This window comes from Acinetobacter sp. ANC 4779 (assembly GCF_004331055.1).
Lineage (GTDB): Bacteria > Pseudomonadota > Gammaproteobacteria > Pseudomonadales > Moraxellaceae > Acinetobacter.
In genome coordinates this window covers 1-57,671 of record NZ_SJNU01000001.1, presented here as the reverse complement: position 1 = coordinate 57,671, position 57,671 = coordinate 1, and the positions used below count along the sequence as shown (strand labels likewise).

43 protein-coding genes, 1 tRNA gene and 2 pseudogenes (1 of these 46 running past the window's edge) are annotated in these 57,671 nt (G+C 41.2%); 29 read left to right on the top strand and 17 right to left on the bottom strand.

Annotated features, from left to right (window positions below):
* Positions 1-6,578 carry the 3' portion of a BapA/Bap/LapF family prefix-like domain-containing protein gene (locus E0H80_RS16690; protein ID WP_213073392.1) on the top strand. It extends 724 nt beyond the left edge of the window, so the window shows 6,578 of its 7,302 coding nt (coding positions 725-7,302); the start codon falls outside the window, past its left edge; it ends in the stop codon at positions 6,576-6,578.
* Between the two features lie 93 nt (positions 6,579-6,671).
* The gene (locus E0H80_RS00225) at positions 6,672-7,757 is read left to right on the top strand and encodes a glycosyltransferase (protein WP_131362149.1); all 1,086 of its coding nucleotides are present in this window, start codon (positions 6,672-6,674) and stop codon (positions 7,755-7,757) included.
* Between the two features lie 123 nt (positions 7,758-7,880).
* Here the strand turns inward: E0H80_RS00225 and E0H80_RS00220 are convergent.
* Together E0H80_RS00220 and cysS are read right to left on the bottom strand one after the other, a co-directional pair.
* Positions 7,881-7,956, bottom strand: a tRNA-Gly gene (locus tag E0H80_RS00220).
* 62 nt (positions 7,957-8,018) lie between these two features.
* Complete coding sequence (cysS, locus tag E0H80_RS00215; RefSeq protein ID WP_131362147.1) at positions 8,019-9,440, bottom strand: cysteine--tRNA ligase; 1,422 nt, start codon at positions 9,438-9,440, stop codon at positions 8,019-8,021.
* A gap of 213 nt (positions 9,441-9,653) precedes the next feature.
* Here cysS and E0H80_RS00210 point away from each other — a divergent pair, with 213 nt between their 5' ends.
* The 8 genes from E0H80_RS00210 to E0H80_RS00175 all read left to right on the top strand — a co-directional run bounded on the left by E0H80_RS00210 (position 9,654) and on the right by E0H80_RS00175 (position 18,076).
* Positions 9,654-10,631 carry a KpsF/GutQ family sugar-phosphate isomerase gene (locus E0H80_RS00210; RefSeq protein ID WP_131362145.1) on the top strand — a complete coding sequence of 326 codons (978 nt, stop codon included), beginning with the start codon at positions 9,654-9,656 and terminating at the stop codon, positions 10,629-10,631.
* 3 nt (positions 10,632-10,634) lie between these two features.
* Positions 10,635-11,174 carry a KdsC family phosphatase gene (locus tag E0H80_RS00205; RefSeq protein ID WP_067865433.1) on the top strand — a complete coding sequence of 180 codons (540 nt, stop codon included), beginning with the start codon at positions 10,635-10,637 and terminating at the stop codon, positions 11,172-11,174.
* 41 nt (positions 11,175-11,215) lie between these two features.
* Entirely contained in the window at positions 11,216-11,764 is a 549-nt protein-coding gene (gene lptC, locus E0H80_RS00200) for an LPS export ABC transporter periplasmic protein LptC (RefSeq protein ID WP_131362143.1), read from the top strand.
* On the top strand, positions 11,748-12,314 hold the full coding sequence (gene lptA, locus E0H80_RS00195; RefSeq protein WP_131362141.1) for a lipopolysaccharide transport periplasmic protein LptA: 567 nt from the start codon (positions 11,748-11,750) through the stop codon (positions 12,312-12,314). Before lptC ends, lptA begins: the two co-directional genes overlap by 17 nt.
* Positions 12,314-13,060 carry an LPS export ABC transporter ATP-binding protein gene (lptB, locus tag E0H80_RS00190; protein WP_067865445.1) on the top strand — a complete coding sequence of 249 codons (747 nt, stop codon included), beginning with the start codon at positions 12,314-12,316 and terminating at the stop codon, positions 13,058-13,060. The genes lptA and lptB overlap by 1 nt, the downstream gene beginning before the upstream one ends.
* A 206-nt stretch (positions 13,061-13,266) precedes the next feature.
* A complete protein-coding gene (locus tag E0H80_RS00185) occupies positions 13,267-14,754 on the top strand; it encodes a TolC family outer membrane protein (RefSeq protein WP_416224565.1) in 1,488 nt (495 codons plus the stop codon).
* Positions 14,751-16,889 (top strand): type I secretion system permease/ATPase, encoded by a 2,139-nt coding sequence (locus E0H80_RS00180; RefSeq protein ID WP_131362139.1) that lies wholly within the window; start codon positions 14,751-14,753, stop codon positions 16,887-16,889. Before E0H80_RS00185 ends, E0H80_RS00180 begins: the two co-directional genes overlap by 4 nt.
* On the top strand, positions 16,886-18,076 hold the full coding sequence (locus E0H80_RS00175) for an HlyD family type I secretion periplasmic adaptor subunit (RefSeq protein WP_131362137.1): 1,191 nt from the start codon (positions 16,886-16,888) through the stop codon (positions 18,074-18,076). Before E0H80_RS00180 ends, E0H80_RS00175 begins: the two co-directional genes overlap by 4 nt.
* Positions 18,077-18,439: 363 nt before the next feature.
* On the opposite strand, the gene E0H80_RS00170 is transcribed toward E0H80_RS00175, so the two are convergent.
* The gene (locus E0H80_RS00170) at positions 18,440-21,382 is read right to left on the bottom strand and encodes a SwmB domain-containing protein (protein WP_228259920.1); all 2,943 of its coding nucleotides are present in this window, start codon (positions 21,380-21,382) and stop codon (positions 18,440-18,442) included.
* A 36-nt stretch (positions 21,383-21,418) separates the two neighbouring features.
* Positions 21,419-21,721: pseudogene (locus E0H80_RS17095) on the bottom strand (BapA/Bap/LapF family prefix-like domain-containing protein); the annotation flags it as partial.
* 844 nt (positions 21,722-22,565) lie between these two features.
* Between E0H80_RS17095 and E0H80_RS00165 the strand changes: the two are divergent.
* The 3 genes from E0H80_RS00165 to E0H80_RS00155 all read left to right on the top strand — a co-directional run bounded on the left by E0H80_RS00165 (position 22,566) and on the right by E0H80_RS00155 (position 24,752).
* Positions 22,566-23,165, top strand: coding sequence for an IMPACT family protein (locus tag E0H80_RS00165; protein ID WP_131362133.1), 600 nt, complete (start codon positions 22,566-22,568; stop codon positions 23,163-23,165).
* Positions 23,158-23,775 (top strand): acyltransferase, encoded by a 618-nt coding sequence (locus tag E0H80_RS00160; RefSeq protein WP_131362131.1) that lies wholly within the window; start codon positions 23,158-23,160, stop codon positions 23,773-23,775. The genes E0H80_RS00165 and E0H80_RS00160 overlap by 8 nt, the downstream gene beginning before the upstream one ends.
* 134 nt (positions 23,776-23,909) lie before the next feature.
* The gene (locus tag E0H80_RS00155; protein ID WP_131362129.1) at positions 23,910-24,752 is read left to right on the top strand and encodes a universal stress protein; all 843 of its coding nucleotides are present in this window, start codon (positions 23,910-23,912) and stop codon (positions 24,750-24,752) included.
* A 143-nt stretch (positions 24,753-24,895) separates the two neighbouring features.
* Here the strand turns inward: E0H80_RS00155 and E0H80_RS00150 are convergent, their stop codons facing one another.
* The 12 genes from E0H80_RS00150 to E0H80_RS00095 form a co-directional block, all read right to left on the bottom strand.
* Complete coding sequence (locus E0H80_RS00150) at positions 24,896-25,561, bottom strand: O-methyltransferase (RefSeq protein ID WP_131362127.1); 666 nt, start codon at positions 25,559-25,561, stop codon at positions 24,896-24,898.
* A gap of 135 nt (positions 25,562-25,696) precedes the next feature.
* A complete protein-coding gene (locus E0H80_RS00145; protein ID WP_131362125.1) occupies positions 25,697-26,419 on the bottom strand; it encodes a D-Ala-D-Ala carboxypeptidase family metallohydrolase in 723 nt (240 codons plus the stop codon).
* A gap of 145 nt (positions 26,420-26,564) precedes the next feature.
* Positions 26,565-26,888 carry a ferredoxin FdxA gene (fdxA, locus tag E0H80_RS00140; RefSeq protein WP_004651686.1) on the bottom strand — a complete coding sequence of 108 codons (324 nt, stop codon included), beginning with the start codon at positions 26,886-26,888 and terminating at the stop codon, positions 26,565-26,567.
* A 204-nt stretch (positions 26,889-27,092) separates the two neighbouring features.
* The gene (mutS, locus tag E0H80_RS00135) at positions 27,093-29,744 is read right to left on the bottom strand and encodes a DNA mismatch repair protein MutS (RefSeq protein WP_131362123.1); all 2,652 of its coding nucleotides are present in this window, start codon (positions 29,742-29,744) and stop codon (positions 27,093-27,095) included.
* Positions 29,745-30,173: 429 nt separating this feature from the next.
* A complete protein-coding gene (locus E0H80_RS00130) occupies positions 30,174-32,186 on the bottom strand; it encodes an esterase/lipase family protein (protein WP_416224564.1) in 2,013 nt (670 codons plus the stop codon).
* Positions 32,187-32,308: 122 nt separating this feature from the next.
* Positions 32,309-33,223 (bottom strand): ABUW_2363 family tetratricopeptide repeat lipoprotein, encoded by a 915-nt coding sequence (locus E0H80_RS00125; protein ID WP_131362119.1) that lies wholly within the window; start codon positions 33,221-33,223, stop codon positions 32,309-32,311.
* A 231-nt stretch (positions 33,224-33,454) separates the two neighbouring features.
* Positions 33,455-34,261 carry a serine O-acetyltransferase gene (gene cysE, locus E0H80_RS00120; RefSeq protein ID WP_067865476.1) on the bottom strand — a complete coding sequence of 269 codons (807 nt, stop codon included), beginning with the start codon at positions 34,259-34,261 and terminating at the stop codon, positions 33,455-33,457.
* Positions 34,254-35,111: an RNA methyltransferase gene (locus E0H80_RS00115; RefSeq protein ID WP_131362117.1), complete on the bottom strand. Its 858-nt coding sequence runs from the start codon at positions 35,109-35,111 to the stop codon at positions 34,254-34,256. The genes cysE and E0H80_RS00115 overlap by 8 nt, the downstream gene beginning before the upstream one ends.
* Before the next feature lie 33 nt (positions 35,112-35,144).
* Positions 35,145-38,708, bottom strand: coding sequence for a DNA polymerase III subunit alpha (gene dnaE / locus E0H80_RS00110; protein ID WP_131362115.1), 3,564 nt, complete (start codon positions 38,706-38,708; stop codon positions 35,145-35,147).
* A gap of 218 nt (positions 38,709-38,926) precedes the next feature.
* Complete coding sequence (locus tag E0H80_RS00105) at positions 38,927-39,622, bottom strand: methionine ABC transporter permease (protein ID WP_067865486.1); 696 nt, start codon at positions 39,620-39,622, stop codon at positions 38,927-38,929.
* A complete protein-coding gene (locus tag E0H80_RS00100) occupies positions 39,619-40,644 on the bottom strand; it encodes a methionine ABC transporter ATP-binding protein (RefSeq protein WP_131362113.1) in 1,026 nt (341 codons plus the stop codon). Before E0H80_RS00100 ends, E0H80_RS00105 begins: the two co-directional genes overlap by 4 nt.
* A 73-nt stretch (positions 40,645-40,717) precedes the next feature.
* A complete protein-coding gene (locus E0H80_RS00095; protein WP_131362111.1) occupies positions 40,718-41,587 on the bottom strand; it encodes a MetQ/NlpA family ABC transporter substrate-binding protein in 870 nt (289 codons plus the stop codon).
* A gap of 1,215 nt (positions 41,588-42,802) precedes the next feature.
* Between E0H80_RS00095 and E0H80_RS00090 the strand changes: the two genes are divergently transcribed.
* From E0H80_RS00090 to E0H80_RS00020, 15 genes and pseudogenes are all read left to right on the top strand, one after another.
* A complete protein-coding gene (locus E0H80_RS00090) occupies positions 42,803-43,027 on the top strand; it encodes a hypothetical protein (protein ID WP_131362109.1) in 225 nt (74 codons plus the stop codon).
* A gap of 589 nt (positions 43,028-43,616) precedes the next feature.
* Complete coding sequence (locus tag E0H80_RS00085) at positions 43,617-43,967, top strand: RcnB family protein (RefSeq protein ID WP_131362107.1); 351 nt, start codon at positions 43,617-43,619, stop codon at positions 43,965-43,967.
* Positions 43,968-44,374: 407 nt separating this feature from the next.
* The gene (locus E0H80_RS00080) at positions 44,375-45,376 is read left to right on the top strand and encodes an ornithine cyclodeaminase family protein (protein WP_067867572.1); all 1,002 of its coding nucleotides are present in this window, start codon (positions 44,375-44,377) and stop codon (positions 45,374-45,376) included.
* Positions 45,377-45,461: 85 nt separating this feature from the next.
* A complete protein-coding gene (locus E0H80_RS00075) occupies positions 45,462-46,481 on the top strand; it encodes a dihydrodipicolinate synthase family protein (RefSeq protein WP_131362106.1) in 1,020 nt (339 codons plus the stop codon).
* Between the two features lie 10 nt (positions 46,482-46,491).
* A complete protein-coding gene (locus tag E0H80_RS00070) occupies positions 46,492-47,985 on the top strand; it encodes an NAD-dependent succinate-semialdehyde dehydrogenase (RefSeq protein WP_067867566.1) in 1,494 nt (497 codons plus the stop codon).
* Positions 47,986-48,142: 157 nt separating this feature from the next.
* On the top strand, positions 48,143-49,087 hold the full coding sequence (locus E0H80_RS00065) for a VOC family protein (RefSeq protein WP_131362104.1): 945 nt from the start codon (positions 48,143-48,145) through the stop codon (positions 49,085-49,087).
* A gap of 108 nt (positions 49,088-49,195) precedes the next feature.
* Positions 49,196-50,602 carry an aromatic ring-hydroxylating oxygenase subunit alpha gene (locus E0H80_RS00060; RefSeq protein WP_131362102.1) on the top strand — a complete coding sequence of 469 codons (1,407 nt, stop codon included), beginning with the start codon at positions 49,196-49,198 and terminating at the stop codon, positions 50,600-50,602.
* Positions 50,603-51,100 (top strand): aromatic-ring-hydroxylating dioxygenase subunit beta, encoded by a 498-nt coding sequence (locus E0H80_RS00055; RefSeq protein ID WP_131362100.1) that lies wholly within the window; start codon positions 50,603-50,605, stop codon positions 51,098-51,100. It begins immediately after the preceding gene.
* Positions 51,101-51,143: 43 nt separating this feature from the next.
* Positions 51,144-51,362, top strand: coding sequence for a ferredoxin (locus E0H80_RS00050; RefSeq protein WP_131362098.1), 219 nt, complete (start codon positions 51,144-51,146; stop codon positions 51,360-51,362).
* Between the two features lie 11 nt (positions 51,363-51,373).
* Positions 51,374-51,910 (top strand): VOC family protein, encoded by a 537-nt coding sequence (locus E0H80_RS00045; protein WP_131362096.1) that lies wholly within the window; start codon positions 51,374-51,376, stop codon positions 51,908-51,910.
* A gap of 139 nt (positions 51,911-52,049) precedes the next feature.
* Positions 52,050-52,835, top strand: coding sequence for a 2-keto-4-pentenoate hydratase (locus tag E0H80_RS00040; protein ID WP_131362094.1), 786 nt, complete (start codon positions 52,050-52,052; stop codon positions 52,833-52,835).
* A 34-nt stretch (positions 52,836-52,869) separates the two neighbouring features.
* The gene (locus E0H80_RS00035) at positions 52,870-53,823 is read left to right on the top strand and encodes an acetaldehyde dehydrogenase (acetylating) (RefSeq protein WP_131362092.1); all 954 of its coding nucleotides are present in this window, start codon (positions 52,870-52,872) and stop codon (positions 53,821-53,823) included.
* An 11-nt stretch (positions 53,824-53,834) separates the two neighbouring features.
* On the top strand, positions 53,835-54,860 hold the full coding sequence (dmpG, locus tag E0H80_RS00030; RefSeq protein WP_131362090.1) for a 4-hydroxy-2-oxovalerate aldolase: 1,026 nt from the start codon (positions 53,835-53,837) through the stop codon (positions 54,858-54,860).
* A gap of 56 nt (positions 54,861-54,916) precedes the next feature.
* Positions 54,917-55,741, top strand: coding sequence for a DUF4116 domain-containing protein (locus E0H80_RS00025; RefSeq protein ID WP_131362088.1), 825 nt, complete (start codon positions 54,917-54,919; stop codon positions 55,739-55,741).
* A gap of 64 nt (positions 55,742-55,805) precedes the next feature.
* Positions 55,806-56,253: pseudogene (locus E0H80_RS00020) on the top strand (Fic family protein); the annotation flags it as partial.
* Between the two features lie 805 nt (positions 56,254-57,058).
* On the opposite strand, the gene E0H80_RS00010 reads toward E0H80_RS00020, so the two are convergent.
* Entirely contained in the window at positions 57,059-57,301 is a 243-nt protein-coding gene (locus tag E0H80_RS00010) for a hypothetical protein (RefSeq protein ID WP_131362086.1), read from the bottom strand.
* On the opposite strand from E0H80_RS00010, the gene E0H80_RS00005 reads away from it, so the two are divergent.
* Positions 57,300-57,671: 2Fe-2S iron-sulfur cluster-binding protein (locus E0H80_RS00005; RefSeq protein ID WP_228259919.1), on the top strand; the 372-nt coding region annotated here is incomplete at its 3' end. The two genes, E0H80_RS00010 and E0H80_RS00005, sit on opposite strands and share 2 nt — an antisense overlap.

The window sequence follows — 57,671 nt, the reverse complement described above, 5'->3', positions numbered from 1 at the left end:
ATCTGGTCACTTATCTTAAAGGCACAGATGGCGCGACCGGAGCAGACGGCAAATCAGCCTTGGAACTGTTGATCGAAGCGGGTGAATTGCCGGCAGGTGCGACGGTGACGGATCTGGTCACTTATCTTAAAGGCACAGATGGCGCGACCGGAGCAGACGGCAAATCAGCCTTGGAACTGTTGATCGAAGCGGGTGAATTGCCAGCAGGTGCGACGGTTACGGATCTGGTCACTTATCTCAAAGGTGTAGATGGTGCGATCGGAGCAGACGGTAAATCAGCCTTAGAACTGTTGATTGAAGCGGGTGAATTGCCGGCAGATGCGACGGTGACGGATCTGGTCACTTATCTCAAAGGTGCAGATGGTGCGACCGGAGCAGACGGTAAATCAGCCTTAGAACTGTTGATTGAAGCGGGTGAATTGCCAGCAGGTGCGACGGTTACGGATCTGGTCACTTATCTCAAAGGTACAGATGGTGCGATCGGAGCAGACGGTAAATCAGCCTTAGAACTGTTGATTGAAGCGGGTGAATTGCCAGCAGATGCGACGGTGACGGATCTGGTCGATTATCTCAAAGGTACAGATGGTGCGATCGGAGCAGACGGCAAATCAGCGCTGGAACTGTTGATTGAAGCGGGTGAATTGCCAGCAGATGCGACGGTGACGGATCTGGTCGATTATCTCAAAGGCGCAGATGGCGCGACCGGAGCAACAGGATCTACGGGAGCCACGGGCAGTACGGGAGCCAATGGTACTGACGGTACGGATGGTGCAACGGGTGCCACTGGAGCTACAGGTAATGATGGTGCAATAGGCGCAACAGGTGATACCGGAGCTACAGGATCTACGGGAGCCACTGGTAATGATGGTACGGATGGTAAGTCTCTTTTAGAATTACTAATCGATTCGGGACAATTACCTCCAGACGCAACCATTAATAATCTAATTGAATACCTTAAAGGTGCAGATGGCGCTACCGGAGCAGACGGTAAATCAGCCTTAGAACTGTTGATTGAAGCGGGTGAATTGCCGGCAGATGCGACGGTGACGGATCTGGTCGATTATCTCAAAGGTGTAGATGGCGCTACTGGAGCAGACGGCAAATCAGCCTTGGAACTGTTGATCGAAGCGGGTGAATTGCCAGCAGGTGCGACGGTTACGGATCTGGTCACTTATCTCAAAGGTACAGATGGTGCCATCGGAGCAGACGGTAAATCAGCCTTAGAACTGTTGATTGAAGCGGGTGAATTGCCGGCAGATGCGACGGTGACGGATCTGGTCACTTATCTCAAAGGTGCAGATGGCGCTACCGGAGCAGACGGTAAATCAGCCTTAGAACTGTTGATTGAAGCGGGTGAATTGCCGGCAGATGCGACGGTGACGGATCTGATTGATTATCTCAAAGGTGCAGATGGCGCGACCGGAGCAGACGGCAAATCAGCGCTGGAACTGTTGATTGAAGCGGGTGAATTGCCAGCAGATGCGACGGTGACGGATCTGGTCGATTATCTCAAAGGCGCAGATGGCGCTACTGGAGCCACAGGATCTGCTGGAGTAACAGGTGCTACAGGATCTACGGGAGCCAATGGTACTGACGGTACTAATGGTGCAACGGGTGCCACTGGAGCAACAGGTAATAATGGTGCAACAGGCGCAACAGGTGCTACAGGATCTACGGGAGCCAATGGTACTGACGGTACGGATGGCGCAACAGGCGTTAGCGGTTCAGCAGATTTAATTACATCGATTACTTTAAATTATGATACAGATCTAAATGGTAAATTGAGTCAGCGAGAGCTTCTAGATTTACCGAACGAAATCACTATTACTTTGGGAGCCGATGCGAAAGAAGGCGATAGCCTTGTTGTGAATGGTGCTATTTATATATTAGATTCGACCCATATAACTACCCACACGCTGATTGTACCTGTAGCTGTTCTCGATGGATTGAATTTCATTCGGGTAGATGCTTTCAATCCTGAAGGACAAACAGACATTGACTTCAAATTCTTTGAAGTGTTAGACGGTAAATATATCGGTGATGTAAATGTCGTTAGTGATACTAACGGAAATAACATTATTGATAATAGCGAGCTTATTGCAGCTGGTGGCACAATAGATGTACGTGTTCAGCTCGGTGCAGATGTTCTTGTAGGAGACGTTGTTACTTTAGCAGGTAAAACTTCTCATACCGTGATAGCAACAGATATTACAAATGGATATGTAGATTTCATTGATGTTTCGGTAATTCAAGGACAGAAGGAAACTCTGGAAGTTGAAATAAAAACAGGTGCTGATGTATTAGATAAGGCATCGAAGGATATTCAAATTGACGGAGCACCACGCAACATAGTGGAATCTATTGTTTTTACTAATGATATTAATACTGATGGTGCACTTAATGCCATAGAAATAAATGGTAAAAACTATACACCTCTTAAAGTTACATTAGGTGCTGATGCTAAATCTGGAGATATTGTTGTCGTAAATGGTGACAAATATATTCTGAATGCATCAGAAGTGAGTTCTGGCAGTTTAAATGTCAATGTAGCTGTACGAGAAGGTCAAAACCCAATTGATATTAGCGCAACAGATGAGTGGGGTAATGTAGATCGTATATCAGACTCAATCATAGTCGATACATTGCTACCAATAGCTCCGACAGCTCCAAATGCTATAGATGATGTTCCATTAAATATTGGGAATATTGCTAATAATTCAGTAACCAATGATAACCGTCCAGAAATTACGGGTGAAGGCCGAGTTGAAGGAGAAATCATTACCCTTTATCTCAACGGTACACCTCTGGTTGGAACTGGAACACCAATCATAGTCCAAGCTGATGGTAAATGGAGTTATACACCTGCAACAAACTGGATAGATGGTAATTATGTAATTACTTATACAGTATCAGACAATAGCGGGAACGTTTCGTCTCAATCCCCATCATTAAGTTTTGAAATTGATACGGCTGCACCTACAGGTGGTTTAGTGTCGATTGATACTCCAATTGCGGGCAATGATGTTGTTGATGCAAGTGAAGCAAGTACAGACATTACTGTAACAGGTACAGTGACTATTCCTCTTGATGCTGTAACAACGAATATCACAGTCACAGTAAATGGGACAGATTATTTAGCTATTGTAGATACAACGACAGGTACGTGGACAGTTGATGTTCCAGGTATCCAGTTTGCAGATGGTGCGGGTAGCGTAAATGTAGAGGCAGTATTTACAGATGCTATAGGTAATACATCAGTGCCGATAGTCGATGATGCAGCCTATACTCTAAACATTCCAGCAGTACTCAATGATTCTGTACTTGCAGGAGTCAATCTAAATCCAGCAGTCACGGGTAGTACTGTTAAAACAGGTACGAATCTAGGGATGGACAATTCTATAGCTCCAGTAACGGCAGTTGATGGAAATGGTGTATCAGTTCCATTGACTGCTGGTGGTGTCGCTCTGGTGTGGAGTGGAACAGGAACTTTAGCAGATCCATTTGTGGCAAAGGCAGGTGCTGATATCGTTCTCAGTATTAGTATCAATAATAATGGTGATTACAGCATCGTTCAGAATCAAAGTCTTGACCATAGTTTAACGGGTGCAGACAAAATTACGATTACGATACCTGTTCTAGATGGCGGTCTCGCACATGATGTACTGAAACTGGACATTATTGATGGTGTTCCTAGTGCTGCGCCAGATAACACTGCAAATTTAACGCAACCAATAACACAAGGTTCAGAAACTCTAAATATCAGCATACCGCAAACTTATCGTGGTTCAGCAGTTCAAACCTTTGGTGGTGATGCAGACGGAGCACATGTAAGTAAAGTGACTATTGAAGGGGTCAATTTTACTTATGATGGCACGACAGTAATACCGCCTAGCAGTTTTAGTCGTTCTATGGTTGTAGCTTCAAATACTGTGACAGATAGTTCAGGTACATCCTTAGTTGTCACCACAGCTCGTGGTGAAACGGTTACAGTGAATCTGGACACTGGAAATTATACGGTCGAGGTGACTGGCCAAGGTCTTGCAGTTAATGAGGCACCAGAGGCAAAGATTGTAGGGGCTGGCGGTTTACTTGGTGGTGGTATTATCAATGCGGATGCATTGGGTGTGATTGATCTTTCACAAACACAGACCTTCTCTGTTTCAGATGCTAATGAAAACTTGACGAAAGTGAATGTTGGATATGAAACATCAAATTTGGCTTCAGCATTAGATGGATTAGTCTCAGCACAATTAAACAGTGTGGTTGCTAGCTTAAGGGCTGTTCTTATTGTGGGACCTTTACTTGCTAACGTTTTGGAAGGCTTAGGCGTTACAGGTTTAGTCAGGGAGTTAATTACAAATCCAAATAGTTTGATTGCTGGATTATTAGCACCAATCGTTAAACCATTGACTGATTTATTAAATAAAGTATTAAATGGCAAATTAGTCCTAGATTATGATGCTCAACTTGAAACAGAGCTTGGTTTAAAAGTAACAACTGTCGCGGGTGATTATAATAATAATTTTAAAGCAAGCTTAGTCATCGAATCGTTGACTCCTAATGGTGTTGTTGATTCTTTAGCTATAAATCAATTATTAGGAACTGTTAAAGCCACGGATAGTGGCGGTGGTTTGTTGGATTTACTCGGCTCAAATTTGAATTTGTTAACATCCTTGGAGTTACAAGCTTTTGATCAAGATGGTGGAAGTCCTATAGAGTCTCAAGATTTGACGATTCAATTAGGTTTGATTTCTGGTGGAATGCAATCGACGACAACAGTGATTAAAGATGATGGTTCTAACCTTAATCAAACCAACGCAGCACAATCGGTACAAATATTTGGTTTAGACGGCAACGATAACATTACAGGCAGTAACTTTGCTGACATTATTCGTGGAGGAACAGGGAATGACACGATTAATGCTGGTGCAGGTAATGACATCATTATAGGTGGTAAAGGCAATGACGATCTTACCGGGGGCTCAGGGCGTGATGTCTTCAAGTGGGAATCTGGAGATCAAGGCACTATAGCTACACCTGCACGAGATACCATCACAGACTTTGATATTCGATCGGTGGCTCAAGGCGGTGATGTACTTGATTTCGCAAGTGTATTACCAAATGCGGCTCGTGTTGGAACGAATTCAGGCAATATCGGTCAATATGTAAAATTTGATGATGATGGAGGTAAAACTGTTATTTCAATCAGCAGTACTGGTAATCTCCTAACAGAAATCGATCAGATTATTGAGCTTAATGGTTTGACTGGCTTTGTTGGACAGTTTGCCACTCAAGAAGAACTCATTTCTTATTTACTTAAATCGGGTAAGTTGGTCATTGGTGAGCAAACGCTGGATAGCGCTACTTATGATAAAACTGATAATCAGCTGAATATCGATATTGAGCTTAAAGATGGCGATGGAGATACTGTTACCCATAAGGTTGATTTAACTGTAGGCAGTTTAGAAGATGCCAATACATATCAACCAGACTTCGATCCAAATAACGTAGCCCCAGAGATTAGTCTGGAAGTATCTACTCTCTTAGGTTTAATCGGTGTGGATGCACTTGGTCTACTTGATCTAAGCCGTCAAGCTTATTCGGTGGTCGATGTAAATAACAACTTGCAACGAGTAGAATTGGTTTATCAACCGGTAATCAATCTTGGCTTAACACGTGCTTACTTTACAGTTAGTGCTGAACTAGCAGCCGAGCTTGGTTTGAAAGTTTCCTCAGTCACAGATGGTGGTTTACTCAACCTCTTGGGTTATAGCAATACGTTAATTATTACTGCTCTAGATGGTGGGACGATCAGTAATTTAGCCATTAATGAATTGTTGGCTGCTGTTGAAATGAGAGCGGAAGATGGAACTTTACTCACAGGTAATTTATTGACAGCTAACGTACTTGACTCGGTTTCAATGACAGCTATTGATAGTCAGGGGGCATTCTCAACAGCAAGTGGCGGTAGCTTAATTGATGTTAACTTGGTCGATAGTTTCAGCAATGGTGACGACTTCATCTTTGAGGGTACGACCGGTATAGATGCCATAAATCAAGCTACGGCAACAGACGGTATTCGCTTATATGGCTATGACGGAAATGACACGTTATCAGGTGGCTCAGGTAATGATCTATTACGTGGTGGCGATGGAGATGACATTCTCAATGGTGGCGCAGGTTATGACTTGCTGATTGGAGGATCAGGCAATGACACACTCACCGGTGGACTGGGTAATGACACAGCGCTCTATGAACTTCTAGATAATCTAGATGCCACAGGCGGTAATGGAACTGACACTTGGACTGATTTTGCAGTGGGTTCAGCAGCAGACAAGATTGATGTATCGGCCTTACTTGATGGTCTGCAAACTGCAACTAATATTGGAAGTTATATTTCTGTCAAAACAAATGCGGATGGAGATGCTGTTATCACTCTTGACCGAGATGGTGCGGGTACGGAATTTACCACCAAATCAGACCTGTTGATTTTGACAGGTGTCGATGCAATATCCCTAGGTGGTATGCCAGAGAGTCAATTGCAGGCTCTATTAGATAACAATCAAATTATATTCTAAGGATGACTGTCTAATAAATCGAAAAGGTACTTTGCGGTTTTGGATGCAAAGTACCTTTTTTATCATTAAGTTGTAATTGAGGATGTAGGTGTTATGAAGCATCATATTCGACTAAATATGATTGTAAAAAATGAAGCGCATGTCATTTTAAGATGTTTGGCTTCTGTCAAGCCTTGGATTGATTCTTGGGTGATTGTTGATACGGGTTCGACCGACGGCACACAAGAGATAATTCAAAATTATTTGCAAGATTTACCAGGACAATTATTGGAACGGCCATGGAAAAATTTTGGTTTTAACCGTACTGAAGCTTTGCAATTGGCTTTAAGTGATGCTTTACCCAAAGCAGATTATTTACTTTTTATTGATGCAGATGAAAGTTTATTGGCTGAATCTAGTTTCAGTTGGCCAAATTTAATGGGTACAGCATATTATTTTAATTGTATCTATGACAATTTACGTTATTGCCGAAATGCTTTGATCTCGACACGCTTAGCTTGGTCATGGAAAGGGGTTTTACATGAGTATTTACATTCTCCTCATCCTCATCAATGGCAAACGCTTGAAGGTTTGAATATATTTATTCAGCATGATGGCGCCAGAGCAAAAAGTGCAGATACATATTTGAAAGATATCGCAACATTGGAACAGGCTATTCAAGATGAGCCAGACAATTTGCGGTATATTTTTTATTTGGCACAAAGTTATAGAGATGCAGGATTATTAGATAAAAGTAGAACGTATTTTTTAAAACGGGCCAGTGCAGGAGGTTGGGAAGAAGAACGTTGGATGGCTCAATTTCGTGCCGCTCAAATGGCAGAACGCTTAAAACTTCCTCATGAACAAATTTATCTAGAATATTTACAAGCGTGGATAGCCAGACAGAATCGTGCCGAACCTTTATATGAGTTAGCCCGCTTTTACCGTTCTTTAAATAAATATGATTTGGCCAGTTATTATGCCCAACAAGCAATACAAATCGGTATGTCTAATGACAAGTTATTTGTTGATGCAAGTGTCTATGAGTGGCGAGCATTAGATGAACTGAGTGTTTCAGCATCCTACTGTCAAGTTTATAAAGAACAGGGTAAACAAGCGATATTAAAACTTTTGCAAGAGCAAAAATTCCCACGTTCTGAAGCAAAAAGAATAAGCTCGAATCTGAAGTACTACGCCTAATTTCATTATATCGAGCTTTAGATTTATCATTTAAAAATCAGATGTCATTTTTGCAAAATGAACTGATCAAATATTTAAAGCAATAAAAAAAGCCCTGATCAATAATCAGGGCTTTTCGTATTCTGGAGCGGGAAAGGAGACTCGAACTCCCGACCCCAACCTTGGCAAGGTTATGCTCTACCAACTGAGCTATTCCCGCAATGGTCTGCATTATAGAGAATTTAATGAAACTGTCAACTCTCTATAATTACAAATGCGCAATTAATCAGCACGACGCCATACTGTACCTTGACGGGTATCTTCCAAAACTACGCCCTGATCAAGCAAGGCCTGGCGAATTTCATCGGCTTTGGCAAATTCTTTGGCTTTTTTTGCATTCACACGTTGTTGGATCAAATCTTCAATTTGTTCTGCTGTTAAGCCTAAAGCTTCCTGACCGATATCAGATTTTAAGAAATCATCGACATTGTGCTGAACCAATCCAAGAATGTTAGTGAGATGACGTAAAGTTGAATAGTAAACAGTTGCCTGTTGTTGGTTTTCATCTTTCACTGCACGATTCAGTTCTTTATTGATTTCAAACAATACTGCAATCGCTTCTGAGGTATTGAAGTCATCACGCATTGCCGCATTAAAACGCTCAACCAGAACATCATCTAAGCTTTCAACAGTTTTTTCGCCATACACCGCTTGATACGCTTTAAATGAATGATAAAAACGTGAAAGGGTATTTTTTGCTTCTTTCAGTGCAAAGTCAGAAAAATTGACCGGGCTACGGTAGTGTGATGACACAATAAAGTAACGAATCACTTCAGGATGGAACTTATCCATCACGTCACGAATGGTAAAGAAGTTGCCTAAAGACTTAGACATTTTTTCGCCATCGACATTAATGAAACCAACGTGCATCCAGTAATTCACATACTGTTCACCGGTAGATGCTTCTGATTGTGCAATTTCATTTTCATGATGCGGGAAAGTCAAGTCTGAACCCCCACCATGAATATCAAAATGATTGCCTAAACAGCAAGTCGACATGGCTGAACATTCAATATGCCAACCTGGACGACCATTGCCCCATGGTGAAGCCCATGACGGTTCATTTTCTTTGGCATGTTTCCAAAGCACAAAATCGAACGGATGTTTTTTCTGAACTTCAACATCGACACGATCAGAAGCGCCAGCTTGCATATCTTCCAGTTTACGGCCAGATAAACGACCGTATTTGGCAAATTTTTCCACCTGAAAATACACATCGCCATTCTTTGAAGGATAAGCCGTGCCGTTATTCACCAGATTACCGATCATATTTTGCATCTGATCAATATAGTCAGTCGCACGTGGGGCTTGATCTGGGGCTAAGCAACCCAAATTTTCAGCATCGTCATTCATCGCTTGAATAAAACGATCTGTTAATGCAGTAATGCTTTCGCCATTTTCATTGGCGCGTTTAATAATTTTGTCGTCAATGTCGGTAATATTACGAACATATTTTACCTTCCAGCCTTGACTGCGCAAGAAGCGAATAATGTAGTCAAATGCAACCATGACTCGAGCATGCCCAATATGACAGTAGTCATAGACGGTCATACCGCAAACATACATATCGATATGTCCCTCCACACGCGGAACAAATTCTACTTTTTTACGTTGCTCTGAGTTATATAGAACAAAAGGTTGCATAGGTCTTCAAAAGGCTAAATATAAGATGGCTCATCTTAACCTAAGCATTTTTTTTCATAAAGTTTTATACGCTTTTTTTATATGCGTGTGAAAAGTTATACATTTAGAAACGTGTCATTTGCGTAGATATGATAAAATTGCGAAAATTATTTTTGCTTGATTAGAGTCAACGCTTTATAGCGTTAAGGTAAACCTACTTTGAACCCACCAAATATGCCAAATCAAATAGACTTCCAAAAAGTCGCATTAGAAACTTTGCGTATAGAAGAACAAGCGCTAGAAATATTGGCGACGCAAATTGATGATCGTTTTAGCCATGCATGTGAAATTATTTTGCACTGCCGAGGACGATTAGTCATTACCGGTATGGGCAAATCGGGTCATATTGGTCGTAAAATGGCGGCAACCTTTGCGTCTACTGGTACTCCCTCATTCTTTATGCATCCAGGTGAAGCAGGGCATGGCGATTTAGGCATGCTGGTGCCGGGTGATGTGCTGATCGCGATTTCGAACTCGGGCAAGAGCGATGAAATTATGATGCTGATGCCGTTGATCAAACGTTTGGAAATTCCGTTAATCACCATCAGTGGTGATACCAAAGGGCCAATGCCGCAAAATGCAGATGTCGCTTTAACCTTGGGTAATATTCAGGAAGCTTGTCCACTGGGTTTGGCACCCACTTCAAGTACTACGGCAACTCTAGCCTTGGGTGACGCGCTGGCTGTTGCTTTGCTTGATGCACGCGGTTTTACTGCAGACGATTTTGCCATGTCGCATCCGGCGGGTGCATTGGGTAAACGTCTGTTGTTACATGTCAAACACTTGATGCATACCGGTGCAGAATTACCCAAAGTATCTCCAGATACACCAATGAATCAGGTTTTATACGAAATTTCAAACAAACGCCTAGGTTTAACCACAATTGTAGATCAAAATGATGTTCTACTTGGTATTTTTACCGATGGTGATTTACGTCGTTTAATAGATAAGCAACAAGGTTTTGATGTGAACCTGGTCGTATCTGAAGTGATGATCAAAAATCCTTTAACCATTTCGCAAGAAGCACGGGCAGTTGAAGCTTTAGAGCGAATGAATGAAAAGAAAATCAATCAATTTGTTGTGGTAAATGATGTAAATCAAGTCATTGGTGTGATTAGCATGCATGACCTGATTCAAGCTGGGGTAAATTAACAAATGGCATCTTATATTTTATTGGAACAGGCGCGTCATATTGAAGCTTTGGTTCTGGATGTCGACGGTATTTTAAGTGATGGTTTTGTGACATTGACTAATTCTGGTGATGAAATTAAATCATTCGATATTCGTGATGGCCTAGGTATGAAACTTGTACAGCAGGCAGGTGTCAAAGTCATTATCATTACAGGACGTAAAAGCAATATTGTAGAAAAGCGTATGTCTGATTTAGGTGTAGACCTGGTTTTTCAAGGCCGTGAAGATAAAGGTACTGCATTACGTGAAGCATGTGCGCAACTGAATGTTGCTCCAGAAGACTGTTTATATATGGGTGATGATTGGCCTGATCTTTCTGCATTTGCCATTGCAGGTATGAAAGTGACTGTGCCGAATGGTCATGTCGAAGTCCGTCGTCGTGCCGACCTGGTGACTCAGGCAATGGGTGGACGCGGTGCCGTACGTGAAATCTGCGATATGATTTTGATGGCCAAAGGGGCTTACCAAACGCTTCTTGAAAAATATACATCTATCCCACATTAATAGTTAAATAATTCATTTCATTTGAGTTAAGTACCACACTTATGGATACAAAAGTTTTATACGTAACTGCTATAGCCATTGCAGCTATAAGTGGTGGTTACTACTATTACAGCGGTAAGGGCAATAAACTTGAGGCTGATTCAGCCAGAAGTATGACCTATTCCGCTGAAAAAATTAATCTCACTCAAACCGATGATGACGGTAATTTGTCTGTCCGCGCTAAGGTCGATCGTCTTGAGCAGGACATGCAAAAAAGAACCTCAAGACTCACCAATTTGAATGCGTCCATGTATACAAAGGGTGCTGTAGATGCCACTTTTTATGCCAAAGTCGCAAATGGTTATGATGATAATGAGCGCGTGGTTTTGTCTGGAGATGTGTTGGCGGTAAAGTTGATCCAACAGGGCAAACTGCAGTTTCGAACTACAGAGTTAACCGGCTATCCTAAAACTCGTGAAATTGAAACCAATAAACAAGTCATTGTGCAATCTCCGCAAGCTGAATTTGTAAGCCAAGGTCTGAAAGCCAATTTTAATAACGGTCAATACGAATTTTTTAATATTCGAGGAAAATATGAACCAAAATCTTAAGCTTACATTTTCTAAAACCTTGCTTCGGCAAGCAGCTTTAGTCGGTTTGGTTGTATTCTCATCGGCAACGGTATTTGCAATTCCTTCTGACCGAAGTCAGCCCATCTCCTTAGTGGCTGATCGGGCAACCTATAATGAAAAAACGGGTGTGACGACCTATACTGGTAATGTCATCATCGAACAAGGCACAATGAAATTGCAGGCCAATTCAATTATTGCCAACCTGAATAGTCAAAAAGAAATCAGCACGATTACTGCAACAGGTGGTCCTGCGCGTTTTCAGCAAAAAGTAGATGTCAATAAGGGCTTGGCCAAAGGGCAGGCACAAAAAATTCTCTATAATGCTCAAACTGGCATTATTACCTTGTCGGGCAATGCCTTATTAGAGCAAGGTGGCGCAAGTATTCGTGGCAATACTTTGAAATATAGTATGAATAAAGGTGATATTGAGGCTACCGGTACGCCAAATAATACGGGTTCATCTTCAGGCCGTGTTCAAATCGTAATTCCACCTTCTAGTTCAAAATCATTCCCGGGAGCACGTGATTAATGGAACAATCGCCAAACCAACCACAAACGCTTTGTATTAAACATCTTGCAAAAAATTATAGTAAAAGATGGGTGGTTAAGGACGTTTCTTTTCAGATGCAAAGTGGGCAGATTGTCGGATTACTTGGACCAAATGGTGCAGGTAAAACCACGAGTTTCTACATGGTGGTGGGTTTAGTCCGTATGGATAAAGGCGAGATTTATTTGGATGATCTTGATTTATCCGATTTGGCCATGCATGAACGTGCCCGTAAAGGGATTGGTTATTTACCTCAAGAAGCTTCTATTTTTAGAAAAATGACTATTTCTGAAAATATTATGGCGATTCTTGAAACCCGTAAGGATTTGAACAAACAGCAACGTCAACAGCGTTTAAGTGAATTGCTGGCCGATTTTAAAATCACCCATATTAAAGATTCTTTAGGGATGAGTGTTTCGGGGGGGGAACGTCGTCGTGCCGAAATTGCTCGTGCTCTGGCTGCGGACCCTAAGTTTATGTTACTCGATGAACCTTTTGCCGGGGTAGATCCTATTTCTGTAGGTGATATCAAAGACATTATTCGAAATTTAAAAGATCGTGGGATTGGGGTGCTGATTACCGACCATAATGTACGAGAGACTTTAGCAATTTGTGAGCGTGCTTATATTGTCAGTGAAGGGGCAGTAATTGCAGAAGGAACACCGCAAGAAGTACTGGAAAATGAAACAGTGCGCCAAGTGTATTTAGGCGATGATTTCACCGTTTAATGATAATTTTTAAAAAGGGTGATTTTTCATTTAAAAATTGACTAGATCATCCTAAATTTATACCTATAAAAATGACAATTAATATACAAAAACAAGCGTATTTTTTACTAAATACGCTAAAATATTCATAAAGTATAATTGTCCCTTCAATGATGTTAAACAATCAAAGTAAAGTAATTTTTCGGCAAAATGTATTTTTGAGAAGCATGCAATGTCTAATATGTTTTATGCCGTTAAATACAAGTTATACACATGCAACCCATTCCAAAGAGTTTTTAGAAACGGTTAAATCGGGAATGAGCCAAATTTTTGTTCCTAAGTCCGATGAAAACTATAATAAAGCTGATATTCAAAGCCTTAGTAACTTTCAATTAGATACCTCAAAAGTTCAGGAATTACCTGTAATACAGCGTTCTGATCAGACAGATGCTTTTTCTAAAAATCAACCCATGTATCAGCCTGTTAGCCAATTAAGTTTCAATGAAACCATTCTTCGGGCATTGCAGCGTAGTCCTGATGTTTCACAGAGTGTTTCAGTTTTAGCTGGACAGGGGGCTTACATTGATGTTGCTAAAGCCGGGTATTATCCACAGCTTTCAGGTGGATTATCGACCGGAGACTTAAGTTCGGGTGAACGTGGGCGCCAGCTCATCAGTCTGAGTGCCACCCAAATGCTCTACGATTTTGGCAAGGTAAAAAGTGGGGTGGATATTCAACATGCAAAGCTTAGCGCTGAACAGGCCAATGTTTTGCTGAGCATAGACAATGTAGCTTATGAAACTGTCAATGCGATCGTGAATATTAAGCGTTATCAGGAAATCACCCAAATCGCACAGCAGCAGATTAACGGCATTTCACGCATTGCTGAAATTACAAATTTAAGAGCAAAGGCGGGGATTAGTACCCAGGCCGACCCCGTTCAGGCACGTGCAAATTTAGAAGCTGCACAGGCCAATTTAGTGGTACAGCAAACCCAGCTGAAAAAATTTCAACAGAAATTGCGCACATTATTGGGTGTGGATGTGACAGGACAGGAGTGGGCTATTCCAGAGCGTGTGGTGAGGGATTCCGACTTATACGGTGAGCCTGAATTTAACAAAATTCCCAGTATGATTGCGGCACAGGCAGAGGTACAGGTTGCCAAATTTCAAAAACAACAATCAAAATTAAGTAACTATCCAACTCTGAGTGTTAAAGGTTCACTTAGTCAGGCCTTGAATGGACGTAATCCCAATAATAATAAAGATGAAGGGATGTATAATTCCATCATGCTGGAAGCGAGCAGTAATCTGTATCAGGGAGGGGCAAAAGCATCCCAGACCCGTGCTGCCAGTTATGCCGAAGAAGCGGCAAAAGCAAAAGTTAATTCAGTTTATCTGGATGTGCTAGATGAAATCCGGCTATTACGTGAAGAAATCGAAAATAAGCAAGGTCTAATGAGCATTTTGATTGCGCGTAAGGAAACCACCATTCGTACCCGAGAGCTGTATCAGGAGCAATATAAACTCGGGACACGTTCAGCGGTTGATTTGCTCAATGCAGAACAGTCCATTCACAGTGCAGCTCAAGAAATCGAAAATACACGTTATGACATTTATGACGCAATTGTGCGATACATTACTGTTACAGGACGTTCTCGTGATCTCTATGATCTTAATAATATTCCAATCCAAGGGTTTGAGATTCAGCCATGAATAATAAAAATAATTATCAACCGTGGCTTCAAGCTGTACTCACGATTGCCAAACATTACCGTATAGAACCATCTGAAGAACGTATTCGTTTACAGCTTGACTGGAATTCCAACCACAATGTCGATGACATCATGACACTGATGACGCGCCAGATCGGCATGAGTTTGCGTAAGTCTGCATTTAGTAAAGATTTAATCAATCCATGGCGGTTACCTGTTGTGGTGGAATTTAATGATGGTCAGGTTGGTGTTGTTGAAAAAGTTGATGCTGAAGGTAATGCAAATATCCAGCTGAGTGGTGATCAAGGTCTTGCACAGACTTTAACCCTGGATGTGCTGCAATCCAATATTCGTCAGGTCTATATTCTTCGACCTGAAAAATCCGTACCAGATGCGCGGGTGGATGAATACATCAAACCTTATGAAAGCAGCTGGTTCTGGTCAATTGTATTACGTGACTGGAAACGTTATATCGATGTGATGTTTGCCTCCATGATTGCCAACATTTTGGCCTTGGCGACTATTGTTTTTTCCATGAATGTCTATGACCGGGTAATTCCGGCCCAATCTGTTCCCACTTTATGGGTACTGGCCGGTGGTGTACTGATTGCGGCAATTTTCGAATTCAGTTTACGGGTCGCACGAATTTATCTGTCTGACATTATTGGTAAACGTGCAGATTTAAGAATTTCAGACCGGGTTTTTGGTCATGCTTTAAGAATAAAAAACAGTGAGCGATCAAAATCCACCGGGACCTTTATTTCACAGATTCGTGAGCTTGAGGGCGTACGTGAACTGGTGACCTCAACCACAATATCAGCCATTGCCGATTTACCTTTCTTTCTGCTATTTTTGGGGATTTTCTGGCTGATTGGTGGCAACCTGTTTTGGGTGATGCTTCTAGTGGTGCCTTTAATGATCCTGCCTGGAATTTTGGCACAAAAACCTTTGGCTAAACTGGCCAGTGAAGGAATGCGTGAAGGTGCAATCCGCAATGCCATGCTGGTTGAAGCAGTACAAGGGATTGAAGATATCAAGCTTTTGCGTGCAGAAGCCCGATTCCAGAATCAGTGGAATCACATGAATGAATCATCGGCAGATGTTTCAATGCGTCAACGCAAGATTGTGGGGGTGATGAATGCCTGGACCCAGAAAATTCAGGGTTTGACCTTTGCAATTGTGGTGCTTGTGGGTTGCTTTGCGGTGATGAAAGGCGATATGACCACGGGTGCTTTAGTGGCTTGTTCGATGTTGTCTTCACGCATGCTTGGGCCAATTGCACAAATCACTGGTGTACTGGGTCGCTGGCAGCAAGCCAAAGTGGCTAAAAATGGACTGGATGAGTTAATGAAGAAACCGGTGGATCAGCCGGACCATGCCCATCTGATTCATCGTCCGGCACTAAATGGTCATTATGAATTAACCAGCATGACCTTTAAGTATGGTGAAGATGATCCAAAACCAAGCCTGATGATTCCAACTCTCGAAATCAGACCGGGCGAAAAAATTGCGATTCTTGGGCGTAATGGTGCAGGTAAGTCGACCCTACTGCAATTGTTGTCAGGCATGCAAACTCCGGTTCAGGGCAAAATCAAACTTGACGGTGTTGAGCTGAGTTTAATCGATCCTTCGGATGTACGCCGTGATATGGGCTTACTGAACCAGAATGCACATTTATTCTTTGGTTCGGTGCGCGAGAACCTGACGCTTGGTGCACCTTTGGCCAGTGATGAAGAAATACTGAATGCCTTGAAAATTACCGGTGCAATTCATTTTGTGCAGGAGAAAAAAGAAGGCTTGGATCATCTGATTCTTGAAGGCGGTGTTGGTTTTTCTGGTGGCCAGAAACAGGCACTGTTACTGGCACGTTTACTGATTCGCCAGCCAAATATTCTGCTGCTGGATGAACCCACAGCATCGATTGATGATGTATCAGAAAAACAACTGATTGATCATTTGAAATTATGGCTCGGTCAACGCACCCTGATTGTTGCGACGCATCGCCGTGCAGTACTGGAACTGGTGGACAGAATTATTGTGGTGAATGATGGCAAGATTGTGATGGATGGACCTCGTGATCAGATTCTCAATCAAAATCAGCCACAGCAACATCAGGTTGCAGGAGCTAATTCATGAGCACTAAATCACAGAACCTGAAAAGTACCATCAAAGTTACTGAGCTGGAACCGCCTTTACCCAAAGCCAGTGTATTTATCTGGATTATCTGTTTGGGATTAATCACCTTATTGCTATGGGCGTGGTTTTTTAAGCTTGAGGAAGTATCTACCGGAACCGGTAAAGTTGTGCCTTCTTCAAAAGAGCAGATTATTCAGTCACTTGAAGGCGGTATTTTAACCAAGTTAAATGTTCGTGAGGGTGAAATTGTCAAGCAGGGGCAAATCCTGGCTCAGCTCGATCCGACTCGACTTGAATCCAATGTTGGTGAATCCGCTTCCTTGTTGATGTCCTCACGCGCCACTTCAGCACGTTTGAGAGCAGAAGTGAACGGAACACCGCTTTCTTTTCCTAAGGAAGTTTTAAAAGACAGTAAACTGGTGCAAGAAGAAACCGCACTTTATAATTCACGCCGTGCCAATCTGGATGAATCCATAGCCGGTCTGCGTCAGGCATTAAGTTTGATTGAACAGGAACTGAGCATGACCGAACCGCTGGTGGCTAAAGGTGCTGCAAGTGAAGTGGAGGTTTTACGTCTGAAACGTGAAGCCAATAATCTGCGTAATCAGATGAATGATATTCGCAACCAGTATTATGTGAAGTCACGTGAAGAATTATCCAAAGCCAATACTGATGTAGAAACACAGCAACAAGTGGTGAGAGGAAAGTCAGATACCTTAAGCCGTACAGTATTCAAAGCGCCAATGCGTGGGATCGTCAAGGAAATTGATGTCATGACCATTGGTGGAGTCATTCCACAAAATGGCAAGCTGATGACTATTGTTCCGTTAGATGAAAAATTATTAATTGAAGCGCGAATTTCACCACGAGATATTGCATTTATTCATCCTGGGCAGGAAGCTTTGGTTAAAGTCACGGCTTATGACTATTCTATTTATGGCGGATTAAAAGGCAAGGTCACCACCATTTCACCAGATACCATACGGGATGAAGTGAAGCAGGACCAGTTTTATTACCGGGTTTATATTCGAACCAATACTGATAAACTGACCAATAAATCGGGTAAGCAATTCAGTATTACCCCCGGTATGGTGGCTACAGTGGATATTAAAACCGGCCAGAAATCAGTCCTGGATTATCTGCTTAAACCTTTCAATAAAGCGCAAGAAGCCTTGCGTGAACGTTGATTAAAAACTGAGAACCTTAAGTTAAAAACTGAGAACCTTAAGTTAAAAACCTTCTTTTACAGGAGGTTTTTTTATTGCTTGGATGAGCAGAGGAAGGGTATAAGTAATTAATTTAGCTCGGGACTGAGAGAGTATTTTGCACTCCAAATTCTTTGAACAAAGCTAACTTTCAACCTGAAGAACAAACGAAGATTATCAAAATTTTACTGGTAATCATCATTATGCGGGTGATTGCATCGACTTGGTTTTAGACGTAGTAAATATTTGCCTAAGATAAAAAATCCCGCTTAAAGCGGGATTTTTTATCTTTACTATTGGATTTTATAAGAAAATATTTCGAAAAACATTTTCTTATCTGGCTAGTCAAATTTGATTATATTTAATCAAATCATCAAGGACTAAACTTGCACTGTTTGTATTTTGCAAAATAATTAGCTCTTTTGGCGCATAGCTTATGTCCGTTACCGAACCATCACGATCGATCGTTACTACCGTATCGTTGCCACGCTGTTCGAGTGTTATATAATTGCCAAGATTCGATGCATTTACAGTCTGATCACTCAGTAAAGCTGAAACATCAATCATGTCACCTTCAGCAGCATTAAAGTCAGTCCAAGTATCTGTACCATTGCCACCAGTCGTATCAGTATTATCCAGTAAATAATAGATTGCAGTATCTGCTCCAGCACCACCTGTCAGAATGTCATTACCTATACCGCCTTGTAACAGGTTATCTGTTGGGTCATCGGCATAGTTAATGATTTGATTTACAGTATCAATGTTGATAGTCAAGTCTGCTGAAGCTGTTTCCTCATTCGTCTGTCCAGCATTGCGCGTTACGGTATAGTTAAATACCTCACTGATTGGAGTTCCTTGTCCATTTAAACTATCAGAATTATAAATAAAGTTACCATCATCATAGAGTTTAAGGACTCCATAGCTCCCCTGAATAAGAGTGAACTTGCCATCTGCATCAGTTGAATTGAAAGTTACTGGCACGCCATTTACTGCAGTTAATACACCATCACCCCAGTTATCGGCTTGAGTACCATCTTCTGAGCTTTCCTGAATATTTCCTGTTGCACTGTACGTTTCTCCATTCACAACATATACTTCGGCGGTTGTTCCACCTAATATAGTTAATGGATTACTCAGAATTTCTTGAGCCACAAGATCCAATAATCCATCGACAGTTGGTAAAACGTTACCTAATCCCAGAGTATTGAGTAAAGTATTTATTGAACCTAACAAGGTATTCAGCCCCGTTTCCAGGCCGGAACCTTCGAGTACAGTATCTAACAAGATATCGCTAACTAATGGTTCTACTAAATTATCGAATAATGCTTGGCCTGTACCATCTACACCATCTAAAATTCCATTTACTAGACTATTCAGGACTGTACCTAGTCCAAGTGTATTTATTAGTACCCCTAGTAACCCTCCTGCCTTACCTGCAATTATGTCGCCTACAGATGTATTATTTAAATCACCTAGTAATGGATTATTGAGTACAGGGGCGAGAAGAGTACTAACAGCTCCGGTCAAGGTGCCTAGGGCTGGTACATCAGTAGTTAAACTTAACAACTGGCTGAGTGTTAATTGCTCTAATAGTCCACGAGGGTCAACATTCGGGCCTGTTAATGTAGTTTCCAGTAAACCTAGTATCGTATTTGATACCACCTCATTGACTGTATTATCACCTAAGTTTGCTAAATCTATACTTGTTAAAATATCTGCCAGTTGTGAAGAGTCACCATAGATAGAAACTTCATAATTGCCTGCAGGCAAGTCACTAATGTCCAATCTCAGCCCTTGAGCATCTGCAACTCCCCCTAATAATTCTAATCCTAGTGCACCAGCAACTAATCCTCCTTGACTTGTATCTGCTGCTGCCACCTGAAACTCTTCACCAGTCGTCGTATTTCGCACTACGAAAGTAAAAGCACTAGCTAAGTCCACTAAATTATCTTGCTGTACAGCAATCACAACATCTTGTGTACCACTATCAATAGTGAAATTCATTACTGCTATTTTTGAATCTCCAGGAAGAACACTAATCAAATCTTGTTCATCTATTGTCGCAAGTGGTGTAGCTGTATCAATAGTCTTGTTAACGAGTAAGGCAGAAATCTCATCATTGGCTAAACTCAATAGTAGTTCCGGATTATTCACCACACCATTCGGCAGGTCAGCGGTATTAAAGCCTGCTGCATCATTACCGGCAGTATCCTGAATAGCATCGAGATCGTTTTCAACGCTTGGGTCGGTATAGACCACATTGACGTTCTGACCTGCGCTAATCACCGGATCCGTGATCAGGGTGAGGGTATTTCCATCTGCAATAATATCGATCACATTGACCGCGGTCAGGTCTGGTGCCGTACCGACCGTCACCACCAGACTGCCTGCAGGCGGCAGATTGTCTGCATCCAGGGCTTCATTAAAACTGAGTTCAATATTGCCGTTCTCATTGACTTCGGCACTCAGTAGTGTAGGTCCCAGAGTATCTGAGGTGGGCTGATCAGAATTATTCACCACACCATTCGGCAGATCAGCGGTATTAAAGCCTGCTGCATCATTACCGGCAGTATCCTGAATAGCATCAAGATCGTTTTCAACGCTTGGGTCGGTATAGACCACATTGACGTTCTGACCTGCGCTAATCACCGGATCCGTGATCAGGGTGAGGGTATTTCCATCTGCAATAATATCGATCACATTGACCGCGGTCAGGTCTGGTGCCGTACCGACCGTCACCACCAGGCTGCCAACAGGCGGCAGATTGTCTGCATCCAGGGCTTCATTAAAACTGAGTTCAATATTGCCGTTCTCATTGACTTCGGCATTGATCAGTATAGGAGAGGTCGTATCTGGATTTTTTACACCGCCTACTTCAGCAGAATCGAAATCCTCCAGTATATTACCGTCTGAATCTTTGATACCTTGATCATTACCAGGCGTACTATCTTGATAATCAACAGTTACTTCTTGACCATCGCGAATTTCTGGTTCAGTCACCAATGTAATCTTATCGCCCTCTACGATAATGTTAGTGACTGGAATTTCTTCTCCATCCACGATTACAGTAAAATCCTCAGCACGGGGATTTGAACCATTTATATTCTCATTAAAGCTTAATTCCAACTGACCATTTTCATTAACAATTATATCGGTTAATTTTGGTGGGGTAGTGTCTTGACTTCCCGAACCGGAATCACCACTAGAAGAACCTCCTGAACCTGCAGCAGCAGCTATAGCCCCAATCGCTAAAGCTCCACCCAACCACGGTAGAATTCCGGCAGCCATATTTGCGCTTTCGACAGTACCTTCTGTGAGTGGATGATAAATTATAGTGTCTAGCATTTCGCCATTTTGATCAGTAAACTCTGCCCAGTATAATTTTCCTTCGTTCTCAAAAACAATTCGATTAGCATTCACCGGATAGTCGAAATAGTTTTCAATAATAATGCTTTCACCATTTTTGAGGCGAATAACAGCAGAATTCCCTTGACGAGTAATTGTTGTTACTTCATCAATATCAGCACTGATCTGAATAACTGAATTTTGTGTTAGTTTCACAATATTATTATCAATATTCTGAATAACTTCTCCATTTTTTACAGACAGTATTTTAATTGTAGCCATATCGAATCTCCCGCCTTTTATAAATTATTTATTTCTAAAAATTAATCAAATTTAAATAACATTAAAATTTAAGATTGGGAATCGAGAAAAGAGAGCTTATAAATAGTTTTAAATTTCTAACAAATTATTAATTAAAAACTACAAAATTATAATTAAATGAATTTAAAACAATTAATTTTTTAATCCCTTAAATAATATAGGGTGTACTTTGTGATGCACAGTTTGGTAAATTGATTATAATGTGTTATATGTCACACAAAATGGTAGTTTATGGAGGTGTAAAATTAGATGCAATTTATTACATAAATCAACAAATATTAAATTATTTTAACTAAAGAAAACATTAAGAGATTAAAAACATCAGTTTATTTTATAGGTATGTTTAATTTATATTAATCAAAGTAACTAGAGTTTTAATAGATTAATTATTTATATATTAATTTTAATTTATATATAAATAATTAATCTTTACTGGTAAATAACAGGATTAAAATTATTTATTCAATATAGAAAGTAAGTTAATAAATGACTGGCTCAATAATTCTGTTTGCTAAGCCCCGTGTTATGCTTCCACTATTATAGTTTCAGACTTTATTTTTGATGAATGAAGCATTCTTGCAGCTTAGTTGCACAAGGAAATATATTCACCTCACTCAATCATAAAGTGATTAGATTAATACTTTAACTTGTGTATTTTTCTAAGCACTTTATGCTCCTAATACTGGAGCATACTGTATCTATTCTTACTAGAGGATGGTGTTACAACTCAAATGCTCATCTAAGTTGGCTACAGAGGTTTTAAAACACGTTATAATTTTATATTGATTTTTTTAATGTCAGATTTATGCCATTTACCATTGCCTCGCCCGTTACTTTCGAAGAATATATCAAAAAAAGTCGCTTTCAAGCCATAGCTGTGCCTGTCGAAAATGAACAGGCGGTCAAGGATTTTTTGGAGACGCATAAGGATCTCAGTACCACACATCAATGCTGGGCATGGAAAATTGGACACAATGTTCGGTTTAATGATGATGGGGAGCCATCTGGAACAGCAGGAAGACCTATTCTAGCCACTATTGAAGGTAATGAATTAACCAATATTCTGGTTCTGGTTAATCGCTGGTATGGTGGTATCAAACTCGGAACCGGTGGCTTGGTTCGCGCTTATGGTGGCTGTGCAGGACAGTGTTTATTGCTGGCTGAAAAAATTGAGCTGATTGAAAAGAAAAAAGTCAGTTTTGCCTGCCAGTTTAATGAATGGTCGATCTTTCAATACGAACTTGATCAACAGCAAGTTGAATTTAAAGCAGACTATACCGCGACTGGTGTACAAGTCGAAGCTTTACTACAAATCCATCAAATTGAAACTCTGGCATTAAAGATTCAGGATGTGACGCGCGGTCGTGAACACCTCAAAATTGTAGAAGAACCAAACAATGACTGAACAAGATCTACTGTTAAAATATCGTGAACAGCATAAGCACCGTTTGAACTATATGCCGTGGTTATATTGGTCATTAAAACCGAAAAACCGGGCTTGGGCTGAAACATGGCAAAAAGAATATCAAGCCTATTTAATGCAAATGGAAACGGTTGAGATTGGGAAAAACTGTTTTATTTCACCGCAGGCGCATATTTTTGCCGAGCCGGGTCGAAAAATTGTGATTGGGGATAATACATTTATTGCGGCAGACTGTACTTTGCATGGGCCATTAGAAATAGGCAATGAAGTTGCGATTAACCATCACTGCATTCTTGATGGTGGAAGAAAAGGGATCAAGCTACATGATCAAGTCCGCATCGCTGCATATTGTCATTTGTATGCCTTTGACCATGGCATGGAGTTAGAGCAGCCAATTTACCAGCAACCAGTACGTTCAGAGGGTATAGAAATTGGTCAGGATGTTTGGCTGGGCGCTCATGTTGGTGTAAAGGATGGCATAACTATTGGATCGCATGCGGTGGTTGGAATGAATAGCATGGTCACAAAAAATGTGGAAAGAGCGACTATCGTGGCTGGTAATCCTGCAACGTTTATTCGTTATAGAGATTAAAAAATTCAATAAAATTAATATGAATTAACGAGTAAGTTTAATTACATAAAAGCATGCACAGTCTATAAGAGTTATGCTAAGTTAAAAACAACAAATAGACTTAAAGCCTTTGATGGCGAAAAGCGAGGCGAAAAATGAAACGTGTAATCGCTTGTATTGATTCTTCTCCATGCGTAAATGCAGTGGCTGAAGCTGCTGCCTGGGTTGCGAAGGAGACCCAACGTGAATTGGTGTTATTACAGGTTTTAGATTATTATCCCGCCAGTTATCATTTGGGGGAAATAAGTGGGGTAATTGGCTTTGAAAGTAATGCAATGTTACTTAAAGAACTGGCTGAACTTGAACAAAAACAAAGTGAATTGGCACTGAATTATAGTAATAATTTACTCGATCATATTACCGAAATGATTCAGCAAAAATATGGTTTAACTGCCTCACATCTACAAGAAAAAGGCGATTTTTTAGAACAAAGTTTTAATGTGCTTAAAAATGACGACATTGCGATTATTGGTCGAGTTGGAGAGCGCTCTGCAGAGCGGAATAAACCCATTGGCAGTAATGTTGAAAACTTTATTCGCGGAGTGAATTGTACCGTAATGACCGTGGGGGAGAGCTTTAAGCCACCGACGCGATTTATTTTTGCCTATGAATATTCACCCACCTGCGTCAATTTGATGAAACGAATTGCACAAAGTGATTTGTTAAGATTATTACAATGTCATGTGCTCTATGTCGGCGATCATCCAGAAATATTAAATGAACCGGCACAATACTTACGTAATGCAGGTCTTGATGTGGTCATGGAATATCGTTATGGTGATGTTTCTGAAAATATACTTGAATATCAGAGTGAACATGAGATACAACTGATAGTACTCGGTGCATTTAGTCACAGTAAAATTCACCAGTTCTTTTTGGGCAGTGTGGCAACGACTATTTTCCGAAATTCAACTGTACCGTTGCTGGTGGTAAAATAAGCAAAAGTGCTGCTTATAAAGTGCGATTAAAAATTAGTCATAGTTATCCGCATAACTTGTGGATAACTATATGGACAGTCTGTGTAAATTGCTAATAAATAAATAAAAAAACACTGCGATTGTTTTTTGATCTTTGTGTCAAATTATTTCACTATAGCCAATGCAAAGCCATCATGGCCCTTGCTGCCTACGGTTTGTAAGGCGGTACAAGACAAGATTCGGGGATGGTTTTGTAAAGCGACAAACATCTCTCGGATACCTTCAATACTGGGTTTGTGATTTTCAGTATTGATGATATCACCCGCACGAATGACATTATCAAGCACGATAAGGGTTCCTGAATGAGACAAGTCTAGGCTTAATTCTAAATATTCAGGATAACTCTGTTTATCGGCATCAATAAAGATGAAATCGAAAGCTTCGAAGTCAGCAGGCAGTGCTTTTAATACTTCAGCGGCACGTCCCACTTTCAGGTCAATCGTTTGTGGAAGTTTGGCATTGTCGATATTTTCCTGCGCCAATGCAGCGTGCGTATCTCGGCCTTCAATGGTTAAGATATAACCATCTTCAGGCAGTGCGCGCGCCAGCCACATGGTGCTGTAGGCTGCAAAAGTACCCAGTTCAAGTACACGTTTGCACTTGTTCATCTGAATGAGCATTTGCAGCAGCATGCCTTGATTGGGCGCTACGGCAAGGTGATCTGGAAAACCTTTTTCTTCTGTGTTTTTTAAAGCTTGTAGAAGAATAGGGTCTGCTGGAATTAAATGTGAATCGATGTAAGCATCAATCTCTGTCCACATTTGTTGCATAGTTTCGTCACCTTTTTTGCGATGCAAGCATTTTAAACCTTTCCATTCAGAGTGCAATTTATCGTTTAAATTTATTCATGATAAGGCAATAAAAAAGAGATCATGAAGATCTCTTTTGAAACTAAATTGGTTGTATTAGTAATTGCACATTGAGCTATTACGGGATAAATCAGGTCCCCAAGTGCGATAACCTTGGGTATCAATATGGATTTGACCTGAAGCATACAGTCCTAGTCCCATATTCAGGCTTTGACCATACTGCGCCCAGAATTGGCATAATTTGAATTTTGAATTTTCGATGTAGGCATAATCCTCAGCTTGAGGATAAGCGGGTCCAATACGGAAATCGATGGCAGAGTTAAATAAATGACGAGAGGAATTTGCCCCGCCGGCACACTGATTCAGTGGTAAATCACGGTAAACTGAAGTGACTTCAAAGTCTGTGAGAACTTTGGCTGCAACCAGATATTTAAATACACGCAAAGTCGGAATTTGGTTGTCCCACAACTCACGGTTTGGAATCATGTATTGTGAACGGGCACATTTTTGCCAATCACGTGCTGTACGCATGAGTTCAAAACTGGGAATGATATTGCCTACGCCATTACGTTCAAGAAACACTTCATATTCGCGCACGCGTCGTAAATTATCGCCTGTAGCCGCCCAAGCATTATAAGCATATGGAACTGTTTTAGGCGGAACACGGCGTTCAATGATGATGCGTTCTTGGGGAATGAAGATTCTTTTTCCATCGGGAGTCGTGGTGGTACGTCCTTGATTCTGAGGAGATGTAGTACATCCAATCATGACAAGTGGGATTAAACCGAACCCGATTAATCCCTTTAGAAAATGCTTCATTATAGAAATCAAATATTTATAAATACCTGTACTATTTTAGTCTAAATTGATGGATGAAATTTGAAAATATTGCAATCAAATGTGTATTTTAGGTATAAAAAAAGATCAGCAATGACTGATCTTTTTTCGAGGTCTGAGAACAGGATTACTTTTCCAAGTATTGCAACTTGTCAGCTTTACCATTCCATTCTTCACGATCAGCAGGTTGATCACCAATTTGGGTGATGTTGGGCCATTTTTGTGAAAGTTCAGTATTAAGTTCAATAAAGACTTCTTGACCTTCCGGTAACTCATCTTCCGAGAAAATAGCATTCGCAGGACATTCAGGTTCGCAGAGTGCGCAGTCAATACATTCATCAGGATTGATGACGAGGAAATTTGGACCTTCGTAGAAACAATCTACTGGACAAACTTCTACGCAGTCTTGGTATTTACATTTAATACAATTTTCAGTGACAACAAAGGTCATGGCGACAGCTACCTAAAAAATATGGTTCTAATTACTCTTGCTGTATTCTAGGCAAAAATGCATGTAACTAACAATTGCTTTTATTGATATTTGTTATATATAGGGCTGTTAATTTAATAAAAATTGAATATTTGCCTAAATAGGGCTTTTAAATGAAAAAGACTCCTATTTAGGAGTCTTTTTCTTATTCATGATGATTTCAAATTAAGCTTCTAACGCATCTTTTAAAGCATAAATTTGTTGGAGTGCTTCTCGTGGTGAAAGACTGTCCACATCTAAAGCTCTTAACAGATTCAGCGCGAGTATATCTTTTTCCACTTCAATAATACGTTCAATCACTTCAATGGATGACTCATCTGCCACACTGAATAAATCATTTTGCACCGCTTTATTCAGTTGATGGTGTTGCTGTTTCTCTAAAATTTTTAAACGATTTTGGGCCTCTTTAATCACGCTGGCAGGAATACCTGCTAATTTTGCCACTTGCAGACCATGACTTTGACTGGCTGGCCCATGCTGAACCTTGTGCAACAAAATTAAATTGCCATTTAATTCTTTGGCGGTGACATGGTAGTTATCGATGCCGGATTCTTTGCCAAGTTCCGTGAGTTCAAAATAATGGGTCGCAAATAAGCACAGACATTTAATCCGTTTGCTTAAGTCAATTACACAAGCCCAAGCCAATGATAAGCCATCATAGGTGCTGGTACCACGTCCGACTTCATCCATCAGTACCAAAGACTGGTTGGTGGCATGATGCAGAATTTGTGAAGTTTCCGTCATCTCCACCATAAAGGTCGATTTGCCGGTGGATAAGTCATCCGCTGAACCAATACGGGTAAAGACCCGATCAATTGGACCCAGTACTGCGGATTTGGCAGGGACATAGCATCCACAATAGGCCAATAAACTGATCAGGGCAGTTTGACGCATGAAGGTCGATTTACCGCCCATATTTGGTCCTGTCACAATGGCCATGCGGTGGTTAAAATCTAGAGTGGTATCGTTGGGAGTAAAAGCTGTTTTACTTAAGGCTTCAACTACAGGATGGCGACCAGCTATAATTTTTACCCCAATTTCAGGGCTAAATTCTGGACGCGACCAGTTGCGTAAACGCGCCTGATGGGCAAAATTGGCCAGCATGTCAATCTGTGCAATAGCACTGCTCATCATTTGTAAATTGCCGATATCTTGACGTAATTCATCCAGCAGCATTTCAAACAGCATTTTTTCACGTGCCAGTGCCCGCGATTCACTGGACAGTACTTTATCTTCAAAAGACTTGAGTTCTGGCGTGATATAACGCTCTGCATTTTTTAAGGTCTGGCGACGAATATAATGATCCGGTGCCTGCTCAGCTTGCGCGCGTGTCAGTTCAATGTAGTAGCCACTGACACGGTTATAACCAATTTTCAGGGTGGAAACCCCGGTATTTTTACGTTCTTGGATTTCCAGATCAATCAGGAACTGGCCGGCATGATCACGAATTTTACGCAGTTTATCCAGTTCACTGTCAAAACCTTCTGCAATGACATTACCATCACGAAGTAATACCGGAGGATGTTCAGCAATGGCAGACATCAGGCGTTGGTATAGCCCTTTAAAATCACCTAATTCATTATCTAACTGTTGAATTAAGGTGGATTGCTGGGCTTGAGTAATGGGCTGAATGGCATGGCGTAATAAAGGTATTTGCGCACAGGCTTGGCGCAGTTGGACTAAATCACGTGGACGCGCGCTGCCTAAAGCAATTCGACTCAGCACGCGTTCAATATCACTGATGTCTTTCAATACCAAGCGAATCGGTGATTCGTGATAGCCATTCAGCATCGCTGCGGTGGCATCAAGCCGGGCATCGAGTAATTTGGTATCACGCAGCGGCTGCATTAAGGTACGGCTGAGTAAACGCCCACCCATCGCTGTTTGACAGTCATTGATCAGTTGAAACAGCGATGTTCCATGATCAAACAAGGGTTCAACTAATTCTAAATTGCGACGCGTGACTGGATCTAAGGCAATAAAGTCACTGCTTTGTTCCAGTTGAATGGAACGGATATGCGGTAAAGCTGTTTTTTGGGTTTCTTTGGCATAGTGAATCAGTGCGGCTGCAGAGGCTTTTGCCAGTGGCAAATGATCAATACCGAAACCTGACAGTGTCGAAACGGCTAACTGGTCACATAAGGTTTTTTGCGCATTATTGACATTGAAATCGACATTTGGACGCTTGGTGACAGGGCACTCGAGTTGCTTTTTAATTTGTTCAATAATATTGGGATCAACAATATCTTCATCTACCAGAATTTCGCTTGGCATTAAGCGAGAAAGCTCAATCGCCAGTTGCTCGTGTTGAAATTCTTGCTGTTGAACCTTGAAAATACCGGCACTTAAGTCTAACAGCGCAATACCAATTTGATTCTGGTGTATGCAAAGCGCGACTAAATTTGAAGATTGATGACTGTTAAGCAGCGCATCATCGGTCAGTGTGCCAGGCGTAATAATTCGGACCACACCGCGTTCCATAGGTGCCTTACCGCGAGTGCCTGCGCTTTCGCCTTCACCCAGCTGTTCGCAAATGACCACGGTTTCGCCCTTCTTGACCAAACGTGCCAAATAACCTTCAGCTGCATGGTAGGGTACACCCGCCATAGGAATGGGTTCGCCATTGGCTTTGCCACGATGGGTTAAGGTAATACCCAGTAATTTTGCCGCTTTATGCGCATCATCAAAAAACAGTTCATAAAAATCACCCATACGGTAAAACATGAGTGAATGTGGATGCTGCATTTTGACGTTCATGTACTGTTGCATCATTGGCGTTAAATTGGAAAAATCAGCCATGATTTCCGGGTAACTCATTGAGGTAAAATCCTTAAATATTTGAATAAATCTAGATCACTAAAAACTTGGCTGCCTCACCAATTTCAATTTTTTGCATGAAGATAAGTTAATTTACCAGTAACACATTCTGCTTATATTTTTTGATTTTCTGGCACATCATGTCGATCAAAAAACTTCACTTCATGCGAGTGGCTTATCTTAGCAAATTTGCAAGAGTAGAGAAAAATGCTTTGCAATAAATAGGTAAAAATGAGGAACGGTTTTTTATTTTTCTATGAAGAGGGTAAGACGAGAAGATAGCTGTAGTAAAGATCAATAAGCTAGATCTGAACTATTTTAATGGTGCGTGGAAATAGCCTAAGAAAATATCTTCACATTAAATTTAATAGAAAATCAGTCGACAATGCTTTATCTAGATTATCGACTGAGATTGATCAACCTTAGCCCTTAAGGTTTATGTAGACCTAATTGGATGAGATGGAGGCGCAATATGCGACGTAATTCTAAAATGGCTTCAGGTGTTTCTTGAATAGAATGTCCACCTTTAATGATCTTTTCAGAAACAGCTCCATCTAAGTGAGCACTTTGGTAGGTAACGACATCATCGCTAATGATATTCAGATCATCACTGTCGGTGATGTTGCCCATAATAGAATGGAAGATGAGACCTTTACGTGGGTTAATGTCTTTGGTCAGTTCCATAAATTTTGACTGATGGCTTAAGTCACTTGGACCATTTTGAATAAGACCATGATCAATCTGGGTTAAGAGTTCTTTAAGGTCAAGATCCTGGGTTTGTACACTGTCACTGAGGGCAGACAGGAATGCACCCGGTAGACGAATAACTTTACGTGCTGCCTTGGTAAACCAGCGATCGGCATAATCAGTTCCTTTATGCGGGGTGGCCAGAAATATCGCACGACTGAAATTAGGAATATCTTTAATGACGAGGCGTTGTGAGACAATCGGTAATTTTTGATATTTATTCAATTGGCGATTGCTCATCATGCCCAAAGCTTTTTTGGTCACATCTGCATCACTCACCAACAGGCGGGCAATAATACCGCCCATGCTATGTCCAATCAGCACGGCATCTTTTTTGGCAGGTGCTTTGGAATCAATTTGTGCAAAAGCTTGGCTAAGCAGGGCATAGATTTGAAAGCGGCTTTCAATAATTGGCATATTGGTTGAATAAAACACTTGCCAGACTTGAAAATTCTCACGCAGTACCGTGTCACCCATCATGTCATTGGTCAGTCGAATCCATGCTTCAGGACTACTCGCTAGACCATGCACCAAAACAATGACTTTTTTATTCGGGTTATAAGGTTCGAGCATATATAAATGCGGCATGGTGAGATGATCATCACGATTAATCAGGGTCAAATAGGCGGCTTTACCCAGATTGTTTTGTGCCAGCCATAAACCATAGGGAGTCGAAAAGTTAGCAGCAAGCGGATAGGTTTTTCCTGCCAGATCAACTTTTTCATACTTGTATGGGTCAAAAGCTTTTAATTCAAACTCTGAGTTATTTAAAATATCCTCAATGGTTGTCGCAACTTTTGGCTGAGCGGTAAGAGTGGCTGCCAAATAGCGCGCTTGATGAATATTTGGATTGATGCCATTTTTGTAGCTAAAACTCATCGGGTCGATAATGTATTTATTTTTACCCTCGCCGATATCATCCTTAACTTGTGGTAAAACCACGACAAATTCTGAACCAAAACCATCACGGCGGTTAATCGAACGTAATCCTGAAAAATTCAGGTTATAACTTGAAAGCAGTTGCTCAATTTTCTGTTCTTTAAGTTGCGGATAATGATCAAAGTTAATGTTGTAGATGCTGTTGCCGACTTTAATCCGTTTTTCGACTTCCGTGGGTTTGTAACGTAGGCCGTAAGCAGACACCAATTTAGCCAGGGCCAAGTTATAGAAGTCACGAATTTGAACCTGTCTGTTATCAAAAATGCGGTCTTGAGGGCCACGTTTCGTTTTAAACATGTAGGCATAACTGTATCGAATACTTTTATCCAGCATGTAGAGCTGCTGGTCTAAACATTTATCATAATTGACTTGATGGAGCTGCTGTTTTTCTTGTGATTTGCTGCTACTCAATATTCCGACTTTACAATCACTTGAATTTTCAAATGTTAAGGCTTTGGCTAAATAAACTTCACTGGCTGTAGACAATAATTGTTCGTCTTGAACTTGGGGGATTTGTTGTAGTTCTTTGACGCATTGTTCGGGTTCATCCGAGCAGATTTTCGCTTCACGGCCCGTCATTGAAAGTACATTTAGGCTGGCTTCACTCAATTTGTTGCGGGTGAGTATGCTTTCACGTTCATTGGCGATGGTGACATTGATGGCTTGATTTTTAACACTTACAATTTGACATCCTGTCAGCAGATAACTACTGAATAGCGTTGCAAATAAAACTTTGTATATCTGTTTTGGCATCATAATAGTCTGCAATAAGGATTTGTTTGAATTTTTATTCATCATACGACAATTTTTCTAATTATCAATTCACCCAAATAAAAATAGACCGTACTGGACGGCCTATTTAAATCAATAATTAAAAATTAAGACGCTTTAGGTGGAGTAAGGATTTGCCATACATTCCAGCGACCTTGCTTTTCAATTTCAGCAATTAAACGGTCAGCCACTTCAGCTTCTTGCGGATATTTTATCTTGTAATTTTTCAAAATTTGAAGCGCATTTTTCTTTTGTTCCATGGCAATGTAGTTATTTGCCGCAGATAGATAGGCTTCTTGAACACCCGCTTGCATCGCTTTATCTAAATAAGGAATCGCTTCACGCTGACCACCACCTTCAGATAAACCAAAACCAAACCAGAAGTTTGCTTCGGCATCTTCTTTGTTAATTTTTAAAATACGCTGTGCATAAGTTAAAGATTTAGTGGTATAGACCGAACCCAAGTCCAGGTTACGGGCCATGACGCTGGCTTTAAATGCACGAATCAGTACATCAAAAGATGCATTATCTCTAGCTGCCAAGATATCAAGCTGCTGAGTCAATTCTTTTAACTTCGCTTCAAAACCTTTACGTTCTTGACGGTCAGTAAAACGAGGCGGGTAATGACGTGCTTTACCTTCAACCAGTTGCAAGAAGTCATCAATTTCAGTGACATCCATTTCATTTTCGCCCGCCAGTACCGCAAATTTCAAATTACGTTGATTGCTGTTCACGGTTGGAACGATCAGTTTGTTTACATCTAAAGTCACTTTCTTGGAAGGATCGCTTTGCAGATTGACTTCCATTTTAGTGACAGGCTGCGCTGCAGCTTGTTTTAATGCGATTTCAAAGGGAGGTGGAGCATCGTAGTTAAACGGATTTAGCGCATAGAATGGTGGAGTCACATCAGGTTCTGTGAAAATAATCGGACTAATCGGCTTTTCATCTTTTTTAGGTGTCGTACTACACGCGGATAATAAAGATACAGCAATTAATGTGCATGCCAACGGCTTAAGGGTCATATTGGGTCATCCATTCATTTAGTTTTAAAATTGATCAGAGTTTGCTGCTATATCATTATGAAACAGTCGTTTAGAATGACTAAATATCCTGCTCCATGTTATATGAGCTAAAAGTATGCACCGTCGCAAACATAGATGAAGTGTCAACAAACCCATCTTGCATGTTGGTCAGTCTAAAAAAACTATCACGAACATGCAAGTTAGCGCTTGTTAATCTTTGAGATAAGCACTTCAGGCTTTGGATTGACTACTTTGCGCTTCACATTCACGGCGCACATCTTCAATAATTTTAAGCTCTTCCACACTAAAGGGCTGTTCGTCTTGTTGCTTTTTAAATGAAGGATCAAGTAAAGATAAACGCTGACATAAACTATTCATGCGTTTCTCATTATGCTGAATTCGATCCAGCAAAACCCGCATACCGTCTAAAATTGGATCTGACTGATCCTGTGTCGCCGCATACGGCTGGAAACCGATACTTTGCGCATAATCACGGCGACGTGCTTCTTCCGCATCTTTGGGCTTGTCTTTGGTGATAAAGCGCGCCGGATTACCCACAGCTGTAGTATCTGGTGGAACTTCTTTGGTCACAACCGCATTGGAGCCGACTTTGGAGTTTTTACCCACGGTAAAGGGTCCAAGAATTTTTGCCCCAGCACCTACTACCACGCCATCTTCCAAGGTGGGATGACGTTTGCCTTTGTTCCAGGTGGTTCCGCCGAGTGTTACGCCGTGATAAAGCGTGACATCATCCCCAATTTCGGCAGTTTCACCAATCACTACACCCATGCCATGATCGATAAAGAAACGACGACCAATTTTTGCCCCCGGGTGAATTTCAATACCTGTGGCAAAACGGCTAAAAGAAGACAACAGGCGGGCAGAGCCTTTACACTCTTTTTGCCAAAGTTCATGGGCAATACGGTGCATAATCAGCGCATGTATGCCGGGATAGGTGGTGAGAACTTCTAAGGTGTTTCGAGCTGCAGGATCGCGCGCGAATACAGCCTGTATGTCTTCTTTAAGCTGTTTAAGCATTAGGTTGATCCTCTGAAGAATCTGTTGTTTTATCCGTAGATTTTTTCCATTTACCGCTATTCATCGCTTGTACACGAGTAAATATGCCACGAAGTAAATGATATTCCATACGGTCTAATTGTATACGTCCAAAGAGACGACGCAAGCGTAAAGGCAATAAACGTGGATTTTTTGGATCCATAAACTCAATTTCTGCTAACATTTTTTCAATATGTGGATAGAACTGTTCCATTTGTTCATGCGTGACCAGAGGTTCATCCCATTGCATGTCAATTTCATCAGTCACATGCATCATAGCTTCGGGATTTTCTTTCTGCTCAGTCAATGCGATTGCTGCCATACGCATTTCATAGCAAATCACCTGAATGGCTTGGGCAACATTAAGTACGCCATAATCGTTATTGACCGGAATGGTGACGTGATAATTGGCCATCGCCAATTCTTCATTGGTCAAACCACGGTCTTCACGACCAAATACAATTGCAATTTCCTGTTGATCTTTGACCACGGCATTCAGCGATTTTTCCGCGGCAGGACGGGCATTCAGTAAAGGCCACGGAATGGTACGGCTACGTGCACTGGTGCCAAAAACCAGATGACAGTCTTTAATTGCGTCTTCTAAAGTAGGCACAATTTCAATCTGCTCGATCAAATCGACAGCGCCCGCCGCCAAAGCATTGATATCTGGATGCGGATAGGTTTTAGGTTCAACCAGTACCAGCTTGGATAAACCCATGGTTTTCATTGCACGTAAGGCACTACCGATATTCGCAGGTAAGGTAGTATTGACCATGACAATACGCACATGGGAGAGATGTGCTGAAACAACAGCATTGTCAACTTGACTCATAATGTGTCCGATTTGAATTTAAATATTTAAAAACTAAGAATATTGGTTGGCTTCAGCCTGATACATATCCATCGCATCATCCATGCTGACATTGGCAGGTGGCGGTGCAATATAGGCGGGTTTACTATGATGCGCGGCCTTGGCAGCTTTAGATTTCACTTGATATTCAATGTGAATGACATCTTTACCAAAATAATCGCGCAATCTCACCAGCAGTTCATCCTGCGGTGCAACTTTCCAATTCAATCCCAAGTGAACTTCCGCAGAAGCATAGGGATAATCAATTTGTAATTGCATTGGAATATGATTGCACATATCGACATTACAAAACGGAAGCAGAATCTTTTGTAAATCCTGACTCAATGTTTTGCTCAGATGTTCGTTATTCAATTTAATCTGGATGCTATTGGCACGTTTCTGACGAATTTCATTCAGACTGAATGCCTTAGTTAAACGTCCCATTGGACGGTCATAACCTTCACGTTCATAGATTTCGCCTTCAATTACCACCACACGGTCGGCCTGAATGACATCTTTAAAACGCTGGAAACGTTCATGATTAGCAGAGACTTCAATACGTGCCGTACCATCATCCAGAGTCACCATCATCCTGTTGGGGAAGTTGGCAACATCCACCACCAAGCCGGCAAATACCGTGGTGATACCGCGACGTGTCGGGGTTAATTCATTAATTCGTACAGGAATAAATGATTTTAACTCTGGACGATAAACATCGATTGGATGTCCGGTAAGATATAGGCCAAGCGTGTCTTTTTCACCTTTTAAACGAACTTCATCTGACCATGGTTTTACCGGTTTGGATGGTTTACGTTGAACTTCTTCAACTTCACCAAACAAATCCATAATTCCGGTTTCGCGATTGGAGCGTGCTTGGTCAGCCGCTTGAACCGCTTCTGGCAATTGCGCCATAATGCTGGCACGATCAATACCCAAACAGTCTAAAGCACCGGAACGGATGAGCGCTTCCAAAGTTCGTTTATTGATTTTTTTCAAATCAATACGGTGGCAAAAATCGAATAAATCTTTATAAGGACCATCCTGTAAACGTGAGTCAAGCACCGATTGCATGGCTGCTTCACCCACACCTTTAATTGCACCCAAACCATAAACAATAGTTTTTTCATCGCTGGCATGAAACTTGTAAAAAGACATGTTAATCGATGGCGGAAATACTTCTAAGCCATTAATCCGGCAGTCATCAATCAAAAATACAATACTGTCGGTATTCTGCATTTCCGAGGTGAGTACCGCTGCCATAAATTCAGACGGATAATAGGCTTTTAACCATGCTGTTTGGTAGGCAATTAAGGCGTAAGCTGCCGCATGCGATTTGTTAAAACCGTAACCAGCAAACTTTTCCATATAGTCAAAAATATGGTTGGCTGTCGCTTCATCAATGTCTTTTTTTGCAGCACCTTCAATAAAAATTTGACGCTGTTTGACCATTTCTTCAGGTTTCTTTTTACCCATGGCGCGACGCAGCATGTCCGCGCCACCGAGGGTGTAGCCGGCACAGTACTGTGCTGCCTGCATTACCTGTTCCTGATACACCATGATCCCGTAAGTCGGCTCAAGTACGCCTTCCAATAATGGATGCAGATATTCAAACTCGCCACCATGCATACGGTGGATAAAGTCAGGAATAAGATCCATAGGACCTGGACGGTACAACGATACGAAAGCGATAATTTCTTCGAACTTGCTTGGACGCGCCTCTTTCAGCATTTTTTTCATGCCGACGGATTCAAACTGGAATACCGCAGTGGTATTGGCATCCGCAAAAATCGAATAGGCTTTGGCATCGTCTAGCGGAATGTGCGCAATATCAACGGTTTTTCCCGGCCCAACGCGTTTATTAATATTTTGAATTGCATCTTCAATTACGGTCAGGTTACGCAGACCCAAGAAGTCGAACTTGACCAGACCGGCTGATTCAACATCGTCTTTATCGAATTGTGCGACGCGGTTGGTACCATCCGCATCGCACATTACAGCTGAATAATCGGTAATTTTACCGGGTGCAATCACCACACCACCGGCATGTTTACCTGTATTACGGGTAATGCCTTCGAGTTTGAGTGCCATTTCCCAGATTTCAGCCGCATCATCATTGTCTGGGTTGGATGGATTGGTGACAATATCTTTAAGCTGCGGTTCCATGTCGATGGCAGCACGAAGGTCTACACCTAAGGGCTTGGTCGGGATCAACTTCGAGATACGATCTGCAAGACCGTAGGATTTGCCCAGTACACGCGCAACATCACGGATGGCACCTTTTGCCGCCATGGTTCCGAAAGTGGCAATCTGTGATACAGCATCACGACCATAATGACGGGCCACATAACCAATCACCCGGTCACGACCTGCAATACAGAAGTCGATGTCAAAGTCGGGCATCGAGACACGTTCAGGGTTCAAGAACCGTTCGAACAGCAGGTCATAACGTAGCGGATCGAGATCGGTAATTTTTAGGCTGTAGGCCACCAGCGAACCGGCACCTGAACCACGTCCCGGACCGACGGGTACGCCATTGTTTTTCGACCACTGAATGAAGTCCATTACGATCAGGAAGTAGCCGGGAAATCCCATGTTCAGGATCGTCCCAATTTCGTAGGCTAGACGTTCATCATAAACCTTGCGAATTTCAGGCCAGTCTTCATCACGTTTTTCAACTGGATAAAGGAATTTTAAGCGTTCTTCCAAGCCTTGTTTAGAAATATGCTCAAAGAAGGTATCAATGGTATGACCTTCGGGAACTGGAAAGTCGGGAAGATCATTGAAGCCTAAACGCAAGCTGACATTACAGCGTTTGGCAATGTGATAAGTGTTTTCAATCGCTGTAGGAATGTCTGAAAACAGTTCAGTCATTTCCTCGGCAGTTTTAAAATATTGTTCAGGCGTGTAAGAACGTGGGCGACGGTTATCACCAAGCACATAACCATCGGCAATACAAACACGGGCTTCATGTGCCTCAAAGTCGCTTGCTGCAATAAAGTGCACATCATTATGTGCCACAACACCAATATTGTATTTTTGAGCCAGCTTAACCGCACCTGCTATGAAACTTTCTTCATCGGGTCGGTCGGTACGGGTGAGGGCTAAATAAACCCGATTACCAAATTTTTCAATCCATTCTTCTAATAGCGCTTCAGCTTTTTGCGGATTCGATGAGTTAAGCATCTTGCCGACATCACTATGCATGCCTAATAGCACGATGATGTCTTCGTTTTGTTCAAGCACCCATTCTTTTTTTACGCAAGGAATATCAAGCTGTTGACCTTCAATAAAGCCACGCGAAATAATTTCGGTCAGGCTGCGCCAACCTTTATTGGTCATGGAAAGCAGGGTTGCTTTATGGTCTGCATCATTCAGGCGAATGACACCGCCCAAAATCGGTTTGATGCCGTTATCCAGACATTTTTTATAAAATTTAACTGCGGCATGCAAGTTGGACAGGTCTGTTAATGCCAAAGCTGGCATTGCATCATTCACTGCAGCTTTCATAAGATCAGGGATACGTACGATCGATTCCGTAATTGAAAATTCTGTATGTATACCAAGATGAACAAAGTGCATAAATGAGTCCCTGCAAAAACTGACGGCTATTTTAGCATGCTCTGAATATGGGAATGGCTTAATATTTACCAAATTCGATGTAGATTTTTGATCATATTATTGGCTATAGCCAATGTTTTTATTGATAAAGTCGGAAATCGCATCATTTTTAATCAGAATATTTTTGCCAAATTAAAACCCTCAAGATGAGGGTTTTAAAGATTTGATCTGAGCAATATTTATCTTAACTTGGCCAGCCATTCACCCAAGGTCTGAACAATTTGCACCAACAGCAACAGCACAATCACGGTTAAGATCACCACGCTGGTATCAAAACGTTGGTAGCCATACGAAATTGCCAAATCACCAATACCGCCGGCACCGACTGCACCGGCCATTGCGGTTGCACCAATTAAACTGATGGTCGCAGTGGTTAAATTAAGAATCAGTGAACTGCGTGATTCAGGCAAAATGAACTTGAAAATAATCTGTAATGGGGTGGCACCCATCGCTTGAGCAGACTCCACAATCCCTTCATTGACTTCTAGCAATGAAGTTTCAATTAGACGTCCCATATACGGGCCAATATAGATGGTCAGTGGAACAATCGCTGCCCAGGTACCAATTGACGTACCGACTAAAAACTTAGTTAAGGGAATAACCGCAATCAGCAAGATAATAAATGGAAGTGAACGCAGGGCATTCACAATCGGGTTGAGAATATGATAAACCGCACGGTTGGGAAGAATGCCCTCAGGACGAGTAACTAATAAGATAATCCCCTGAATAAAGCCCCAGATTCCGCCAAACAGCATGGCAAAGAACACCATGTGAAAGGTTTCTTGTAATGCCGTGACAAATTGGTCAATCGACAGCGAGCTTTGCCAAAACGACGCAGTCAGTTCAGTGAGCCATTGTACGATTAAATCTCTCATACCTGATCTCCTGAATGCTCAACTTTTACGCCATTTTGTTCTAAAAATTCAATTGCTTGCTGAATAATTTCCGGATCACCTAACAATTGAATAAACATTTGTCCAATCACGGTGCCATTAATTTCGGTCATATTGGCAAACAAGATATTTAAACTGATATCAAATTTCTTAATGACTGCCTGTACCACAGTCTCTTGAGCGGATTTGCCTAAAAACTGCAGGCAATAAATGCTGTTATGATTCTGGTTTTCGAGATTCTTTAAGATATTGACCGGTAACTGTTGTTGAAGCACCGTTTGAATAAAGTTTTTCGTGGTGGGATGCTGCGGCTGACTAAATATTTCCAGAGTAGTACCGGTTTCAATCACTTTGCCTTGTTCCATTACCGCGACATAATCACAAACCGTCTCAATCACATCCATTTCATGGGTCACCATGACAATGGTGATGTTCTGTTCTTGATTAATCTTCTTAAGCAAAGCCAAAACAGATTTGGTGGTTTGTGGATCCAGCGCAGAAGTCGCTTCATCACAGAGTAAAATTTTAGGATGATTAGCGAGCGCGCGGGCAATACCGACCCGTTGTTTTTGACCACCCGAAAGTTCATCGGGGAAAGCATCTTTTTTATGCTTAAGATCAATAAACTCAAGTAATTCGTTTAAGCGCTTTTCACGCTCAACTTTGCTGATACCCAAAAGTTTCAGTGGCATTTCAATATTTGCTGCGACAGTTTTGGTTTGCAACAAATTGAAGTGCTGAAAGATCATACCGATATTTGCACGTTCTTGACGTAATGAGCGTGCATCCAAAGCGGTAAAGTCTTTTTGATTAATCATTACCTGACCTTCATTCGGTCGTTCTAATAAATTAATCAAACGAATTAAGGTGCTTTTACCTGCGCCACTATAACCAATAATGCCAAAAATACTGCCTGCTGGAATTTCCAAATTAATTTGGTCCAGGGCACGTATGGTTTGACCTTTGAGCTGATAGTGCTTTGAAATGTTTTTAAATTCAATCATATCGTCAGAAACTAAGCAGAAAATAAAAAACAGGCAAAATGACTTTGCCTGTTTGGTTTGGATGATTATATTACTATTTTGTTTCAGTTAAATAACTAATTGGTTTATTTACATCCACCTTAGTACCGCCAAAGTGTTCTTGCACGTATTTGTTCACAGCTTCGGTATGATACAACGCGCCTACTTTTTGTAGTAGAGGATCATCTTTACGAGATTCAGCAGTCGCTAAAATGTTTACATTTAACTTGGTGCTTTGGTCTACTGGCTCATAGTAGATCGAGTCTTTCAGTACGTTCAAGCCACCTTCAAGCGCTAGGGTATTGCCTAAAACAATCGCATCTACTTCATCTTTTACGCGAACAGCTGTTGCCATTTGAATCGGTTTGATTACGATTTTTTTAGCATTTTCAGTAATGTCGTTTGGTGTGCCTGTTGCAGGATTAAAGTCAGCTTTAAGTTTTAACAGACCTGCAGATTGAAGCAGGAGCAGGGCACGTGCTTCATTGGCTGCATCGTTTGGAATAGCAATGGTTGCACCATTGGCAAATTCTTCAACTTTTTTTACTTTGCTCGAGTAAATACCCATTGGCTCAAGGTAAGTGGTAGATACCGGTGCAATCTTGTCTTTATTCGATGCATTGAATGCCACCAAATAAGCATATGACTGGAATGCATTGATATCGACTTCTTTGTTGGCTACCGCAGTATTCATGGCAACATAGTCAGTGAAGTTTTTCACTTCAAGTTTAATACCGGCTTGCTTGGTTTCCGGTAATGTTGCAATAAAACGCCAGATATCTGCATCTGAACCAGTCGATGCCATTACAACAGTCTGTTCTTTTGCTGTATCACTTTTTGCTGCGTCAGTTGCAGGCGTTTCTGGTTTAGAGCAGCCTGCCAAGCCAACGGTTAGGCCTAAAACAAGTCCAAGGAGCTTTTTCATGTAATTCATCCCAAGTAAATTTAATTTTGGCTTTAAATTTACGCATAATTTATTAGAGAGATTTAAGTCGAAATCGAAATCAGTATAGAACGAAGGCGTGATTATAGTCATCATGTCCAAACGTTTCTCTGATAGATGTGCAGCACTATATAATTTACAAATTAGGCTATGCAATCAGCAATCTGCCGAATAGTGATTTAAAACGATGATAAATTCTTTAAATCATTGTATTCATTAATGAGATTTCGTTTCTACTCAATCAAAATTTATCTCATCATAGCAATAAATCTATATGCATAATAGTGATTATAAATCAAACAATTAGCTTTGTTTTTCATAAAAAAACAGTGATTTTAATAAAATAACTCATAAAACAATAGATTAAGTTTATTGAAATTAATAAAACGGTTTATTTGATGTGTTTAGCTTCTATATAAGTTTTTTGAAAATATAAAGATGAAAACTGGATAAGTGAAAATTTTAAACTTCCCTGTTTTATCTTAATGCTCTAGTTCTTTGTTCTTAGTGTTTTTATGAAGTTTTGATGGAGGAATTAAGGATGAAACTACATAGTGAGTTTGTTCATAAAGAAATAATAGAAAGGAGAGAAGAAACAAGTTTTTATACACAATATTGTTTCAAAGAGTTGGTGAATTATTCAAGAAATAAATGCCTTGAGAAATCAGCGAAAACTTAAAAAAGATTGTTTTTTTGAACAATATTGTTAGTAATAAATGCCAAAACTGCGCATAAAAAAGCCGGCTTGTTTCGAAATGAATTTTTGCTAATTTCTTAGTCCTGAATAAATTTTTAAGTTATTGATATTTAAATTAATATATGGATTTATTGCGTATAAGCGCCATTGTGTTAAATGGAAGTAATTAGTGAATATTTCATTTATTTTTATATTCGATATAAGAGTAGTAGAGAAGATGTGTATATTTTATAATTCATTTAAAATTTTTCAGGGAGCATTATCATTATTTTGTAAAATAATGAAGAAATAATGAAAGAATTTGATTTAGAAACAAGCATATAACTGATAAAAATGTCTATTTTATCAAAACTATTAAAATTTAATTTGTTAAAAAACAAATAATTAAATAGTCTCTAGATGATAACTCAAGCAAATTACATAAGGCTCTTACTATTCTTCATTAAATCCCCACAAATTAAGATTAATGTGAGCTTATTGAATCAATTAAGTATATCGAAATGAAAAAAACTATATCTGCCTTACTTGTCGGTCTTGTTGCAGCCTCTTTTACCATGACGACTATGGCTGCTCCGACTAATGGTCATAAAGCACCAGTTAAACATTATGTAAGTCATGGTCATAAAGCACCAGTTAAACATCATGTAAGTCATGGTCATAAAGCACCAGTTAAACATTATGTAAGTCACGGTCATAAAGCACCAGTTAAACATCATGCGAGATAAAGAATAGGCGCCAGTAAATCTAAGCTTGCTGTAAAGGAAATTAGCAATAAAAAAGCCCAACATCCTGTTGGGCTTTTTTACGGATTAGGCGTTTAGATTTAACTCCTGTTATACCTCACATTCCTTATGCAGATCTTTTATTATTCTTCGTGGAGCATCTTGCTCTCTAACTGTGTACTGGAGCAGCCATCGTATTCATTGTGAATGAGATTGCCATTAAACCAACAAGTAAACCAGAGATAATTTTTTTCATTTCTAAACTCTAGACATAAGAATTTATTTGATAAGAGGATCTTAGGACTGCTTTATTTAGATTAGATGGATGATAATGCGAGATTTAAGTAAATTATTTTCCCTTTTTAAACGTGATTATTCAACTATATGTTTTTATTAAATTTGAGTGAAATTATAGTCTATTTAAAGACTAAATAAATGCTTRTTTTATGTTCTAAGTTATTGTTTTATAATCTAAATAAATTCTTATTTTCTTCTTAATTTTAACAAAACAGTCACACTAAGTAATTATTTAAACTTAGTTTTTTATGTTTAATAAAATTATCAAATGAAAGACCCAATGATTAGGTGTTGTATGAATACATTAATTAAAGCAATTGTTTTATCAGTATCAGCTTCTGTTATGGCTGCTTCTGCTTTTGCTGCTCCACAAGACAATCATAATCAGCCTAAACAAGTTAACCAACATAAGAAACAGCCCGTAGTTCAAAAAGCTCAAGCTCAGAAACACATTGTAAAACCTTCAAGTGATTGGAAAGCTGGACAATTTATTCCTTCTCAATACCGTAAGGGTTATTCATTAGACCATAACAAATATATCAAACTGACTAAACCAGCTAAGAATCAACAATGGGTGAAAGTAAATAATGATTATGTGCTTATCAATACAGTGAATCACCAGATCGTTAAAATTATGAAAGGCTGATATCTCTAATAGAGTGAAATTCTCTAGAGGACTTTAAATACATTCTTGGAAAAAAAGCAGATCTTAAGATCTGCTTTTTTCTTTTTCAATTATCAATATTTTCTACAATTAACATAATACACCTTATACGAAATAACCTTTTTTATTCCTTTTAAATCATAATTTTATAATATTTTTGACGGCCTAAGTCTACGGAGTTGGGCGCTTTTTATGATTTTTCATGTTCCATCTTTAATATTTAAACCATGTTGTATGCAATTACTTAGGTAATATTTATAAATTAAGAGGCCAGCCTTCTTTTTTATATATTTATCCATTTTATAGATATCTGCTTTACACCTTAAATGCTAGCTCCGCATATCAGACATCAGTACATTAGAAAAAAATGACTGAAACGGAGTTCAGCAGTGAACAACGCACACCCTCCAACCTTATTTATTAATGATGATCATGTGGCAGAACTCGCAACATGGTCAAGCGCGATCGAAGCGCTAACTGATGCCTATAGTCAACCTATTTCTAATGCCATGGTACCACCACGCACAATGGCGCGTGGGGATGGATTCTGGCTACGCAGCCTTTGTGCAGTATCACCATCTAAAGAATATATGGGCTGTAAACTCATCGCCGCTAGTCCAAAAAATAAAAAAGCCAGCTACCTGATTTCATTGTTCGATCAAGACACCATGCGTCTTGCCGCTCTGATTGATGGCAACCGTATTACCGACATCCGTACCGCAGCAAGTTCAGCTGTTGCCGTCAATGCGTTGGCAGGTACAGAAAAATTTGATATCGCAATCCTAGGTTCAAGTGCACTTGCACGTAGCCATTTACATGCACTGAATGCCACAGGCCGTATTGCCAAAGTACGTGTCTTTAGCCCAACAGAAGCGAATCGTGAAAAACTCGCTCAAGAATTTGCAGAACTGTATGGCTTAGACATTCAAGCCGTCGCAAGTCCAGAAGAAGCTGTAAAAAATGCCAATGTTGTAGTGTGTGCATCACGTAGCCGTGACGGTGGGCCAGTATTTGATGCTGCATGGCTAGAGCCGGGCATGACTATTGTTTCAGTGAGTTCAACATTGCCCGAACAGCGCGAACTGGATGTAGCAACCATGCAGGCCGCACATTTAATTGTGGCGGATATGCCGGAAGAAGTGATTCACGAAACAGGCGATTCGCTTGTGGCAATCGAGCAAGGCTGTGATGTGGCGGCAAAAACCGTATCGCTATCTGATGTGATTTCAGGTCAAGTCAAAATACGCAACACGCCGGAAGATATTGTGATTTATAAATCCGTCGGTTCAGCCCTGCAAGACATCGTCACCGCAGAAATGCTGCTACGTAATGCGAAAGCTGCGAATAAATATCAAGAGATGAATGACAGCATTGTGACCATCGACCGTTAATCAGCACGAAAAACACATTTTTAAACACATATTTAAAGACATAGCAATTTAAGAAAACACCCATACAGGGAAAGGAGAATTTTTAATGGCGAATTATCAACGTAGTGAAGCACGTGCATGGGCAAAAGAACATTTAAAAGGATGTTCATCTGTAACTATTCCAAGTTATAGCCAGGATTTAAGCCGTTTAAATGAAAAAGGGATTCGCCACGATATCCAAAAAGTCATTGATCTGGGTTACACCTATACCTTGCTGTGTACAGAAGTGGCGATTACGCCAGAAGAAAACGCACAATTCACTGCCTGGGCAAAAGATCAGGCTGGCGACAAACTGGGCTTATTCTTCCATGCAGGCTTTGGCACACTGGAAGAAAATATTCGTGCAGTAAAACTGGCGGAAAAAGCCGGTGCAGATATCGTACTGTTGTCGTATCCATCAAATTTCTGGCCGACTTCAGAACAAGATATTTATGACTACACCAAAGCTTTCTGTGATGCGACAGATCTTGGGGTAATGTTGTTTGCCATTCCGCTTTGGGGCTTTGAACGTGTCCATCCACAAGGCATGTCACCAGAACTGATTCAACGCTTAATTGATGATTGTCCGAACGTCGTATCTTTAAAAGCAGAACAGGGCTTCCCGCATATTGCTGGTTTAGTCGATAGCTTTGAACGTTTTAATGATCAAATTGTCGTGACCTGTCCTATTGAAAGTGACGTTATTCCACTGCTTCGTTACATGGATATGCAATTCTCAGGAACCAGCTATACGCAGTGGATGGGTGATCATTTTGTGAAAACCTTTAATCTAGCTAAAGAAGGCAATTTTGACGAAGCCATGAAACTGTACTGGCAAGCACAGCCTGCGCGTGGTGCGGTAGGTGCAGCAACAGGCGCTTATATGGCGGGTTCAAACTACATTAACCGTGCACATTGGAAATACATGGACTGGTTGGCAGGCTTTAATGGCGGCCCATTACGTGCACCGATTGCCCGTATTCCAGACCGTCAAATGAAAGTGCTGCGCCAAGGTTTGATGGCATCAGGTTTACCATGCACCAATGATCAGGACAGCGAATTCCTGGTTGGCCGTTTTCCAGAGTAAGGAGTAAATCATGAATAGCTTTGCAGCATTAAATCCAGCAGATTTGCTGAAAGATCCAAGCCTTTGGAAAACCGGCGCATTTATTAATGGTCAGTGGTTGCAAGACACTGCGCATGGCACATATAGCTTAAACAATCCGGCAACGGGTGCAGAGTTGGTGAAACTGCCACGCTGTAAGGAAGAAGAAACCAATTTTGCGATTGAAAGTGCACAAAAGGCATTTGAAAAATGGCGTAAAACCACTGCAAAACAACGTTCGGAAATTATCCATCGTTGGTATCAGCTGGTTTTAGAAAATAAAGAAGACTTAGCCACGATTATCACTCTAGAAGAAGGCAAGCCTTTAAGCGAGGCACGTGGTGAAATTGATTATGCCAACTCATTCTTGCAGTGGTTTGCCGAAGAAGCAAAACGTATTCGTGGTGATGTGTTGCCTGCACCAAAAGATACGCAGCGTATTGTGGTGTTAAAGCAGCCGATTGGTGTCTGTGCAGCGATTACCCCTTGGAATTTCCCTGCAGCGATGATTACCCGCAAAGCAGGGCCGGCATTGGCTGCGGGTTGTACCATGGTGGTGAAGCCTGCAAGCCAAACACCAATGACTGCTTTGGCACTGGCAGAACTTGCCCACCGTGCCGGTGTGCCAGAGGGGGTGTTCAGTGTGTTAACGGGTAACGATACACGCATCATTGGCGGGATTCTGACATCGCATCCATTGGTGCGCAAAATTACCTTTACCGGTTCGACGGAAGTAGGTCGTACCTTGTTGGAACAATCTGCTGCAACCATTAAAAAATGTTCAATGGAACTGGGTGGCAATGCACCTTCGATTGTGTTTGATGATGCAGACTTGAACCTGGCAGTAGATGGCGTGATTGCCTCTAAATTCCGTAACACGGGTCAAGCGTGTATTTCTGCCAATCGTATTTATGTGCACGATGCCATTTACGATGAATTTACAGAGAAATTGGCAGCTAAGGTTAAAGCTTTAAAAGTCGGTAATGGCTTAGAAGAAGGTGTGGTACAAGGCCCGCTGATTGATGCTAATGCCGTGAAGAAGGTCGAATCGCATATTAGCAATGCATTAGAGCACGGTGCATCTGTGGTGTGCGGTGGTCGTCGTAGTGAATTGGGCGGATTCTTCTTTGAACCGACTGTTTTGAAAAACGTGACCAAAGACATGCTGATCGCACATGATGAAACCTTTGGCCCAGTGGCACCTTTAATTCGCTTTAGTTCTGAGCAAGAAGTAATTGCACAAGCCAATGATTCTGAATTTGGTTTGGCGGCATACCTTTATAGTCAAAACTCTGCACGGGTATGGCGTACATCGGAAGCTTTAGAAGCGGGCATGATCGGCATCAATACAGGACTCATTTCCAATGAAGTTGCGCCATTTGGTGGTGTGAAACAGAGTGGTTTAGGCCGTGAAGGTTCACATTATGGCATCGATGAATTCTTGGAAATGAAATACATGTGTTGGGATGGATTGTACACAGACTAAGTCAATCGTCAATTAGTCTTAGATCTAATATAGCGCTGAAGTGTATTTGTAGAGAATACATTTCAGCCCTAGCGCCGGTGCATGAAGCACTTCAAAAGGTATTAAAAAACGAAAAATCACAGGGGTATTCCGAGGATTGGAATACAGGAGTAACAGAATGAATATTATCGGTATTGATCATTTGGTCTATGGCGCAAATGATTTAAATGCAGCGGTTCAATTTATGCAGGACTTTGGTTTAACTGAGGTCAATGATCAGCCATTTGGGCGTTATTTTGAAACGCTGGATGCGACGGGCATTTTAGTGGCTGAAGCTGAACATCCAGAGCTCCCTGCAAAACTCGCTTCCATTAGCCAGCTGCGTAAAATGGTGTATGGCGTTGCAGATCAGGCGACACTCGATGATATTCAGGCTGAATTAAGTCAAGACCGCGAAGTCAAAATCTTAGCCAATGGCGCACTTGAAACCGTGGATGATGTTGGAATTACCATTGGTTTTCAAATCACTAAACGTCGTGAATTAAATTTACCGGTAGAAAAGATTAATGCACCCGGTGCACCGCATCAACGGGGTTATAACCAGTTAGGTGTCGATCATTCCATTCAAATTCAACCTCGTACTCTAGGTCATACCGCTGTGTTTGTGCCAGATGCAGCCAAAGCTGAAAACTTTTATGTCAATCGTTTAGGTTTCCGTGTCAGCGACCGTTTAGGTGGTGGACCATTTCTGCGCGCAGGCGGCACCACAGACCATCACACCTTGTTCCTGATTCAAGCACCTGAACATATTAAGGGTGTTGAACATATTTCATTCCATCTTTCAGGCCCAAGTGAACTGATGCTAGCAGGTCAGCGCTTTGAAAAAGCTGGACATGAAAGCTTCTGGGGCCCGGGTCGTCATGGCTTAGGTTCAAACTGGTTCTGGTATTTCGATGGCCCACTGGGTTGCCGTTTTGAATACGATGCCGATATGGATCAGCTGGATGCAAGTTGGATTCCTCGTGAGCTGCCATTGCATGAAGATAATGCACAAGCCTACTTACTCGAATTCCGCAAACAAAATTGGGCACCATTTAACGGCCCAGCCAAAAAAGCAGGTTAATGATTTTAGCTTGAGCTTTTAAACCGAACAATTTTAAACCGAGTTGCCCAGCAACGCTCAGGATGAGCGCCAGCCAGGCATAGAGAACAACAATCAGGGAGATGTCGCATGTTTAAGTATATTCAAGTGACTGCGGGAAGTGATGAAGACTATGTAGATCATTTATGTGATCGCGTAGAGGAAAGTTTAAATAACGGTGTTTTACCGATTGACGTGTTCAATGACGATGCGGTGTTCCGCGCAGAAATGGAACGTATTTATACGCGTAACTGGATTTTCATTGCCCATGAAACTGAAATTCCGAATTTAGGCGACTATGTACTGCGCCGTTTGGGTTTGGATAAAGTCATTGTGACGCGTGACAGTGAAAATAAAATCAATGTCTTACTAAATCACTGCCGTCACCGTGGTACTGAGGTCTGTCATAACGACCGTGGTAATGCGACCAGTTTTAAATGCCCGTACCATGGTTGGGTGTATAAAAATAACGGTGACTGGATGGGCGCACCGCATATGAAAGATGCCTATGGCGGTAAGCTCGATGCGAAGGAGTGGGGATTACTTCGCGCAGCCAAAGTTGAAAGCTTATATGGTTTTATCTTTGCCTCTTTAAATGAAGATGTGCCTGATCTACGTGAATATCTCGGTGACACGGTGTGGGCTTTAGATGCTATTTTTGGTCTTCATCCGGATGGCGTGAAATTACTCAAAGAACCCGAGCGTTTCCAAGTCAAAGCCGACTGGAAAAGTGGTGCAGAAAACTTCTGTGGCGATGCCTATCACGTCAGTACTGCGCACATGTCTGCAGCAAGTTCAGGTTTTATTCCAAGTGTTAACCAAGTCAGTACCCATGCTTCGGGCTATGACTTTGGTAATGGTAACAGTTTTATTGGCCATAACTTATCCAATATGGTGGGCATTCCATTGCCGAACTGGGGTTATCCACCAGAGCTTCAGGCGCAGTTTGATTTATCGAATTTAGATGAAACACAAATCAAAATGATTAAGGAAATTCCACCGACCATCGGTACGATTTTCCCGAACTTCAGTTATATGCGTTTGCCGCATCCTTCTGCACCAGGTGAAATGCCGATTCCATTTACCAATATCCGTATGTGGCAACCGATTGCACCGGGAGTGATGGAGCTGTGGAACTACGAGTTTGAATTTAGCTTTGTCCCTGATGAATATGCTGAAAAAGCCTATGCTGCAGGTCAATATGCCTTTGGTTCAGGCGGGATCTTTGAAGCGGATGATACTGCGGTCTGGGAAGGAATTGCCAAAGGCGGACAAAGTCCATGGTTGCGTAAAGCCAAAGTGAATTTGCACTATAGCCAAAAACAAACCGGTAAAGATCCGGCATGGCAAGGTCCGGGTGAATTCCATCCATCCATTTACGGTGAATACTGTCAAATCGGGTTCTGGCGCCGCTGGTTAAAAGAAATGCGTGAAGGTAAACAAGCAAAAGTGACATGCTTGGCTGATGAAAATGCACAGCAAAAGGGAGTGGCATAAATGGAATATTTAACACGCGAAACCGTGCATAATTTTTTAGCACAAGAAGCATTATTACTGGATGAACGTCGTTTTGATGAGTGGTTTGCACTGCTAGATGATGACATCACTTATGAAGTGCCACTACGTATCAGTTCACAAAATTTTCAAGATGAATTTCCAGGTGCTGCGTATCGGATACTCGATAAAAAAGCCCATATTAAAGTGCGTATTGATCGTATGGCTTCAGGTCAAGCATGGGCAGAAGTACCACCATCACGTACATTACGCGTGATTGGTAGCGTGATGATTGAGCCAACTGAACAGGCAGATATAGTGAATGTACATAGTGCCACCATTATGTACCGTCAACGTGGCCATGATGAACAGGGCGATATTATTCCATACCGTCGCTTGGACACTTTAAAAATTACCGAGCAGGGGGCGCGTTTATTAAAACGTAAAGCGATTTTAACTGAAGCCGTATTACGTACGCCAAACTTGGGCGTGTTTCTGTAAATCAGAAACCGTCCTTCGGACTTGAAATTAAAGGATGAATCTCATGAGCAATCAAACAATCGAAATTATTTTAGACGCGCATCAATGTCAAGGTTATGGCATGTGCCTGATGTCTGAAGATATTTTTGAAATTCCACAAGGTAGCCAAGTGGCCAATTTAAAAATGCACTTTGTGGACATTGACCGTGAAGATGAAGTGAAAGAACTGGCAGGCTCTTGCCCAGCGCAAGCCATTAGTTTCCGCATCTTAGAATCGGCATAAGGAACTGGGTTATGGTGGCTGTACAGAATATGCTAAGTAAGCGTTTCGACCAAATTTGTTTTGTGGTGGAAGACTTGCAACAAGCAATGGATTTTTTCAGTAAAACCAATGGTATTGAAGTTTGGAATGTCGCTGAAGGTTTATCTCAGACGCAAAAAGAAAAAGAGTATTACGGCCAGCCGGGTGATTTTCAATTTAGCTGTGCGTATGGCTTTGCCGGTGAAACGTTAATTGAACTGGCGCGCCATGACAGTGGCAGCAGTGTCTATAAAGACTGGTTGGATGAAAAAGGCAAAGGGCCACATCATATTGGTTTTCGCCAAAAAGATGCGGCTGAATATGCGCAGGCAGAACAGCATTACCTAGATTTAGGTATTCAAAAAGCCATGGCCGGTTTTTTTGAAGGACCGTTTGGCAACTGCCGTTGGGCATATTTTGATACTCGCGAGCAAATAGGCTGCTTTACCGAACTGTACTATGTTGATGGTGAACTTGATCAGCGTATGTCTGAACTAAAAAGTGGCAAAAACGTCAGCATCACCGATTAAGTCATTGCGGCATCAGCCCTGATCTAATCGTTTTTCGATCTGGGCTAAGATTTCTTCAAAAATATTTTAAACAAATGGGGCAGTCATGCTCGGGCGAAGCTTTGCCACAAAAAGCTGAAACTGATACAGGAGCGAACAAATGGTGGCAACAGAACATTCAATTGCAGAGGCTTTATATCAGGCAGAACAAAACCGCCAGCCGATTGCACCCATTCGTGAGCTTTTAGCTGAAGCTGCAACAGTCGATCAGGCTTATGCGATACAAGACATCAATACACAGCGAGCACTGAATAATGGTCGACGTATTGTCGGTAAAAAAATTGGTCTGACATCTTTTGCCGTCCAACAGCAGCTAGGGGTAGATTCACCCGATTTTGGCATGCTGTTTGCCGATATGGCTTATGAAGATGGTCAAAGTATTGCATTCTCCAAACTGATTCAGCCCAAAGTTGAAGCAGAAATTGCACTGGTACTCAAAAGTGATCTGGTGCAGAAAAAGCACACGATTGAGGACATTATTGCCGCAACGGATTATGCCGTAGCAGCCATTGAGATTGTAGATAGCCGTATTGAAAACTGGAAAATATCGTTGTTGGATACTGTCGCTGACAATGCATCGAGTGCCGCTTTTGTATTGGGTCAAAACAAAGTACAGCTTACAGATATAGATTTAGTGAATTGCCTGATGCAAATGACCTGCTCCGGCGAGGTGGTGTCACAAGGCGTTGGTAAGGCCTGTCTGGACAATCCGCTCAATGCTGCGGTGTGGCTCGCAGATGAAATGGTATGTCGGGACCGTCCGTTAAAAGCCGGTGACATTGTACTGACTGGTGCACTGGGTCCTATGGTTGCGGTACAGGCTGGTGCAGCTTATCAGGTGGAAATCGAAGGTTTGGGTTCAGTTACAGCAGCTTTCAGTGCTTGATGGCTTGGGCGAATAAAAAATAAGGATAGAGAGTATGTCAAAAATTAAATGCGCCATCATTGGTTCAGGCAACATTGGCACTGACCTGATGATTAAAATCATGCGCAATGCAAAATATCTGGAAATGGCAGCCATGGTTGGGGCAGACCCAAATTCAGATGGCTTGGCCCGCGCTGCACGTTTCGGTTTTGAGACCACTGCAGAAAGTATTGAAGGTTTGTTAAAACTGCCATCTTTTAAAGAGATTAAAATCGTCTTTGATGCCACCTCTGCCGGGGCACATGCTCATCACAATCAGGTATTACAGCAATACGGTATTCAGGTGATTGACCTGACGCCAGCAGCAATCGGTCCTTATGTAGTGCCTGTGGTGAATCTGGATCAGCATCTTGATGCCCCGAATATCAATATGGTCACTTGCGGTGGTCAGGCAACCATTCCAATGGTGCGTGCAGTGTCTCGAGTGGCTAAAGTGCATTATGCAGAAATCATTGCCTCGATTGCCAGCAAGTCTGCCGGTCCAGGCACACGCGCCAATATTGATGAGTTCACTGAAACCACCTCCAAAGCGATTGAAGAAGTCGGTGGAGCAGAAAAAGGCAAAGCTATCATCATCATGAATCCGGCCGAGCCGCCACTGATCATGCGTGACACCGTGTATTGCTTTGCTGAATTCGGTGCCGATAAAGACGCTATTCGCCAATCTGTCCACGACATGGCTGAAGCGGTGCATGCTTATGTACCCGGTTATCGTCTAAAACAGGAAGTTCAGTTCGAAGAATTCAATGCCGATTGTCCAGTGAATATTCCGGGTCTGGGCAAACTGCCCGGTTTGAAAGTATCTATTTTTCTTGAAGTGGAAGGCGCGGCACATTACCTGCCGGCCTATGCCGGGAATCTCGACATCATGACCAGTGCCGCTTTGGCTGCGGCAGAACGCTTTGCCGAAACTCATTTAAGCCATAACCAAAAACAAGAAATCGCGTAAGGAGAATTGAAATGTTTGATCAGCAAAGAAAGATCTATGTGTCAGATGTGACCTTGCGTGATGGGATGCATGCGATTCGCCATCAATATTCACTTGATCAGGTACGGCAGATTGCCCGCGCTTTGGATGAAGCCGGTGTGGATAGTATTGAAGTAGCGCATGGCGATGGTTTGCAAGGCTCCAGCTTTAACTATGGCTTCGGCGCACAAACAGATTTAGAGTGGATTGAAGCGGTTGCCAGTGAAGTCAAACAGGCTAAAGTCGCAACTTTGTTGTTGCCCGGCATTGGCACTATTCATGACTTAAAAGCGGCTTATGATGCCGGTGCACGTGTGGTTCGTGTCGCGACGCACTGTACCGAAGCCGATGTATCCAGACAGCATATTGAATATGCCCGTGAACTTGGCATGGATACGGTTGGCTTTTTAATGATGAGCCATATGAATACACCGCAAGGTTTGGCCGAGCAGGGCAAGCTGATGGAAAGTTATGGCGCGCAGTGCATCTATGTGGTGGATTCTGGCGGTGCGATGAATATGTATGACATTGCTGAACGATTCAAAGCCATGAAAGACGTGCTCAAGCCTGAAACAGAAACCGGCATGCATGCCCATCACAATCTCAGTTTAGGTGTAGCCAACAGTATTATTGCTTTAGAGCATGGCTGTAACCGTATTGATGCAAGTTTAACAGGTATGGGCGCTGGGGCAGGTAATGCACCGCTTGAAGTGTTTATTGCAGCGGTTGAGCGTATGGGACTCAACCATGGCTGTGATGTGAAAAAGCTGATTGATGCAGCGGAGGATATCGTGCGTCCGTTACAGGAACGTCCGGTGCGTGTGGATCGTGAAACCTTGGCTTTGGGGTATGCAGGGGTCTATTCGAGTTTCTTGCGTCATACTGAAACAGCCGCTGAAAAATATGGTTTATCGGCATTCGATATTTTAGTTGAGCTGGGCAAACGCCGCATGGTGGGTGGTCAGGAAGACATGATTGTAGATGTGGCGCTAAATATGTTGAAAGCACAGCAGGCTTAAAGATGAAGCACTGATGTCGTTGCAAACATCAGTGCTTTTAAAAAGAAAATATTGAAATGATTCAGAAAATACATTCCTACTATCCAAATGATTTGGCCAATTTAAATGCAGTCAAAGAACATGGACTGTATTTACAATATATTGAAAAACAAGATGATCATTTGTGTTGTGAGGCAGTACGTCAAAACCCTAAAGCGATTAAATATGTAAAGCAGCAAACAGAAGCATTATGCCTGTTGGCGGTACAACACAATGGGGATTTATTGCAGTTTATTTCCGATCCAGGTCATGCGGTAATTTTAGCTGCAGTTAAAAATGAAGGTTTGGCCTTAAGGCATGTCTTATTTCAAAATGAAGAAATTTGTATTGCCGCGATTCAACAAAATGGTTTTGCCTTAAAATATGTACGTAAACAGACCGATCTCATGTGTCTGATGGCAGTTTCACTGAATCCGCAAGCGATTAAGTATGTAAAACAGCAAACAGAAGCCCTTTGCTTGTTGGCTGTACGTAAAAATGGTTTAGCGATTAAAGATGTGCTGAATCCAACGGCTGCTATGCTTTTAATGGCCATTGAAAACAATCCAATGTCGATTCAATTTATTCAAAAACCGAGCAAAGATTTATGTGAGCAGGCTATTAAGCTTCGACCTTATGCAATTCAGCATATAGAAGTGTACTATGAAGACTTATGGCTGAAAGCAATAGAGCAACGGGCTTATGTGATCCAGTTTTTAAAACAATATTCAGAAAAAATTTTGAAATATGCATTAAGTTGTAATCCCGTAAGTCTGAAATATATAAAAAAAGAGTTTCAGTCAGAAGTAATTATTAATTTTGCTCTTTCTAAAGATGCAGCAATGAAAAAGTACATTCGATGATTTTTAAAAAGTGTTTGTAGTTTTAGAAAGAGGAGAGAGGTAGAGGTTTGATTAACACAGAACAAATCAGGTCTACCATTTAATGGGAGAGTTATTGCGATGATTGGCTGAAGGTAATAAGCACCCATTAGTTCAGAGTTCAGAGTTCAGAGTTCAGAGTTCAGTATTTCATTATGAGTTTGAGTTTATCCACCCATTTGCTGATGGCAATGGGGCGTTTATGGCAAACTTTAATCTTAAGCCAGTGGAAACCCATTTTTCTCAATATTCCGGTAGAAAGCTTGATTTATCAAAACCAAAAAGCTTATTACGATGCATTGCAAGCGAGCACAGATCGTTCAGATTCTGCAATTTTTATTGAGTTTATTTTGCAGATGATTCTGAATGCAATACTCAGTTCCGATGCCCAAGCTAGCGTACAAGTTAAACGTCTCATCCAGAATATGGAGCAGACGGAATATAGTTTAACTGAGCTGATGGCTTTATTAGACTTGTCCCACCGAGCCACATTTCTTTTAAAAAATAGAAAAGTATCTAATAATGCTTTTCTATCCCAAAATTATCTTTTTATTCTGTCGCTTAAAAATAATGGTCTGCGATAATTCTCAGGCAGATAGGTAAAAACTTCTTTATTGACTAAATCTATTCCATAGCATTTATAGTTACCACAAAGCATAGGCTTTGTTCTAATTTTTTTGCTATTTATGATTACGTAACCCTATTTATAGTTGCATGTTGTCGTTTTTTCAATTCGATCAAACTCTATAATTAGTTCCTTTTTCATAGTAATGAAGGATGAACATAATTGTGAATAGGGAAATGGAAAAATATATAATGAAATGGCCTAAAAAGCTGTCCATTAACATACCGAAATTATTTTTCCATTTAGGTAAGTTATATTTAAATTGGTAATCCAATGATTCGATTCGATGCATTTCGTTTTTGTGTTCTAAAGGATGAACTGAAAGCCAATGCAATATAAACGCGAATAAGGTAAATCCTATAAAACCAAGAATAAGCCAGCAAAGTTTGGTGAAATTTTCTCACATCAATATAAATGTATTTAAATATCCTAGGAATGCTACTTCACTATAATTTAACCCTAATGTAGCAATGTGAATGTTTAGTGGTTCACAAACACCTGAAGAATAAGCAAATTGACATGCAAAAATTAAAGCAGGTAGATACATTAAAAAGAATGAAATTCTTTTTAGAAAACTTTCCCTAGTAATCTCAAGATTAATAATATGTTTTAAAGGTGAATAGGCACCGATTTTGTAGACGCTCTTTAGTTAGATTCACCATATCTATTGCGAATTAGTAAATAAAAAATAAAGGCTCAATAAGTTCAAGACCTTTTAAAGTAAGCCAACCCATTTCCTTTATCTCATAAATATAAAAAGTAGTAATAGCTTGAGCTATTTTTCGTACAACAACATCTAAATTAAATTGATTTATGCATTTTTGGGATAAAAGAAGCACTAGATGGAGCGCGCTTGAGGGTAAAATTTTTCCACTATAGGGGGAGTGAAAAGCAAACCAAATAGGAATCACGCTCATGGATGAATGTGTTCACAACCCTAGTGTTCTTAAAAATAGCCAGATTCATGCCAACATGGCTACTACCTCCGATACTGAAAGCGAAGAAAATCGTGCTGACCGCAATACCATCATGCATAACGTTACCTTAAACTTTTCAGATGGTGTAACCAAAGAATTTCAAGTCCAACCGCATACCAGCATTCTCGATGCTGCCCTGGAAAACGATATCCCGTTGTTATACCAATGTCGTTCAGGGAGTTGCTCCAGCTGTATTTGTACCTTAAAAGACGGTCAGGCAAGTACGCTTGAGGGTCAAAGTTCAACACTGCTTTCAAGTGAATACAATCTAGGTAACCGTCTCTTATGTATTTCAAAAGCCGATGCAGAT

What these genes read in the sequence shown, in the direction of transcription:
- E0H80_RS00225 (WP_131362149.1), top strand. Translation starts at nt 6,672, where the DNA reads ATGAAGCATCATATTCGACTAAATATGATTGTAAAAAATGAAGCGCAT.
- cysS (WP_131362147.1), bottom strand. Translation starts at nt 9,440, where the DNA reads ATGCAACCTTTTGTTCTATATAACTCAGAGCAACGTAAAAAAGTAGAA.
- E0H80_RS00210 (WP_131362145.1), top strand. Translation starts at nt 9,654, where the DNA reads ATGCCAAATCAAATAGACTTCCAAAAAGTCGCATTAGAAACTTTGCGT.
- E0H80_RS00205 (WP_067865433.1), top strand. Translation starts at nt 10,635, where the DNA reads ATGGCATCTTATATTTTATTGGAACAGGCGCGTCATATTGAAGCTTTG.
- lptC (WP_131362143.1), top strand. Translation starts at nt 11,216, where the DNA reads ATGGATACAAAAGTTTTATACGTAACTGCTATAGCCATTGCAGCTATA.
- lptA (WP_131362141.1), top strand. Translation starts at nt 11,748, where the DNA reads ATGAACCAAAATCTTAAGCTTACATTTTCTAAAACCTTGCTTCGGCAA.
- lptB (WP_067865445.1), top strand. Translation starts at nt 12,314, where the DNA reads ATGGAACAATCGCCAAACCAACCACAAACGCTTTGTATTAAACATCTT.
- E0H80_RS00185 (WP_416224565.1), top strand. Translation starts at nt 13,267, where the DNA reads ATGCAATGTCTAATATGTTTTATGCCGTTAAATACAAGTTATACACAT.
- E0H80_RS00180 (WP_131362139.1), top strand. Translation starts at nt 14,751, where the DNA reads ATGAATAATAAAAATAATTATCAACCGTGGCTTCAAGCTGTACTCACG.
- E0H80_RS00175 (WP_131362137.1), top strand. Translation starts at nt 16,886, where the DNA reads ATGAGCACTAAATCACAGAACCTGAAAAGTACCATCAAAGTTACTGAG.
- E0H80_RS00170 (WP_228259920.1), bottom strand. Translation starts at nt 21,382, where the DNA reads ATGGCTGCCGGAATTCTACCGTGGTTGGGTGGAGCTTTAGCGATTGGG.
- E0H80_RS00165 (WP_131362133.1), top strand. Translation starts at nt 22,566, where the DNA reads ATGCCATTTACCATTGCCTCGCCCGTTACTTTCGAAGAATATATCAAA.
- E0H80_RS00160 (WP_131362131.1), top strand. Translation starts at nt 23,158, where the DNA reads ATGACTGAACAAGATCTACTGTTAAAATATCGTGAACAGCATAAGCAC.
- E0H80_RS00155 (WP_131362129.1), top strand. Translation starts at nt 23,910, where the DNA reads ATGAAACGTGTAATCGCTTGTATTGATTCTTCTCCATGCGTAAATGCA.
- E0H80_RS00150 (WP_131362127.1), bottom strand. Translation starts at nt 25,561, where the DNA reads ATGCAACAAATGTGGACAGAGATTGATGCTTACATCGATTCACATTTA.
- E0H80_RS00145 (WP_131362125.1), bottom strand. Translation starts at nt 26,419, where the DNA reads ATGAAGCATTTTCTAAAGGGATTAATCGGGTTCGGTTTAATCCCACTT.
- fdxA (WP_004651686.1), bottom strand. Translation starts at nt 26,888, where the DNA reads ATGACCTTTGTTGTCACTGAAAATTGTATTAAATGTAAATACCAAGAC.
- mutS (WP_131362123.1), bottom strand. Translation starts at nt 29,744, where the DNA reads ATGAGTTACCCGGAAATCATGGCTGATTTTTCCAATTTAACGCCAATG.
- E0H80_RS00130 (WP_416224564.1), bottom strand. Translation starts at nt 32,186, where the DNA reads ATGATGCCAAAACAGATATACAAAGTTTTATTTGCAACGCTATTCAGT.
- E0H80_RS00125 (WP_131362119.1), bottom strand. Translation starts at nt 33,223, where the DNA reads ATGACCCTTAAGCCGTTGGCATGCACATTAATTGCTGTATCTTTATTA.
- cysE (WP_067865476.1), bottom strand. Translation starts at nt 34,261, where the DNA reads ATGCTTAAACAGCTTAAAGAAGACATACAGGCTGTATTCGCGCGCGAT.
- E0H80_RS00115 (WP_131362117.1), bottom strand. Translation starts at nt 35,111, where the DNA reads ATGAGTCAAGTTGACAATGCTGTTGTTTCAGCACATCTCTCCCATGTG.
- dnaE (WP_131362115.1), bottom strand. Translation starts at nt 38,708, where the DNA reads ATGCACTTTGTTCATCTTGGTATACATACAGAATTTTCAATTACGGAA.
- E0H80_RS00105 (WP_067865486.1), bottom strand. Translation starts at nt 39,622, where the DNA reads ATGAGAGATTTAATCGTACAATGGCTCACTGAACTGACTGCGTCGTTT.
- E0H80_RS00100 (WP_131362113.1), bottom strand. Translation starts at nt 40,644, where the DNA reads ATGATTGAATTTAAAAACATTTCAAAGCACTATCAGCTCAAAGGTCAA.
- E0H80_RS00095 (WP_131362111.1), bottom strand. Translation starts at nt 41,587, where the DNA reads ATGAAAAAGCTCCTTGGACTTGTTTTAGGCCTAACCGTTGGCTTGGCA.
- E0H80_RS00090 (WP_131362109.1), top strand. Translation starts at nt 42,803, where the DNA reads ATGAAAAAAACTATATCTGCCTTACTTGTCGGTCTTGTTGCAGCCTCT.
- E0H80_RS00085 (WP_131362107.1), top strand. Translation starts at nt 43,617, where the DNA reads ATGAATACATTAATTAAAGCAATTGTTTTATCAGTATCAGCTTCTGTT.
- E0H80_RS00075 (WP_131362106.1), top strand. Translation starts at nt 45,462, where the DNA reads ATGGCGAATTATCAACGTAGTGAAGCACGTGCATGGGCAAAAGAACAT.
- E0H80_RS00070 (WP_067867566.1), top strand. Translation starts at nt 46,492, where the DNA reads ATGAATAGCTTTGCAGCATTAAATCCAGCAGATTTGCTGAAAGATCCA.
- E0H80_RS00065 (WP_131362104.1), top strand. Translation starts at nt 48,143, where the DNA reads ATGAATATTATCGGTATTGATCATTTGGTCTATGGCGCAAATGATTTA.
- E0H80_RS00060 (WP_131362102.1), top strand. Translation starts at nt 49,196, where the DNA reads ATGTTTAAGTATATTCAAGTGACTGCGGGAAGTGATGAAGACTATGTA.
- E0H80_RS00055 (WP_131362100.1), top strand. Translation starts at nt 50,603, where the DNA reads ATGGAATATTTAACACGCGAAACCGTGCATAATTTTTTAGCACAAGAA.
- E0H80_RS00050 (WP_131362098.1), top strand. Translation starts at nt 51,144, where the DNA reads ATGAGCAATCAAACAATCGAAATTATTTTAGACGCGCATCAATGTCAA.
- E0H80_RS00045 (WP_131362096.1), top strand. Translation starts at nt 51,374, where the DNA reads ATGGTGGCTGTACAGAATATGCTAAGTAAGCGTTTCGACCAAATTTGT.
- E0H80_RS00040 (WP_131362094.1), top strand. Translation starts at nt 52,050, where the DNA reads ATGGTGGCAACAGAACATTCAATTGCAGAGGCTTTATATCAGGCAGAA.
- E0H80_RS00035 (WP_131362092.1), top strand. Translation starts at nt 52,870, where the DNA reads ATGTCAAAAATTAAATGCGCCATCATTGGTTCAGGCAACATTGGCACT.
- dmpG (WP_131362090.1), top strand. Translation starts at nt 53,835, where the DNA reads ATGTTTGATCAGCAAAGAAAGATCTATGTGTCAGATGTGACCTTGCGT.
- E0H80_RS00025 (WP_131362088.1), top strand. Translation starts at nt 54,917, where the DNA reads ATGATTCAGAAAATACATTCCTACTATCCAAATGATTTGGCCAATTTA.
- E0H80_RS00010 (WP_131362086.1), bottom strand. Translation starts at nt 57,301, where the DNA reads ATGAGCGTGATTCCTATTTGGTTTGCTTTTCACTCCCCCTATAGTGGA.